The 48,416-nt window shown below is 69.9% G+C and carries 40 protein-coding genes, 1 tRNA gene and 1 riboswitch; of the genes, 24 read left to right on the forward strand and 17 right to left on the reverse strand.

Annotated features, from left to right (window positions below; translation table 11 throughout):
- Nucleotides 1-58: 58 nt before the first annotated feature.
- On the reverse strand, nt 59-661 hold the full coding sequence (locus ACFWY6_RS08685) for a hypothetical protein (protein WP_384687497.1): 603 nt from the start codon (nt 659-661) through the stop codon (nt 59-61).
- A 57-nt stretch (nt 662-718) separates the two neighbouring features.
- Complete coding sequence (locus ACFWY6_RS08690) at nt 719-1,405, reverse strand: bifunctional DNA primase/polymerase (protein ID WP_384687498.1); 687 nt, start codon at nt 1,403-1,405, stop codon at nt 719-721.
- Nucleotides 1,406-1,943: 538 nt separating this feature from the next.
- On the opposite strand from ACFWY6_RS08690, the gene ACFWY6_RS08695 reads away from it, so the two are divergent.
- Together ACFWY6_RS08695 and ACFWY6_RS08700 are read left to right on the forward strand one after the other, a co-directional pair.
- Nucleotides 1,944-3,386 (forward strand): PP2C family protein-serine/threonine phosphatase, encoded by a 1,443-nt coding sequence (locus ACFWY6_RS08695; protein ID WP_384687499.1) that lies wholly within the window; start codon nt 1,944-1,946, stop codon nt 3,384-3,386.
- Between the two features lie 121 nt (nt 3,387-3,507).
- Nucleotides 3,508-5,004, forward strand: coding sequence for an aminopeptidase P family protein (locus tag ACFWY6_RS08700; RefSeq protein WP_384687500.1), 1,497 nt, complete (start codon nt 3,508-3,510; stop codon nt 5,002-5,004).
- 98 nt (nt 5,005-5,102) lie between these two features.
- Here ACFWY6_RS08700 and ACFWY6_RS08705 read toward each other — a convergent pair whose 3' ends face one another.
- A complete protein-coding gene (locus ACFWY6_RS08705) occupies nt 5,103-5,579 on the reverse strand; it encodes a carboxymuconolactone decarboxylase family protein (RefSeq protein WP_384687501.1) in 477 nt (158 codons plus the stop codon).
- 47 nt (nt 5,580-5,626) lie between these two features.
- Between ACFWY6_RS08705 and ACFWY6_RS08710 the strand changes: the two genes are divergently transcribed.
- Nucleotides 5,627-7,054 carry a PLP-dependent aminotransferase family protein gene (locus ACFWY6_RS08710; protein WP_384687502.1) on the forward strand — a complete coding sequence of 476 codons (1,428 nt, stop codon included), beginning with the start codon at nt 5,627-5,629 and terminating at the stop codon, nt 7,052-7,054.
- A gap of 29 nt (nt 7,055-7,083) precedes the next feature.
- Here ACFWY6_RS08710 and ACFWY6_RS08715 read toward each other — a convergent pair whose 3' ends face one another.
- Nucleotides 7,084-7,524: an ATP-binding protein gene (locus ACFWY6_RS08715; RefSeq protein ID WP_384687503.1), complete on the reverse strand. Its 441-nt coding sequence runs from the start codon at nt 7,522-7,524 to the stop codon at nt 7,084-7,086.
- Between the two features lie 257 nt (nt 7,525-7,781).
- Between ACFWY6_RS08715 and ACFWY6_RS08720 the strand changes: the two genes are divergently transcribed.
- From ACFWY6_RS08720 to ACFWY6_RS08760, 9 genes are all read left to right on the forward strand, one after another.
- Nucleotides 7,782-8,588, forward strand: a complete 807-nt coding sequence (locus ACFWY6_RS08720) for a hypothetical protein (RefSeq protein ID WP_384687504.1) — start codon at nt 7,782-7,784, stop codon at nt 8,586-8,588.
- A 178-nt stretch (nt 8,589-8,766) separates the two neighbouring features.
- Complete coding sequence (locus ACFWY6_RS08725; protein ID WP_384687526.1) at nt 8,767-9,495, forward strand: YcnI family protein; 729 nt, start codon at nt 8,767-8,769, stop codon at nt 9,493-9,495.
- A gap of 78 nt (nt 9,496-9,573) precedes the next feature.
- The gene (locus ACFWY6_RS08730; protein WP_360777177.1) at nt 9,574-10,224 is read left to right on the forward strand and encodes an SCO family protein; all 651 of its coding nucleotides are present in this window, start codon (nt 9,574-9,576) and stop codon (nt 10,222-10,224) included.
- Entirely contained in the window at nt 10,221-10,724 is a 504-nt protein-coding gene (locus ACFWY6_RS08735; RefSeq protein ID WP_384687505.1) for a copper chaperone PCu(A)C, read from the forward strand. The genes ACFWY6_RS08730 and ACFWY6_RS08735 overlap by 4 nt, the downstream gene beginning before the upstream one ends.
- Nucleotides 10,725-10,738: 14 nt before the next feature.
- Nucleotides 10,739-12,949, forward strand: a complete 2,211-nt coding sequence (locus tag ACFWY6_RS08740) for a copper resistance CopC/CopD family protein (protein ID WP_384687506.1) — start codon at nt 10,739-10,741, stop codon at nt 12,947-12,949.
- Nucleotides 12,950-12,955: 6 nt separating this feature from the next.
- Nucleotides 12,956-14,227 (forward strand): iron uptake transporter deferrochelatase/peroxidase subunit, encoded by a 1,272-nt coding sequence (gene efeB, locus ACFWY6_RS08745; protein ID WP_384687507.1) that lies wholly within the window; start codon nt 12,956-12,958, stop codon nt 14,225-14,227.
- Nucleotides 14,228-14,345: 118 nt separating this feature from the next.
- Nucleotides 14,346-15,281, forward strand: a complete 936-nt coding sequence (gene pheA, locus ACFWY6_RS08750; RefSeq protein WP_384687508.1) for a prephenate dehydratase — start codon at nt 14,346-14,348, stop codon at nt 15,279-15,281.
- 608 nt (nt 15,282-15,889) lie between these two features.
- Complete coding sequence (serS, locus tag ACFWY6_RS08755; protein ID WP_360777169.1) at nt 15,890-17,167, forward strand: serine--tRNA ligase; 1,278 nt, start codon at nt 15,890-15,892, stop codon at nt 17,165-17,167.
- On the forward strand, nt 17,164-17,988 hold the full coding sequence (locus ACFWY6_RS08760) for an HAD family hydrolase (protein ID WP_384687509.1): 825 nt from the start codon (nt 17,164-17,166) through the stop codon (nt 17,986-17,988). Before serS ends, ACFWY6_RS08760 begins: the two co-directional genes overlap by 4 nt.
- Before the next feature lie 89 nt (nt 17,989-18,077).
- Here the strand turns inward: ACFWY6_RS08760 and ACFWY6_RS08765 are convergent.
- The 6 genes from ACFWY6_RS08765 to ACFWY6_RS08790 all read right to left on the reverse strand — a co-directional run bounded on the left by ACFWY6_RS08765 (nt 18,078) and on the right by ACFWY6_RS08790 (nt 22,279).
- A tRNA-Ser gene (locus tag ACFWY6_RS08765) sits at nt 18,078-18,167 on the reverse strand.
- A gap of 248 nt (nt 18,168-18,415) precedes the next feature.
- Nucleotides 18,416-18,658: a hypothetical protein gene (locus tag ACFWY6_RS08770; RefSeq protein WP_384687510.1), complete on the reverse strand. Its 243-nt coding sequence runs from the start codon at nt 18,656-18,658 to the stop codon at nt 18,416-18,418.
- An 85-nt stretch (nt 18,659-18,743) separates the two neighbouring features.
- Nucleotides 18,744-19,463 carry an ABC transporter permease gene (locus ACFWY6_RS08775; RefSeq protein ID WP_384687511.1) on the reverse strand — a complete coding sequence of 240 codons (720 nt, stop codon included), beginning with the start codon at nt 19,461-19,463 and terminating at the stop codon, nt 18,744-18,746.
- A gap of 11 nt (nt 19,464-19,474) precedes the next feature.
- Entirely contained in the window at nt 19,475-20,386 is a 912-nt protein-coding gene (locus ACFWY6_RS08780) for an ABC transporter ATP-binding protein (protein ID WP_384687512.1), read from the reverse strand.
- The gene (locus ACFWY6_RS08785) at nt 20,383-21,288 is read right to left on the reverse strand and encodes an ABC transporter permease (protein ID WP_360777161.1); all 906 of its coding nucleotides are present in this window, start codon (nt 21,286-21,288) and stop codon (nt 20,383-20,385) included. The genes ACFWY6_RS08780 and ACFWY6_RS08785 overlap by 4 nt, the downstream gene beginning before the upstream one ends.
- Complete coding sequence (locus tag ACFWY6_RS08790; protein WP_384687527.1) at nt 21,278-22,279, reverse strand: ABC transporter ATP-binding protein; 1,002 nt, start codon at nt 22,277-22,279, stop codon at nt 21,278-21,280. The genes ACFWY6_RS08785 and ACFWY6_RS08790 overlap by 11 nt, the downstream gene beginning before the upstream one ends.
- Before the next feature lie 260 nt (nt 22,280-22,539).
- Here ACFWY6_RS08790 and ACFWY6_RS08795 point away from each other — a divergent pair, with 260 nt between their 5' ends.
- The 7 genes from ACFWY6_RS08795 to ACFWY6_RS08825 all read left to right on the forward strand — a co-directional run bounded on the left by ACFWY6_RS08795 (nt 22,540) and on the right by ACFWY6_RS08825 (nt 29,839).
- On the forward strand, nt 22,540-23,391 hold the full coding sequence (locus ACFWY6_RS08795) for a M24 family metallopeptidase (RefSeq protein ID WP_384687513.1): 852 nt from the start codon (nt 22,540-22,542) through the stop codon (nt 23,389-23,391).
- Nucleotides 23,388-25,181 (forward strand): SDR family oxidoreductase, encoded by a 1,794-nt coding sequence (locus tag ACFWY6_RS08800; protein WP_384687514.1) that lies wholly within the window; start codon nt 23,388-23,390, stop codon nt 25,179-25,181. Before ACFWY6_RS08795 ends, ACFWY6_RS08800 begins: the two co-directional genes overlap by 4 nt.
- A complete protein-coding gene (locus ACFWY6_RS08805) occupies nt 25,178-26,110 on the forward strand; it encodes a metal-dependent hydrolase (protein WP_384687515.1) in 933 nt (310 codons plus the stop codon). The genes ACFWY6_RS08800 and ACFWY6_RS08805 overlap by 4 nt, the downstream gene beginning before the upstream one ends.
- Nucleotides 26,111-26,171: 61 nt before the next feature.
- A complete protein-coding gene (locus ACFWY6_RS08810) occupies nt 26,172-27,125 on the forward strand; it encodes a MerR family transcriptional regulator (protein WP_384687528.1) in 954 nt (317 codons plus the stop codon).
- A gap of 151 nt (nt 27,126-27,276) precedes the next feature.
- Nucleotides 27,277-27,843 (forward strand): RNA 2'-phosphotransferase, encoded by a 567-nt coding sequence (locus ACFWY6_RS08815; protein WP_384687516.1) that lies wholly within the window; start codon nt 27,277-27,279, stop codon nt 27,841-27,843.
- 84 nt (nt 27,844-27,927) lie between these two features.
- Nucleotides 27,928-28,851, forward strand: coding sequence for an LLM class flavin-dependent oxidoreductase (locus tag ACFWY6_RS08820; protein ID WP_361818902.1), 924 nt, complete (start codon nt 27,928-27,930; stop codon nt 28,849-28,851).
- Nucleotides 28,852-28,912: 61 nt separating this feature from the next.
- Nucleotides 28,913-29,839: a Cof-type HAD-IIB family hydrolase gene (locus tag ACFWY6_RS08825; protein ID WP_384687517.1), complete on the forward strand. Its 927-nt coding sequence runs from the start codon at nt 28,913-28,915 to the stop codon at nt 29,837-29,839.
- Between the two features lie 19 nt (nt 29,840-29,858).
- Here the strand turns inward: ACFWY6_RS08825 and ACFWY6_RS08830 are convergent, their stop codons facing one another.
- The 5 genes from ACFWY6_RS08830 to ACFWY6_RS08850 form a co-directional block, all read right to left on the reverse strand.
- Nucleotides 29,859-30,896 (reverse strand): M23 family metallopeptidase, encoded by a 1,038-nt coding sequence (locus ACFWY6_RS08830; protein ID WP_384687518.1) that lies wholly within the window; start codon nt 30,894-30,896, stop codon nt 29,859-29,861.
- 255 nt (nt 30,897-31,151) lie between these two features.
- Nucleotides 31,152-32,888, reverse strand: a complete 1,737-nt coding sequence (locus ACFWY6_RS08835; protein WP_384687519.1) for a GAF domain-containing protein — start codon at nt 32,886-32,888, stop codon at nt 31,152-31,154.
- 78 nt (nt 32,889-32,966) lie between these two features.
- Nucleotides 32,967-36,524, reverse strand: a complete 3,558-nt coding sequence (gene cydD, locus ACFWY6_RS08840; protein ID WP_384687520.1) for a thiol reductant ABC exporter subunit CydD — start codon at nt 36,522-36,524, stop codon at nt 32,967-32,969.
- A 39-nt stretch (nt 36,525-36,563) separates the two neighbouring features.
- Nucleotides 36,564-37,568 carry a cytochrome d ubiquinol oxidase subunit II gene (gene cydB, locus ACFWY6_RS08845; protein ID WP_266864556.1) on the reverse strand — a complete coding sequence of 335 codons (1,005 nt, stop codon included), beginning with the start codon at nt 37,566-37,568 and terminating at the stop codon, nt 36,564-36,566.
- A gap of 15 nt (nt 37,569-37,583) precedes the next feature.
- Nucleotides 37,584-39,122 (reverse strand): cytochrome ubiquinol oxidase subunit I, encoded by a 1,539-nt coding sequence (locus tag ACFWY6_RS08850; protein WP_384687521.1) that lies wholly within the window; start codon nt 39,120-39,122, stop codon nt 37,584-37,586.
- A 253-nt stretch (nt 39,123-39,375) separates the two neighbouring features.
- Here ACFWY6_RS08850 and ACFWY6_RS08855 point away from each other — a divergent pair, with 253 nt between their 5' ends.
- A complete protein-coding gene (locus tag ACFWY6_RS08855) occupies nt 39,376-39,789 on the forward strand; it encodes a cyclophilin-like fold protein (protein WP_384687522.1) in 414 nt (137 codons plus the stop codon).
- A gap of 37 nt (nt 39,790-39,826) precedes the next feature.
- On the opposite strand, the gene hisC is transcribed toward ACFWY6_RS08855, so the two are convergent.
- Complete coding sequence (gene hisC / locus ACFWY6_RS08860; RefSeq protein ID WP_360777138.1) at nt 39,827-40,906, reverse strand: histidinol-phosphate transaminase; 1,080 nt, start codon at nt 40,904-40,906, stop codon at nt 39,827-39,829.
- Nucleotides 40,907-41,290: 384 nt separating this feature from the next.
- Between hisC and ACFWY6_RS08865 the strand changes: the two genes are divergently transcribed.
- The 3 genes from ACFWY6_RS08865 (at nt 41,291) to ACFWY6_RS08875 (ending at nt 44,822) form a co-directional block, all read left to right on the forward strand.
- Nucleotides 41,291-42,412 carry a LacI family DNA-binding transcriptional regulator gene (locus tag ACFWY6_RS08865; RefSeq protein WP_190082941.1) on the forward strand — a complete coding sequence of 374 codons (1,122 nt, stop codon included), beginning with the start codon at nt 41,291-41,293 and terminating at the stop codon, nt 42,410-42,412.
- 263 nt (nt 42,413-42,675) lie between these two features.
- Nucleotides 42,676-43,761: a metallophosphoesterase gene (locus ACFWY6_RS08870; protein ID WP_384687523.1), complete on the forward strand. Its 1,086-nt coding sequence runs from the start codon at nt 42,676-42,678 to the stop codon at nt 43,759-43,761.
- A 182-nt stretch (nt 43,762-43,943) separates the two neighbouring features.
- A complete protein-coding gene (locus ACFWY6_RS08875) occupies nt 43,944-44,822 on the forward strand; it encodes a hypothetical protein (protein ID WP_384687524.1) in 879 nt (292 codons plus the stop codon).
- A 105-nt stretch (nt 44,823-44,927) separates the two neighbouring features.
- On the opposite strand, the gene thiC is transcribed toward ACFWY6_RS08875, so the two are convergent.
- Nucleotides 44,928-46,715, reverse strand: a complete 1,788-nt coding sequence (gene thiC, locus ACFWY6_RS08880) for a phosphomethylpyrimidine synthase ThiC (protein WP_361818922.1) — start codon at nt 46,713-46,715, stop codon at nt 44,928-44,930.
- Nucleotides 46,708-46,863: riboswitch (TPP riboswitch) on the reverse strand. Its footprint overlaps the gene before it by 8 nt.
- A gap of 71 nt (nt 46,864-46,934) precedes the next feature.
- Here thiC and ACFWY6_RS08885 point away from each other — a divergent pair.
- Nucleotides 46,935-48,416, forward strand: a 1,482-nt coding sequence (locus tag ACFWY6_RS08885; protein WP_384687525.1) for a YibE/F family protein, incomplete at its 3' end; no start/stop codon positions are given.

Here is a 48,416-nt window from a genome sequence, read left to right on the forward strand (position 1 = left end):
GGTGTTGTTTAAAAGAGACAGTCACTGTCCGGCCCCGTATCGGGTCTGACCTGCGGTCTCAACTGCCCTTCGGCCGCGCCGAGTTGCTCCCCGAGCGCAGGAGCAACGGCCCGCCACTCCCGTCAGCGAACTCCGCCACCGCCGAATACGCCGCGGCATTCCCCGCAGTGCGCTCACGTGGCGTCTCGCACGCGCCTGGCTCGTCCTCCGCGCTCACCGCGCAATGCATCTGCACGGTGCGGCCGCCCGGGGCCATAACAGTCAGTACGGCGCTGAGCTCATCACCAGTCGCGTTGCGGTAGTACGTGCGCGCCCAGGTGTCGCCCCCCTGGGTCAGGACGCAGGTCTGGGCCTCGATGCCCTCCGAAGAGGTCAGCTCGGGGCCGCACCGCGCGGTGCCGCTGAGTCCGAGCCCCGAGAGGAGCGACGGCTCCTCCGTGGCGGACTGGTTCGAATTCGGCCTCTCCGGAGCGGACTGGTTCGAAGACGGCCGCTCCTTGGAGGGCTGTTTCGCGTCAGGACTCGGCGCCGGATCCGTCGGCCGCTCCGCTTGCCCGGCGCCGGCGTCGCCGTCGCCCACGGGCACCGCGGACGCGCCGGCGAACGGCAGGAGAACCGTGATGGCCACTACGCCCACGAGCGCGATCAGGCGGGGGTTCATGGGCCCTGACATTAACGACGATTGATGGGCGCACGGCTCGCCGCGCGCCCATTTCCCCTACAACTCGGGCGCGCTCACACCCGTACGAGTGAGCGCGTCCACCACGGCGTCCACCACGGCCTCGACATCAGGCACCCACGGCGCCGCGGAGCCGGGCAGCGGGGCCCGCTCCCAGCGCACCGGCCCCTGTCCCGTCCCGGAGGGCGGCAGCGCGAGATATCCGCCCTCTCCGTGGAAGCGCAGAGAGCCGGGCACCCAGTCCTTGGCGTACAGCAGCTCGCCCAACTGCTCCATGGAGTAGGGCGCGACGAGCAGGAAGAGCCGGGCCGGGGTCGCCACGACCGGGCCGAGCCTGATGCCCGCCTCGTCGAGCGCGGCCAGGGCGCGCGCGCCCGCGAGCGCGGGAAGGCTGACGGCGCACGGGGCGCCGGCGCCGGTGGCGAGCACGATGGGCGCGGCCGGGCGGTTCGTCCACCACCAGCGCACCATGCGCGCGTCGGTGGTCGCGGCCAGCAGGCCGGGGTCGAGGGGATGCGCTCCTGGCACCGTGCAGTCGGGGTCGGGGCAGGCGCAGCGGGTGCCGTCCTGCCGGTCGAGACCGACACCTGGCAGCACCGGCCATTTCCATGCCGTCGCGAAGGTCAGGGCCGCGCCGATCAGACCGGGACTCTGGTCAGGCTTCCTGCCGGTGAGCCCAATGAGCCTGGACAGGAGCCTGCGTCGCCTTCCGAGGATCTCGCGCATGAGCGCTCGTTCCTTTCCGTTTACACGCCGAGGAACACGGCGGGCCACATCACACCATGTGTGGATCACTTCGCTGTGCGTACAACTGGCGCATCACACCCCAGCCTGCGGCATGGGGAACCCCTATGGGCCGAGCGTTAACGTGGCGTGGGGTGGCGGTGCCTGGCGATTGCTGTCCCGCGTATTACTCGCCGCCTCCCCCACGGGAGGATGGGGCACGGTCGTCGTGAGTTAAGACGCCCGGGTCCGTCGCCAGGTTCCGGGCGGATCTCAACTGCCCCTGGTCATCACCGAGTACGTACCCAACACGGCCGCTGTGACGCGCCTCCCGTGCCTGAGGGCTGGGAGGTACCCCTTGTTGAACAATGTCAGTCGACCGCAATATGCCGTCGCCTCAGGCACTTTTGAGCCAAGTTACCAAGATCGCCAGAACGCCACAGAATTCCCACGGACACCAGGAATCCCAGCTGGACAATGCTGGACATCCCCTCTCCAGTGCGTGTAGATGTGGAGAACATTGCTAGCGGCGCAGAATGACATGGGGGTTTGCGATGCTATTGAGCAATACGCACCGGCCGGAAAGCCGTCAGCCATGAACGCCCCGCACCTCCCGAAAGTGGCCGGAATCGATTCAACTGTTCCGCCACCAGCCCACACTGTCGCGCCTGTCCCGCACGCCCACAGCGCCTCGGCCGCACCGACCGTCATGATCCAGGACCGGCTCGCGGGCTGGGTCTCCGATCTGACGACACTGCACGAACTCACCGAACGCCTGGGCCGCACGGCCACCCTCGACGAGGCGCTGCAGGAGTTCCTGCGGGCCGGCGCGGCCCTGGTCGGCGCCCGCCGCGGCCTCGTCGTCCTGGAGCCGTCCGACGGCCTCGGCCCCGACACCACGGTCGGCCTCGGCCTGGCCCGCGCCGACCTCGGCCACATCGAGACGGTGCCCCGCGGCGCCACCCCCTTCGGTCGGCTGCTCGACGCACCGCCCGCGCCGCCCGGCACTCAGACCGGGATCGTCGACGCCGACCTGCTCGCCGACGACGGCCTCGACCCCCGGCACCGCGAGGTCGCCACCCGGCTCGGCTACGCCGCCAGCTACGCGCTGCCCCTGACCACCGAGGCCGCGGGCCTGGTCGGCGCCGCGGTCTGGCTGTACGACGAGCCCGCGGCGCCCGTCGAGCGCCAGCGCCACCTCATCGGCCTCTACGCACGGCACGCCGCCGAGCACCTGGCGCGGCTGATCGAGCTCGACCGGGCCCGCACCACGGAGGCCACGCTGCGCGAGGAGCTGCTTCCCTCGCGGCTGCCGCGGGTCGCCGGGGTGCAGCTCGCCGCCCGGCACCGCACCAGCGCGCGCGGAGGCGGCGACTGGTTCGACGCGCTGCCGCTGCCCGACGCCGCGCTCGGCCTCGCGGTCGGGTCCGTCACCGGGTCCGGGCCAAGCGCCGTCGCCGCGATGGGGCGGCTGCGGGCTTCCTTGCGGGCGTACGCCGTGATGGAGGGCGAGGACCCCGTCGCCGTACTGTCCGATCTGGAGCTGCTGCTGCGTCTTACCGAACCCGCCCGGTCGGCGACAGCCCTCTTCGCGTTCTGCGAGCCGGCCCTGCGCAAGATCGTCCTGGCCGGGGCCGGGCACAGCCCGCCGCTCGTGATCGGCGAGCGGCGCACGGAGTTCGTGGAGACCTCGCTCTCGGCGCCGCTCGGGATGCTGGCGTGCTGGGAGGCGCCGAGCGTGGAGATCCAGCCGGAGCGCGGAGAAACGGTGCTTCTTTATACGGATGGGCTGTTGCACCGCACCGGGGACCCGATGGACCGGGCCTTCGCGCGGCTGCACTCGGCCGCCGCGAGCGTGCCGAGATCCGTCCGCGACGACCCGGACGCGCTCGTCGACCATGTGCTGCGGACCGTCCTGCCGGACGGGCTCGACGCCATCGAGAGCGACGAGGACGTGGTCCTCCTGGCGGCCCGGTTCGAGTGACGCCCGGACCGGGTCACCGTGACCCGCGCAATACGGCATGTAACAGGCCTTCCGGCCCTGGGCCCCCTTCCGTACGCCCGTACGATGGAGGGGGCCCAGTGTCGTACATAGGAGGCAGATCGTGTCGGAGGAGCTCATTCCGGAGTACCCGGAGACCCCGGAAACCCTGGAGATCGAGTCCGAAGAAGAGCCGATCAAGCAGCGCAAGAACGGCCTGTATCCGGGCGTCTCCGACGAGCTCGCCGAGAACATGAAGTCCGGCTGGGCCGACACAGAGCTGCACGATCTGCAGCCGATCGCCCAGGCCGCACACACCGCGGCCCGCCGCGCCGCGCTCTCCGCGCGCTTCCCGGGCGAGCGGCTCGTCGTCCCCGCGGGCAATTTGAAGACCCGTTCGAACGACACGGAGTACGCCTTCCGCGCCTCCGTCGAATACGCGTACCTGACCGGCAACCAGACCGAGGACGGCGTCCTCGTCCTGGAGCCCACGGACTTCGCGGACGGGACCAGCGGCCACGAGGCCACCATCTACCTGCTGCCGCGCTCCAACCGTGAGAACGGCGAGTTCTGGCTGGACGGCCAGGGCGAGCTGTGGGTCGGCCGCCGGCACTCCCTCACCGAGGCCGAGACGCTGTACGGCATCCCGGCGTCCGACGTGCGTGAGCTCGCCGGGGCGCTGCGCGAGGCGACCGGTTCCGTCCGGGTCGTCCGCGGCTACGACGCCGGCATCGAGGCCGCGCTGACCGACAAGGTCACCGCCGAGCGGGACGAAGAGCTGCGCGTCTTCCTCTCCGAGGCCCGTCTGGTCAAGGACGAGTTCGAGGTCGGCGAGCTGCAGAAGGCGTGCGACGCGACGGCCCGCGGCTTCGAGGACGTCGTCCGCGTCCTGGACAAGGCCGAGGCGACCAGCGAGCGCTACATCGAGGGCACGTTCTTCCTGCGCGCCCGCGTCGACGGCAACGACATCGGCTACGGCTCGATCTGCGCCGCGGGCCCGCACGCCACCACGCTGCACTGGGTGCGCAACGACGGGGCGGTGCGCTCCGGAGAGCTGCTGCTGCTCGACGCGGGCGTGGAGACGCACACGTACTACACGGCCGACGTGACGCGGACGCTGCCGATCAACGGCCGCTTCAACGAGCTGCAGCGGAAGATCTACGACGCCGTGTACGAGGCTCAGGAGGCCGGCATCGCGGCGGTCAAGCCCGGTGGCAAGTACCGCGACTTCCACGACGCCGCGCAGCGCGTGCTCGCCGAGAAGCTCGTCGAGTGGGGCCTGGTGGAGGGTCCGGTCGAGCGGGTCCTGGAGCTGGGGCTGCAGCGTCGCTGGACGCTGCACGGCACCGGTCACATGCTCGGCATGGACGTCCACGACTGTGCGGTCGCGCGCCGCGAGACGTACGTGGACGGCGTCCTTGAGCCCGGCATGTGCCTGACCGTCGAGCCCGGCCTGTACTTCCAGGCGGACGACCTGACGGTGCCGGAGGAGTACCGCGGCATCGGCGTGCGGATCGAGGACGACATTCTTGTGACGGCGGACGGCAACACGAACCTGTCCGCGGCGCTGCCGCGGCGTGCCGACGACGTCGAGGCGTGGATGGCCGAGCTCAAGGGCTGAGGGTCCGCTTCTCAAACCGAGCGTCTTCTTAAGAAGGGGCCGGGCATCCTGCGGGGTGCCCGGCCCCTTCGCGTTGCCCCCCGGGGGGGGGGAGGTGCTCAGCGCTCGTCCTCGCCCGCGACCTTGGCGGTGCTCAGGGCGATGCGGTTCCAGGTGTTGATGGTGAAGATCAGCGCCAGCACGCGGGCCAGCTCCTCCGCTTCGAAGTGCTCGGCCGCGCGGGCGTAGACGTCGTCCGGGACACCGCCCCGGTCGACGAGCGTGACGGACTCGGTGAGGGCGAGCGCCGCCTGCTCCTTCTCCGTGAAGAAGTTCCGGGCCTCGCGCCATACGCCGACCATGTGCAGGCGCGCCTCGTCCTCGCCCGCCTTGCGGGCGTCGGAGGTGTGCATGTGGAGGCAGTACGCGCAGCCGTTCAGGAGCGAGGCGCGGATCTGGATCAGCTCGACCAGGGCCGGGTCGAGACCGTCGCGCGCAGCGGCGTCGAAGCCGATGAGGGCCTTGAAGGCCTTCGGGGCGGCCTTGGCGAAGTTGATGCGGGTCAGGGTCTGCGCGGCGTTCTCGTTGTTCGTCATGACCATGAATCTACGGGGCAGATAGACCTTGGGTAGGGTGCATTTCTATGCCAGAACCATGGGTCAATTTGGCGGAGCGTCTCGGCAGCGATCTGCACCTGGAGCTCTCCGGGGCAGGGGGCCGCCGCGCCGTCCTCATCCGCGCCCTGCGGGACGCCGTGCGCGAGGGACGGCTCGCTCCGGGGACCCGGCTCCCGCCCTACCGCTCCCTCGCAGCCGATCTGGGCATCGCCCGCAACACCGTCGCCGACGCCTACGCCGAGCTCGTCGCCGAGGGCTGGCTGACCGCGCGGCAGGGTTCCGGTACGCAGGTGGCCGACCGGGCGGCGCCGCCCCAGCGGGCCCGCGTCCCCAAGCGGGCGCCCGCGCGGCCCGCCATGCCGACGTACAACCTGCGCCAGGGCCAACCGGACGCCGCTTCCTTCCCGCGCGCCGCGTGGCTCGCCGCGGCCCGGCGCGCCCTCAACTCGGCGCCGAACGAGGCCTTCGGGCCCGGTGACCCTCAGGGGCGCGTGGAGCTGCGCCGGGCGCTCGCCGAGTATCTGGGGCGCGCGCGTGGGGTGCGCACCGATCCGGAGCGGATCGTGGTGTGCTCCGGGTTCGCGCATGCCCTGCGGCTGTTGTTCGGCGCCGGAAGAGGCGGCGTGCTGCGAGGGCGGCTGGCCCTGGAGTCGTACGGCCTCGGCTTCCACCGCTCGATCCTGGAGACCGCGGGCGTCCGCACGGTCCCGCTCGGCCTCGACGAACAGGGCGCCCGGATCGACGAACTGGCCGAGGGACAGCGCATCCGTGGAGTGCTGCTCACGCCCGCTCACCAGTTCCCCACCGGCGGCCCGCTGCACCCGACCCGGCGCACGGCGGTCATCGACTGGGCGCGCACCCAGGACGGCCTCGTCCTGGAGGACGACTACGACGGCGAGTTCCGCTACGACCGGGAGCCGGTGGGCGCCGTACAGGGTTTGGATTCCGAACGCGTCATCTACATGGGCTCGGTCAGCAAGAGCCTCTCTCCAGGGGTGCGTCTGGGGTGGCTGGTGCTGCCCGAACACCTCATCGACGACGTACTCGCGGCCAAGGGGGAACGGGAGGCGTGGGCCAGTGTGATCGACCAGCTGACCCTCGCCGACCTCATCGAGTCGGGCCACTACGACCGCCACATCCGCCGGATGCGTCAGCGCTACCGGCGGCGCCGCGACCAGCTCGTCGACGCCCTGGCCGCGCATGCCCCGCACATCAGCCCGACCGGCGTCGCCGCGGGCCTGCACGCCGTCCTGCGGCTGCCGCCGGGCACCGAACAGTCCACGACCAAGGCGGCCGCCTGGCAGGGCCTCGCGCTGGACGGCCTCGCCGCTTTCCGCCACCCGGACGCCACGATGCCTGCTCCGGACGGGCTGGTGGTCGGCTACTCGACGCCTCCGGAGCACGCGTACGGCGCGGCACTTGAGGCACTGTGCAGGGCGCTGCCGCCCGGCTGATCCCGGAAGCGGCAGGCGGTGAGGAAGCCTCAGGCAGTCACCAGTGGCGTGTCCTCGCGCCATTTGAGGATCTTGTCGAAGCTGATCACCGCGCCGCCTCGTCCCGGCTTGTTGCCGAAGTGCACATGATCGGCCAGCTCCTGGATGAGGCACAGCCCCCGGCCGTGCTCGGCCGTCTCGGAGGCGGGCAGCGTGACGGGGACGAACCCCGGGCCGGAATCGGCCACTTCGATACGGCACTTCTCGCCGTCCAGATACGCCGTGACCCGGTACGCCCCGGCCTGCCCCCCGGTGGCCGGCGCCCCGCCGTGCTCCACCGCGTTGGCACAGGCCTCGCTGAGAGCCACCGACAGGTCGTAGGAGACGTCCGGATCCACCCCCGCGGTCTCCATCGTGCCGATCAGCAGTCGACGGGCCAGCGGGACGCTCGCAGCTTCGCGCCGCAAATGGAGAGACCACCACATGCTCATGCTCCAGCCTCCTGGCCGCGGCTCGACATACCGATACGTATTGCCGCAAGCGCCCGTCAATAAGCGCGTAGTTGAAGTGATGCCGCCCATACGGCCGACGCGCGGACCTCGCGCAACGGTGTAGCCGGGTCACCCAAAGGTGCGCATTTCCCCTCTCATGACCATTCATCGGAACCGAACGGTGCCGAACGGCATCCCCGGGAGCTTGTGGACCTGCCGTGTGCGGCCGGTGGGCCCAGTGCGATGATGGCCCGGCCATGACTGCCCCCCACCAGCGCGAAGCGCGCGCCGGATTCGACGTACTGCTGCTGAGAGCCGCGGTGTTCGCCGTGCTCTGCGTCGTGCTGTCCGCCGGGGGCCATGTGCTCGCTTCCTGCGCGAGCGTCCCGCTGTGGACGCTCGGGGCGGGCTTCCTCGCCGTTCTCGCCGTCGCGGCGCCACTGGCCGGGCGTGAGCGTTCGCTGCCCGGCATCGCCGCCGCGCTCGCCGCGGGCCAGGTGGGCCTGCACGCGCTGTTCGCGGTCGGCCAGCACGGCGGCGCCGTGCCGCAGTCCGCCGACGCCTCCCTGGTGGAGCGGGCCGCGCGGCTCGTGTGCGGTGCGGGCGCGGCGACGCTCAGCCCCGCCGAGGCCCAGCGGATCCTGGCGAACGCCGGTGTGCAGGGCACCGTCCACTCCCCGCACCACGGCACCGGAGCCACCGCGGGCACCGCGATGGACTCGATGTCGCTGCTTCCCTCGCTGCCCATGCTGCTCGGGCACGTGCTCGCCGCGGTCGCCGCCGGATGGCTGCTGCGCCGCGGCGACGTCGCGCTGCTCCGGCTCGTCCGGCTCTCGGCGGACGGGGCGCATGGAGTCGCCGAAGGAGCGCTCGTACGTTCCCTGCGCGGGGCCCTCGCTCTTGTGCGCGCCCTGCGGGCAGGCCTTCCCGGGGCGCCCGAGACGGGTCCCCTGACCCCGCGCACCGGACATCTCGTACCGCCGAAGCCGCACACCACTGCGCTGCAGCACACGGTGATCAGGCGCGGCCCGCCGACGGCCGCCGCACTCGTACTCGCCGCCTGACGCGACGCACTCCACCCTCGTACTCGCTCCAACGCAGTACTACGGAGAAGCGCATCGCGGCCGGTGGCCCCCACGCGCGCGTGCCCGCTCGGTTCGTCGCCGCGCGCCCCTCCCCGACTGATCACCGCTGCCGAAAGTGGAGTGTTCCGCCATGTCTGCTCTGTCTGCTCTGTCCTCCGTGAAGGCTTCCCGCGTCTCCGTCGTCGGTGGCGTCGCCGCCACCGCCGTCCTGCTGCTCTCCGTCCCCGCCTTCGCGCACGTCAGCGTCACCGCCGAGGGCGAGGCCGCCAAGGGCGGGTACGCCACGGTCAACTTCAAGGTGCCGAACGAGATGGACGACGCCTCGACGAACAAGCTCGAGATCTCCTTCCCGATGGACCACCCGCTCGCGTCCGTCATGACGCAGCCCGTCCCCGGCTGGACCGCGAAGGTCACCAAGACGAAGCTCGACAAGCCCCTGGAGATGCACGGCGAGAAGATCGACGAGGCCGTCTCCAAGGTCACCTGGACCGCTGACGGCAAGGGCGTCGAGCCGGGCACCTTCCAGAAGTTCCCGCTCTCCATCGGCGCGCTGCCCGAGGACGCGGACGAACTCGTCTTCAAGGCCGTCCAGACGTACGACAACAAGGAAGTCGTCCGCTGGATCGAGCCCCAGCAGAAGGGCCAGGAGGAGCCGGAGCACCCGGCGCCGACCCTCGCGCTGGTCGCCGCGTCCGAGGACGGCCACGGCGCCGCCGCATCGCACGACGACGCCAAGGAAGACGCCAAGCCGGCCGACAAGAGCGAGACGGCGTCCGCCGACAGCAGCGACTCGACCGCCCGCGTCCTCGGCATCGTCGGCATCGTCGTCGGCGCCGCGGGCGTGGCCTTCGGAGTGCTCGCCGGCCGCCGGCGCGCCAACAGCTGAGCCAACCCATCGGACCGCACCGCGGGCGCTCCAGCGCCCCGGTGCGGCCGGGCCTCCTCACATCTGGGACATTTTCGTATGCGCAAGAAGAAGCTGCTCGCCGCCGCCATGCTGGCCGCGGCCGCCCTCACCCTCTCCGCCTGCGGCGGCGGTGACGACGGCAAGAAGCCCGTCGCGGACGTCTCCGTCGAGTCCGACGGCGACAAGGCCGCGACCGTCCTCGACAAGCCGTTCGAGAAGCCGGACATGGTCCTCACGGACACCCACGGCAAGAAGTACGACCTGCGCGCGCAGACCAAGGGCAAGCCGACGCTCGTCTACTTCGGCTACACCAACTGCCCCGACGTCTGCCCGCTGACGATGAACAACATCGCCGTCGCCAAGAAGAAGCTGCCCAAGGCGGAGCAGGACAAGCTCCAGGTCGTCTTCGTCACCACCGACCCCGAACGGGACACCCCCGCCGCCCTCGGCAAGTGGCTCAAGGCCCAGGACACCGACTTCATCGGCCTGAGCGGTGACTTCGACACCATCCAGGCCAGCGCCCGCACCCTCGGCATCAGCATCGAGCCCTCCAAGAAGGAGAAGGGCAAGATCGTCTCGATGCACGGCACGCAGGTCATCGCGTTCTCCCCGAAGACCGACGCGGGATACGTCCTGTACGGCGAGGACGCCTCCGTGGACGACTACGTCAAGGACCTCCCCAAGCTCATCAAGGGAGAGACCCCGTGAAGACCCCCGCAAACCGCCGTGCCCTCCTCGCCGGTGCCATAGCGCTGACGGCGGGGCTCACCCTCGCGGGCTGCTCGGACTCGTCCGCCGGCAAGGCATCGGTGTCGACATCGGACAAGCCCGAGCTCAAGGTCAGCGGGGCCTACATCCCCGAGCCCGTCATGGACACCATGGCCTCCGGCTTCTTCACCCTCACGAACAAGGGCGGCGCCGACAAGCTCGTCTCGGTGACCAGCTCCTTCGCGAAGAAGGTCACGCTGCACAGCACCAAGAACAGCGCGATGCGGGAGCAGAAGTCGTTCGACGTACCGGCCGACGGCGAACTGGACTTCGCCCGGGGCGGCAACCACCTCATGTTCGAGAAGCTCAACCACAAGCCGAAGCCGGGCGAGAAGATCGCCGTGCTGTTGCGCTTCGAGAAGTCGGATCCGATCGAGGTTGAGGTTCCGGTGAAGGCCGCAACGTACAACCCCGAGCACGGCAAGCACTCGGCGCACTGAGGGACTGATCGTTGATGCGGACCATCGCTCCCCGCTTCGGAGCCCACTCCGGAGCTGTCTCCCGGCTCGGGATCACTCCCGGTGCCGGGCGGCTCCTGCTCGTCGTCGCCCTCTTCCTCGGCGCCCTGCTGGCCGCGGCGACGCCCGTCTCCGCGCACGCCGCGCTGACGGGCAGCGACCCCAAGCAGGGAGCGGTGGTCGACAAGGCGCCGGACCGGGTGACGCTGACCTTCTCCGAGAACGTCGCCATGTCCGACGGCTCGGTGCGGGTGCTCGACCCGTCCGGCAAGCGCGTCGACTCGGGCAAGACCAGTGACTTCGGGTCCAACACGTACGGCGTGAAGCTGCACAAGGGGCTGCCCGACGGCACCTTCACCGTCGCCTACCAAGTCGTCTCCGCCGACAGCCACCCCATCTCCGGGGCGTTCACCTTCTCCGTGGGCGCGCCGTCCGACACGAAGGTCGCGCTGCCGGACCAGGAGGTGGGCGGCGGATTCGTCGGCGGCCTCTACGGCTTCGCGCGCTACCTCTCGTACGCCGGATTCATCCTCGTCGTCGGCGGGGCGGCGTTCGTGCTCGGCTGCTGGCCGCGCGGCGCCGGGGTGCGGCCCGTGCAGCGCCTGGTGGTGTCCGGCTGGCTCACGCTCACCGCTTCGACCCTCGTGATGCTGCTGCTCCGCGCGCCCTACACCGGGTCGGGGAAGATCGCCGACGCCTTCGACATGGCCAAGCTCGGCGATGTGCTCCAGACGAAGACGGGCGCCGCGCTGGTCTCCCGGCTGCTGCTGCTCGCCGCGGCCGCCCTCTTCATCGCCGTGCTCTTCGGTGCGTACGAAAAGCGAACCGACCCCAAGGAGCGCAAGGATCTCGCCTTCGGGCTCGGGATCGGCGGCACGGTCGTCGCCATCGGGCTCGCCGCGACCTGGGCCATGGCCGAGCACGCGTCGACCGGAATCCAGGCGGGCATCGCGATGCCCGTGGACGTCGTCCATCTGCTCGCCGTCGCCGCCTGGCTCGGCGGGCTCGCGGCCCTGGTCGTCGCCCTCTACTTCGCGCCGTCGATGGACTCCGGGGCGGTGCGGCGCTTCTCGCGCGTGGCGTTCTGCAGCGTCGTCGCCCTGGCCGCGACCGGGCTCTACCAGTCCTGGCGGCAGGTCGGTTCGTGGTCGGCCCTCACCGGTACGTCGTACGGACAGCTGCTCCTCGTCAAGATCGGCCTGGTCGTCGTCCTTGTCGGCATCGCCTGGATCTCGCGCCGCTGGACGGCGCGCATCGCGGGCACTGCGGGCGGGATGGCGCCCGAGGCGGCGGCCGCCGCGGTGGTCGAACAGCGGGCGCGGAGGAAGCCGGTGACGGTGCCTGCCGGGGGTGCCGGTGACTCTGGGGCGGGGTCCAAGGGAGCTTCTTCCGAGGCCGCCTCTTCGGAGGGCTCGTCTTCGAAGGGGGCCGCCTCCGCTAAGGGCTCCTCTTCTAAGGCGCCGTCTACGGAGAGCTCGTCCTCGAAGGCGCCGTCTACGGAGGACACGTCTTTGGAGGAGCCGTCTACGGAGGGCACGGCTTCCGACAGCCCGTCGTCCGACGCCTCGTCTTCCAAGAACGCGTCGTCTTCCAAGAACGCGCCGAAGGCCCCCGCCAAGGAGGCCAAGGACTCGCAGCGCGCCGCTCAGCTCGCCCGCCAGCAGGCCGCCATGAACACCGCCCGCGAGAAGCGGATCCGCGACGCCGACCCGCTCCGATCGGGCCTGCGCCGCTCCGTGCTCGCCGAGGCGGGCGTCGCCGTCGTCCTGCTCGCCGTGACGACGGTCCTCACCTCCACCGAGCCCGGGCGCACGGAGGAGGAAGCCGCCGCCTCGAAGACGGCCGCCGAGGCCGCCCAGCGGTCCGGGCCGCTCATCATCACCATCCCCTTCGACACGGGCGCCGAAGACGGCAAGGGCACGGTCCGACTCGACCTCGACCCCGGCCGCACCGGCAGCAATGACTTCCACCTCTACGTGAAGCGGCCCAACGGCAGCGCCTTCGACGTCCCGGAGGTGAAGGTCTCCTTCACCCTCAAGTCGAAGGACCTCGGCCCGCTGCCGGTCGCCCCCGACCGCATCGCCACCGGACACTGGACCGCGACCGGCGTCCAGCTCCCGATGGCCGGGAAGTGGAAGGTCGCGGTGACCGTGCGGACCTCCGACATCGATCAAGTGACCGTGAACAAGAACGCGCAGATCGGCTGAACGACCATGGCGGACAACGAGACGACCCGCGAGGCGGACCGCGTCGAGAACCACCGCACCATCTCGCGGCGGCGGCTGCTCGGCACCGCGGGCGCCACCGGCCTCGCGCTCGGGGCGGCGGGCGGCGCGGCCGGATATGCCGCGGCGCCGTCGGACAGCCCGTCCCGGGCGGCGGCGTTGACGTCGCTGGGCACGGACGAGGTCATGTTTCACGGGAAACATCAGTCAGGAATCACGACGCCCAACCAGTCCCGCGGCCACCTCGTCGCCTTCGACCTGAAGGCGGGCGCGGGCCGCAAAGAGGCGGCGGCCCTGCTGCGCCGCTGGTCGGCGACGGCCGAGCGGCTGATGGCTGGCGAGGCCGCCGCGAGCGACGACACGGATGTCGCACGGGACGCGGGCCCCTCGTCCCTGACGGTCACCTTCGGCTTCGGCCGCAGCTTCTTCGGGCGCACCGGCCTGGAGAAGCAGCGCCCGGCCGCGCTCGACCCGCTGCCGGACTTCTCATCCGACCGTCTCGACAAGGCCCGCAGCGACGGCGACCTGTGGGTGCAGATCGGCGCGAACGACGCGCTCGTCGCCTTCCACGCCCTGCGCGCCGTCCAGAAGGACGCGGGCGACGCGGCCCGGATCCGCTGGCAGATGGACGGCTTCAACCGCTCGCCCGGCGCGACCGCGCAGCCCATGACGACCCGCAACCTGATGGGCCAGATCGACGGCACGAACAACCCGAAGCCGTCCGAGAAGGACTTCGACCAGCGGATCTATGTGCCGGGCGACGGGGACCCCGCGTGGATGGCCGGCGGTTCCTACGCCGTCGTACGCCGCATCCGGATGCTCCTCGACGACTGGGAGAAGCTGGGCCTGAAGCATCAGGAGGCGGTCATCGGGCGGCACAAGTCCGACGGCTCACCGCTGACGGGCGGCACGGAGACGACCGAGCCGAAGCTGGATAAGGCCGGCGCGGACGACGAGTACGTCATCGCCCTCAACGCGCATGCCCGCATCACGCGGCCCGACCAGAACGGCGGCGCCGCCATGCTGCGCCGCCCCTTCTCGTACCACGACGGCTTCGGCAAGGACGGGGAGCCGGACGCCGGGCTCCTGTTCATCTGCTGGCAGGCCGATCCGCTCCGCGGTTTCGTACCGGTGCAGCGGAAACTCGACCGGGGGGACGCGCTCTCGGAGTTCATCCGGCACGAGTCGAGCGGGCTCTACGCGGTGCCGGGCGGGGCCGCGAAGGGCGAGTACGTGGGGCAGCGACTGCTGGAGGCGTAGGCCTGCCCCTTGTGCAGGTTTCTCGTACGTGGGACTTGTGCGGTTTCTCGTACGTGGGACGGGTGCCGCTCCGTGAGACGCGTGAGCCGCGCCACGTGCAGCCCATTAGGGTGACGGTATGTCGGCGATGCGCTACACCTATCTGGGCCCCGAGGGCACCTTCACCGAGGCCGCCCTCCGCACGCTCCCGGAAGCTGCCACCCGGGAGCTCGTCCCGATGGTGTCCGTGCCGGCCGCGCTGGACGCGGTCCGCAACGGCGACGCGGCGGCAGCGCTGGTGCCGATCGAGAACTCCGTCGAGGGCGGCGTCACGACCACCGTCGACGAGCTCGCCAAGGGCGAGCCGCTGATGATCTACCGCGAGGTCGTCCTGCCGATCGCCTTCGCGCTGCTCGTGCGGCCCGGCACGCAGATCAAGGACATCAAGACGGTGACCGGCCACCCCGTGGCCCAGCCCCAGGTCCGCAACTGGCTCGCCGCGAACCTGCCGGACGCCCTGTGGGAGTCGGCGGCCTCGAACGCGGACGGCGCCCGCCTGGTCCAGGAGGGACGCTTCGACGCGGCCTTCGCGGGCGAGTTCGCGGCGGCGACGTACGGCCTTCAGCCGCTGGTCAGCGAGATCCACGACGCGGCGAACGCCGAGACCCGGTTCGTCCTGGTCGGCCGCCCTGCCCGCCCCGCGGCGCCGACCGGCGCGGACAAGACGTCGGTGGTCATCTGGCTCGGCGACGACCACCCGGGCGCCCTGCTCGAACTGCTCCAGGAGTTCGCCGTGCGCGGGGTCAACCTGATGCGGATCGAGTCGCGGCCGACCGGGCAGGGCATCGGCAACTACTGCTTCTCCGTGGACGCCGAGGGACACATCACGGACCGCCGCGTGGGCGAGGCCCTGATGGGCCTGAAGCGGATCTGCCCGCAGGTGCGCTTCCTCGGCTCGTACCCGCGTGCGGGGGTCGCGCCCGACGACGTACGCACGCTGCGGCCCGGTACGTCCGACAGCGAGTTCCTGGCGGCGTCGGACTGGCTGACGCAGTGCCAGGACGGCCGGTTCTGACCGGACCGTCCCTCCGTTCCCGTCCGGTCTTACCTGCAGATTTACGTTGTCCACAAAGTTATCCACAGGCCGGGTTCTCGACCTGGGGACAAGTCGACAACGATCCATGACATGGTCGACAAATCGCCCTACACCCCACAAGTCCATCCACAGCCGAGCACGTCACCCCTCGTCCACCCTTTTCCTTTGATCAACTCTTTGGAGCGAACCATTTCCACTCGAAAGTGGGTGTGAAGATGGTTTGGGACGGGAATCCTTCGTCGCACATGCGGCTTTCGGAATGATCACTTCCGGCATCCACAGATCTTTCGCACACCCTGTGGATAACTTTTCCGGAGCGCCCATTCCTGTGGACAACGGCACCCTCAAGTCCCGCTTCCCACAAGGAGATCGAGTCAAGGCGGTGCGCCTCCTCTGCCCCGTTTCGGGGAATGACGCCCTTTTTATTGACCGGCGCCCTACCGGCACCCGATCGACACTTGTCGCCCCATGGCGAACCATTCCAGCCGCGCCTCTCTCCGGAATTCACACTCCGGCAAATGGGACATAACAACACATAGAGGAATATCGAGTCGTGGGCCGGAAGCGGGCACCGGTAGCCTTGTGGGGTGATTGACCTTCGCCTGCTCCGTGAGGACCCCGACCGTGTTCGCGCCTCCCAGCGCGCCCGTGGAGAGGACGTCGCGCTCGTCGACGCCCTGCTCTCCGCCGACGAGCGGCGCAGGTCGTCCGGGCTCCGCTTCGACGAGCTCCGTTCCGAGCAGAAGGCGCTCGGCAAGCTGATCCCCAAGGCCTCGGGTGACGAGAAGGCCGAGCTCCTGAAGAAGGCCGGCGAGCTCTCCGCCGCCGTCAAGGCGGCCGACGCCGCCCAGGACGAGGCCGACGAGGAGACCAAGCACCTCCTCAAGCAGCTGGGCAACATCGTTCACCCGGACGTCCCGGTCGGCGGCGAAGAGGACTTCGTCGTCCTCGACACCATCGGCACCCCGCGCGACTTCGCGGCCGAGGGCTTCGAGCCGAAGGACCACCTGGAGCTCGGCGAGGCGCTCGGCGCCATCGACGTCGAGCGCGGCGCGAAGGTCTCCGGATCGCGCTTCTACTACCTGACGGGTGTCGGCGCGCTGCTCGAGCTGGCCCTGGTCAACGCGGCGATCGCGCAGGCGACGGAGGCCGGGTTCATCCCGATGCTGACGCCCTCGCTGGTCCGCCCGCGCGCCATGGAGGGCACGGGCTTCCTCGGCCAGGCCGCCGAGAACGTGTACCACCTGGAGAAGGACGACTACTACCTGGTCGGCACCTCCGAGGTCCCGCTCGCGGCGTACCACATGGACGAGATCATCGACGCCGACAAGCTGCCCCTGCGGTACGCGGGCTTCTCGCCCTGCTACCGCCGCGAGGCCGGCACATACGGCAAGGACACCCGCGGCATCTTCCGCGTGCACCAGTTCGACAAGGTCGAGATGTTCTCGTACGTCGACCCGGCGGACGCGGAGAACGAGCACAAGCGGCTCCTGGAGTGGGAGAAGCAGTGGCTGACCGGCCTCGGCCTGCCCTTCCAGGTGATCGATGTGGCCACCGGTGACCTCGGCTCCTCGGCGTCGCGCAAGTACGACTGCGAGGCGTGGATCCCCACCCAGGGCAAGTACCGCGAGCTGACCTCCGCCTCGAACTGCGACGGCTTCCAGGCCCGCCGCCTCTCGATCCGGGTCCGCGACGGCAAGAAGGTGCAGCCGCTCTCGACGCTGAACGGCACGCTCTGCGCCGTCCCGCGCACCATCGTCGCCATCCTGGAGAATCACCAGCAGGCCGACGGTTCCGTGTGGGTGCCCGAGGTGCTGCGTCCGTACCTGGGGGGACGAGAGATCCTGGAGCCCATCAACAAGTGAGCCACCCTGCTCCTGACGTCCCGTCCTTCCCGTACAAGCTCGTCGCGACCGACCTCGACGGAACGCTCCTGCGCTCCGACGACACGGTCTCGGCGCGTACGCGCGACGCGCTCACCGCGGCCACCGCGGCGGGCGCCGCGCACATCATCGTCACCGGCCGTGCCGTGCCCTGGACCCGGCACATCCTCGACGAACTGGGCTATGAGGGCCTGGCGGTCTGCGGGCAGGGCGCGCAGGTCTACCACGCGGGCGAGCACCGCCTGCTGACGTCGGTCACGCTCGACCGGCAGCTTGCGGGCATCGCGCTCGCCAAGATAGAGGCGGAGATCGGCCCGCTGGCACTGGCCGCGAGCCGTGACGGCCTCGACGGCGAAGTGATCGTCGGTCCCGGGTACGCGGTCCAGGACGGCCCGCTGCCCGCCGTCCCGTTCACCGATGTCGCCGAGCTGTGGGCGGCTCCTTTGAACAAGGTGTACGTCCAGCATCCGGGCCTGAGCGATGACGCGCTCGCGGCGGTGGCGCGGGAGGTGGCCGGCGGTCTGGTCGGCGTGACGATGGCCGGCGAGGGCATCGTCGAGCTGCTCCCGCTCGGCCTCTCCAAGGCGACCGGCCTCTCCCTGGCGGCCCGCCGCCTGGGCGTGAAGGCCGCGGACACGATCGCCTTCGGTGACATGCCCAACGACATCCCGATGTTCGGCTGGTCAGCACATGGCGTAGCCATGGCCAACGCCCACGAGGAACTCAAGGCGGTGGCGGACGAGGTGACGGCGTCCAACGAGGACGACGGAATCGCGGCGGTGCTGGAACGGATGCTGGGCTGAGCGTTCAGCCATTTCAGCCGGCGAAGCCGGTGATGGACAGCGGCACGCTGCCGGGCGCCGAAAACACGGCCCAAGCCCAGTGCGACGTCTGGCGGAGGATGCGCGGATCGAACGCGCGCAGGGTGTCAGCCCTGACGACGGCTTAGCAAGCCGCTGCCTTACCACTCGGCCAATCCTCCGGGTGGGCGGCCCGCGCAGCGAAGTGCGCGCTCGAAGCGGCCGCCCCGGGCATCTCCCCCGTGGGCGGGGCTCTACGGAGTGAGTAACTACTCCGAAGCCTGCCGCGGGCTGCCCTGCCGGGAACTCGACGGACTACTGCTGATGGACACGTCGGCTCCTCTCCCAGAAGGTGAGCGCCAGGCTGTGGCGCGGTGACATCAACTACTCTGCCCGCGCCGGAAGTTCACCGCCACCGAATTAATCCGCCCTAGCGGCGCCGCCGACGCCACCGCCGCCGCGCGCGGCTGAAGAGCCACCCCGCGGGCGGCTCGTCGGAGCGCCACGGGTGCGGCTCGGGAGCGCCGCTCTGACGCCATCGCGCGCTGAGCATCCGGGCCCGCGCCGACGGCTCCGCGGTCCCCGCGGAACGTATGAAGTCCTCGTCCAGGACGATCTCGTCCCAGTCCTCCGAAGTCTTCTCCGAAGGTTCCTTTGAAGGCTCCGATGCCATCACGGCACCTCCCTGGAAGCAGCGCACCCTCCCACCAGTGTCCTGGCAGGAGGGTGAAGACGCCGTCAAGACCGAGCCGGGGCGGCTACTCCTCCCCGGCCAGCGTCAGCGAGCGCAGCTTCTGTCCCGCGTACCAGGTGGCGAGCACTGTGACGCCGACGAGGAGGACCGTGGCGACGGGCAGGCCGACGTCCGAGGTGACCAGATCGCCCTCCGCGGTCCGCTGTGCGACGGCGAGGGACCACTGCTGGACGCTGAGCGTGCGCGCCCCGGAGACCAGCGACCCGAAGAGGGCCTCCCAGACGAGGGCGTAGACCAGGCCGAAGACCACCGCGTGCCGGGTGATCGTGCCGAGGAGCAGGAAGATCGCGGCGTACGCGATGGAGGCGACCAGGGCCGCGATGGTGTAGGCCACGGCGATCTGCTGGCCGTTGCCGTTCAGGATCATGCCCGCGATGAAGGTGGGGATCGCGGAGAAGGCCATGGTCACGGCGATGGCGACGATCAGCTTCGTGAAGATGATCGTCGGCCGCTTGACCGGCTTGGACAGGAGGTACACGACGGAGCCGTCGTCGATCTCGGGACCGATCGCGCCGGTGCCGGCGATGACGCCGATGATCGGCACCATCGTGGCGAGCGCGAAACCGCCCAGGAGGTCGACGGCGACCTGGTCGTCGGCGCCGCTGAACCCGCGGACCGCCGCGGCGATCACGATCAGCAGCACGGGCAGGGCGAAGAGGATCAGAGCCCGGCGGCGGCCGAGCAGGGCCCGGTAGGTGAGCCGGGCGACAGTGGGGTCGTACACGGTGGCTCCCTTCAGGCCGCGACGAGATAGGAGAAGACCGACTCGAGGGACTCGTCCGAGGGCGAGACCGTGAGGAGCCGGATGTCGTGATCGCGGGCGATGCGTGGCAACAGGGCGGTGAAGCGGCCGAAGTCGACGGCCTGGATGCGCAACGCGCCTTCCTTGAGGTCGACTTCGATGCCGGCGGTCGACGGGTCGGCGATCAGTGCGGCGGCCAGGGTGCGGTCGTCGCTGGAACGGACCAGGTAGCGGTGCGGGCGGTCCGTCATCAGGCGGCGGATCTTGCGGAAGTCGCCGCTCGCCGCGTGCCGTCCGGCCACAATCACCTCGATGTGCGAGGCCAGTTGCTCGACCTCTTCGAGGATGTGCGACGAGAACAGGACCGTGCGGCCCTCGTCCCCCATGCGCCGAAGGAGGTCCATCAGCTGCATGCGCTGGCGCGGGTCCATGCCGTTGAACGGCTCGTCGAGCAGCAGCACGGACGGCTCGTGGACGAGGGCGGATGCCATCTTCACGCGCTGGCGCATGCCCTTGCTGTACGTCGAGATCTTGCGGTCCTGCGCGTACTCCATCTCCACCGTGGCGAGCGCCCGGTGGGCGGCGCGCTCGTCCAGGCCGTGCAACTCGGCGTTGGCGACGACGAATTCACGGCCCGTGAGGAAGTCGTACATCGCCTCGCGCTCGGGGACGATGCCGATGTCCTTGTAGATCTGTTCGTTGCGCCAGATCGGCTTGGCGTCGAGCGTGACGCTGCCCGTGGAGGGGGCGAGGAAGCCGCCCATCATGTTGATGAGGGTGGACTTGCCCGCGCCATTCGGCCCGAGGAGGCCGGTGACGCCGGGGCCCACGTTCATCGTGATGTCGTTGACCGCCACCACGTTGCCGAACCAGCGTGAGGTGTGATCGATGTTGATGGTGCTCACAGTCCGACCTTCCGGTAGCGGCGCATCATCGCGCCGTAGCAGCCCGCGATGAGGGCGAGGACGACGATCACGTAGACCACGCCCGTGCCGGACGAGGGGCCTTCCCCTCCGGGGAAGGCGGAGGTCGCGCCGAGGAAGGCGGTCTGTACGCCGTCGATGAGCGTGATCGGCGAGAAGAGACCGAGCCAGGCGATGGCGTCGGTGCTGCCCTGTTCGTAGGCGATCGCCTGGACCGTGGACACCGCTCCGTAGGAGATGGTCAGTACGGCGATGACGGCGGCGATCCCGAAGCCGCGGCGGGGGGTGATCGCCGAGATGACCAGGGCGATGCCGGCGAAGAGGAGCGAGAGCAGCGCCACGGAGACGAGTCCCTGGCCGAAGCCCTTCGTCTGGTCCGCGAAGTCGAGCTTGGCGAGCAGCGCCCCTACGTAGAGCACGAGCAGCGGGGCGGCCGTGAGGATGAAGAGGGCCGATGCCATCGCCGCGAACTTGGCGCGTACGTAGTCACTGTGCTCGATGGGCCGGGAGAAGTAGAGCGGAACGGTCTTGAAGCGCAGGTCGCGGGAGACGGTCTGCGGGGCCTGGGCCGCCAGGTAGAGGCTGATGACGGCTTGCAGCACGATCGCGTAGCGCGTGTAGTCGAGGGGGAGGTCGTTCGCCTTCGTGGTCACGGCGACCGCCACCATGATCGCTGCGGGGACGCACATCACCGCGAAGAGGATCATGGGGAGGACCTTGGACTTGGCGGAGCGGCCCAGGCCGTACGCGCCGCGCAGGCTCTGTGAGAAGAGCGAGCGGGTGGCGTAGGCGCGGCCAAGGCGCGGACCGTCGTAGTTGCGATACCCGATGTTGTGGATCCGGGTCTGTTCACCGGCGCGTGCCGGGGTCTGCTCAACCGCCATGGCGGACCGCCTCCTTCCCCTCTGCTTCGTGATCGGCGTGCTCGGCGTCATCGGCTCGATCGGACTGACCGGAGTGGAAGACCTCCGCGATGTGGTGCCTGCGCTGTTCCATCCGGACGAGGCCGAGGCCGAGGTCCGCGACGAGGTCGCGCACCAGGTCGTACGTCTCCTCGCTCTCCGCTTCGAGCAGCACGGTGTGCCCGGCGCCGGGGAGGGTGCCGCCCTCGTGGGTGGCGACCCCGCGTCCCTTCAGTGCCTCGCGCAACGCGCTGGTGCCGTCCGGGTGTTCGTCGGTGTCCGTCACCTCGACGGCCAGCGTCGTGGTGGTCTGGGTGAAGTCGGTGGTCGAGCTTGAGCGCAGCAGCTTGCCGCCGTCGATGACGACGACGTGGTCACAGGTGCGCTCCAGCTCGCCGAGGAGGTGCGAGGTGACCAGGACGGAGATGCCGAAGTCCGTGTGGACCCGGCGGATGAGGCCCAGCATCTCGTCACGGCCCACGGGATCGAGGCCGTTGGTCGGCTCGTCCAGGAAGACCAGGTCGGGGTCGTGCACAAGCGCCTGCGCGAGTTTCACGCGCTGCTTCATGCCCGTCGAATAGCCTCCGATGGGGCGGTAGCGCTCCTCGTACAGACCCACGTGCCGCAGGGTGTCCGCCGTGCGCTCGCGGGCAGCGGCGGGTGGCAGCCCCGACATGCGCGCCATGTGGACGACGAACTCGGTGGCCGACACGTCGGGCGGCAGGCAGTCGTGCTCGGGCATGTAGCCGACGCGCTCACGGATCTGGCCGCCGCGCGTTGCGACGTCGAGTCCGAGCACGGCGGCCGTGCCCTCCGTGGCGGGGGACAGACCCAGCAGGATCTTGATCAGTGTGGACTTGCCGGCTCCATTGGCTCCGACGAGTCCGGTCACACCGGGCCCGATATCCATGGAGAGCCGGTCAAGCGCGGTCACCCTCGGGAACCGCTTGCTCAGGCTTTCGGTCGCGATCACAGTCACGCATTCGACGGTAGTGGCGCAGACCACACCAGTCGTCAGACCACGGGCTTGCCCTGCCCTCACTCTCGAGTATTACGGGCCCGTAAGGGTCGTCCGGAAGTCGACCCCTGGGGGATCTTCCGGACCTGTCCCGCAGGGTTGTGCAGAACTATTGACGCAGCCGCTGAGCATTGTCACATTCATCAGTGTCAAGTTACGACCGCGTACGGCGATGGACCGGACACGGGTGGACCGGACACGGGACGGACGGTGGCATGACCTCAGCAGTGGCAGACGAACTCTCGGCGGAACTGCGGGGGTTCAGGGAAGTGCAGACCCTCGCGTATGAATGCGCGGAGGCGGTCGCGGCGCAGCTCAAGCCGGGGGTGACCGAGCGCGAGGCGGCGCGGATGCAGCGTGAGTGGCTGCGCGAGCGGGGCGTGCGGGACTGGTTCCACCTGCCCTTCGCCTGGTTCGGGGACCGCACGGCGTTCGTGAACTTCCGGATACCGCTGCAGTTCTTCCCCACCAACCGCAGGCTGGAGCCGGGGATGCCCTTCATCCTCGACATGGCCCCGGTCTACAAGGGATATACGGCGGATATCGGCTACTCGGGCTGCCTCGGCCTCAACCCCGTGCACGACAAGCTGCTCGCGGACCTCGAGGCGCACCGCGAGCTGATCCTGCGCGAGGTGCGCGAGCGCCGCCCGCTGCGCGAGATCTATGAGGACGTGGACCGCCTCATGGTCCGCCAGGGGTACGCCAACCGCCACCGCGCGTATCCCTTCGGCGTCATCGCGCACAAGGTCGACCGGGTGAAGGAGCGCCGCCTGACGCCGCATGTCTTCGGCTTCGGCACCCAGTCCCTCAAGGGCCTGGCGAGCGACGCGATCCATGGCCACCGGGACGGCTGGTCGCCGCTCTGGTCGCCGTACAAATTCTCCGACCACCCGCCCCAGAAGGGACTGTGGGCGGTCGAGCCGCACCTCGGATTCCGGGGTACGGGCGCGAAGTTCGAGGAGATCCTGGTCGTCACCGACTCCAAGGACCCCGAGCAGAGCGCCTTCTGGCTGGACGACGATCTGCCGCATGTGCGGCGCTGGGCCGAGGAAAGGGCCGTCGCATGAGCGCGGGGGGATTCACCAACGGAGTCGCCAAGGGACTCACCGGCGCGCGCGAGCGCTGGGTGCGTACGGGCGGAGTGGAGCTGTGCGTCGCCGAGCTCGGCGACCCGACGCAGCCCACAGTTCTGCTCGTGCACGGCTATCCGGACTCCAAGGAGGTGTGGTCGGAGGTCGCCGAGCGTCTCGCCGACCGCTTCCATGTCGTCCTGTACGACGTACGCGGACACGGCAGGTCGACGGCCCCGAAGCCGCTGCGCGGCGGCTTCACCCTGGAGAAGCTGACCGACGACTTCCTGGCCGTCGCCGATGCGGTGAGCCCGGACAAGCCGGTGCACCTGGTCGGGCACGACTGGGGTTCGGTGCAGTCCTGGGAGTTCGTCACGGTCAGGCGCACGGAGGGGCGGATCGCATCCTTCACCTCCATGTCGGGGCCCTCGCTCGACCACTTCGGGCACTGGATCAAGAAGCGGATGTCCCGGCCGACTCCGCGCAAGGTCGGTCAACTGCTCGGCCAGGGAGCCAAGTCCTGGTACGTGTACATGCTGCACACGCCGGTGCTCCCCGAGCTGGCCTGGCGCGGGCCGCTCGGCAAGCAGTGGCCGAAGATCCTCCAGCGCGTGGAGAAGGTCCCGGCGGGCGACTATCCGACGCCGTCGCTGCCCTCGGACGCCGCGCACGGCGCCTGGCTCTACCGGGACAACGTCCGCGCCCGGTTGCGCAGGCCCCGCGCGGACGCCTACGCGCACGCGCCCGTACAGCTCATCACGCCGTCCGGGGACATCTTTCTTTCGGAGCGGCTCTATGACGAACTGGAGCTCTGGGCCCCGCAGTTGGTCCGCCGCAGCCTGCCGGCCAAGCACTGGGTGCCGCGCACCCGCCCCGACCAACTGGCAGGCTGGATCAGCGAGTTCGTGACGACCAACGAGGACGGCGTGCCCGCCAACGACAGTGTGGCCACGGGGAAGCACGCCGATCGTTTCGGCGGCCAGCTGGTCCTGGTCACGGGCGCGGGCAGCGGCATCGGCCGGGCCACCGCCTTCGCGTTCGCCGAGGCGGGGGCGCGCGTGGTGGCCGTAGACCGGGACGCGGAGAGCGCGGCGCGCACGGCGGAGATGTCCCGCCTGATCGGCGCCCCCCAGGCCTGGGGCGAGACGGTCGACGTCAGCGACGAGCAGGCCATGGAGAAGCTCGCCGAGAAGGTCGCCAGGGAGTACGGCATCGTCGACGTCCTGGTGAACAACGCGGGCATAGGCCTCTCCGGCTCGTTCCTCGACACGAGCGCCGAGGACTGGAAGAAGGTCCTGGACGTCAATCTGTGGGGCGTGATCCACGGCTGCCGGCTCTTCGGCAGGCAGATGGCCGAGCGCGGCCAGGGCGGTCACATCGTGAACACCGCGTCCGCGGCGGCGTACCAGCCGTCGAAGGCGCTGCCCGCCTACAGCACGTCCAAGGCGGCGGTCCTCATGCTCAGCGAGTGCCTGCGCGCCGAGCTCGCGGGCCAGGGCATCGGGGTCTCCGCGATATGCCCGGGCTTCGTGAACACGAACATCACGGCGACGTCCCGCTTCGTCGGAGTCGACACCGACGAGGAGAAGCGCCGCCAGAAGAAGACGTCGCGGCTGTACGGCCTGCGCAACTACCCGCCGGAGAAGGTCGCCGACGCGGTCCTGCGCGCGGTCGTCAAGAACCAGGCGGTGGTCCCGGTCACCCCGGAGGCCCGCGGCGCCCACCTCATGTCCCGCTTCACTCCCAAGGCCCTGCGTGCGATAGCCCGATTGGAGCCACCGTTGTGAGCACGGAGAAGAACGCCGAGACGAACACCGAGGAGCACTACACGATCGTTCCGCGCCGGGTCTCCTTCGACTGGGAAGAGACCCCGCTGCACTGGATACCGGACGAGCCCACCGCCACCCACGTCATCAACGTGCTGCATCTGCTGCTGCCGGCGGGGGAGCGGTGGTTCGTGAAGGTCTTCAAGGAAGGCCTGCCCCTGGTCACCGATCCGGTGCTGCTCAAGGACGTCAAAGGGTTCATGGGCCAGGAGGCCACGCACAGCGTGCAGCACGCGCATGTGCTCGACCACCTGGCGGCGCAGCGGCTCGACACCGCGGCGTTCACCAACTTCGTCGACCTGCTCTTCGAGAAGATCCTCGGCGAGAAGCCGCCGCTCGGGGCGCCGATACCGACGCAGGAGTGGCTGCGCTACCGCCTGTCGGTCGTCGCGGCGATCGAGCAGTTCACCGCAGTCCTGGGCAACTGGGTGCTGCACGCCGAGGGCCTGGACCACGCGGACGCCGACGAGGTCATGCTGGACCTGCTGCGCTGGCATGGCGCCGAGGAGGTCGAGCACCGCTCGGTCGCCTTCGACATGTACCAGCACTGCGGCGGCGAGGGCCTGCCCCGCTACGCCCGTCGTATCGCGGGCATGGCGGTCACGGCACCCGTGATGCTCTACCTGTGGGTCTGGGGCACGGCCTATCTGATGCGCCGCGACCCGCAGCTCGCGGGACGCCTGCGCTACTCCCTGGCCGAGCACAACAGGGCGGTGCGCAAGGGCCTGCTGCCCACATGGCGTGAGCTGGGTGCGGCGATACCCCGCTATCTGCGGCGGTCGTACCATCCCTCGCAGGAGGGCTCCCTGCGCAGGGCCGTGGAGTATCTGGCCGAGTCGCCCGCGGCGCGGGCCGCGGCGGCCGCCGTCGGCAGGGCGGCCATCGCCTAGCACAAGGGTTCGTGGAGGGGCGGGGAGCGTGGACGAGCAGTCGGGCGCCGGGCACAGACTGGTGGAGCACCACGCCACCGGGCACAGACCGGTGGAGTACCGCATCGAGGACCTGGCACATCACAGCGGCGCCACGGTGCGCACGATCCGCGCCTACCAGGACCGGGGGCTGCTCCCCCGGCCCGAGCGGCGCGGGCGGGCCAATGTGTACGGCGACGCGCATCTGGCGCGGTTGAGGCAGATCGCCGATCTGCTCGACCGCGGCTACACCCTGGCCTCCATCAAGGAGCTGCTTGAGGCCTGGGACGCGGGCCGGGGTCTCGGCGGTGTGCTGGGGCTGGCCGCGGAGGTCGGCGGTCCGTGGACGGACGAGAAGGCCGACCGGATCACGCGGGCTGAGCTGGACGCGGCGTTCGGCGGCAAGCCGGACGACGCGGCGGTCGCCGACGCGGTCGCGCTCGGCGTGCTGGAGCCGATGCCGGGGCGGGACGACGAGTACTTGGTTCCGAGTCCTCAAGAGCTGGCCGTGGCCGTGGAGTTGCACGCGGCGGGAGTTCCGCTTCTGGCAATCTCCGGGCATCTGCGGGAGTTGAGGGGGCAGGTGGAGCACATAGCCTCCCGTTTCCTCGAGTTCACCACCGAGCATGTCTTCGCGCGCTATCTCGGACACCACCCGCCGACCGACGCAGATGCCGCGGAGGCGGCCTCGCTCGTCCGCCGGCTGCGGCCGCTGGCGCAGCAGTCGGTCGACGCCGAACTGGCCCGAGCCATGCGCCTGTTCGCCACCCGTCACCTCCAGCAGCACCTCACATCGGGGATGCCCGCATCTCGTACGGATGAGGCGCTTCCCGTAGCGCTGCCCGCGTCGACAACCCGGGCTGTGGAAGCCCTGGTTGGTCGGGAGAACGTCGCGGCGTTCATCGCGGCGGCCACCGAACGTGAGCTGCAGGCCAGGACATTGGACTCACTTGCCGCAACTCATAGCAATCCAGGATCTGTTGCCCAAAGCACCTAAACAGGCTGTGCGTTGTCCACAGAATCGCCAATTCCCCTGTGGATAACTGGACTTGGCTGTGGATCAAACCTGTGGACGTAAATCCACCGATGAAAAGTCGGTGGACGAAAATCAAGTGCGGGGGGAACGGCCCGTGCGCGACTCTGAACGGGTGATTGGAGAACCCCCCGCCGACGAACGACGCACCGTGAAGGTGTCGAAATACCTGTCGAAACACCTGCGCCATCAGCCCGAGCGGATCGGTCTGACGCTCGACGAGAGCGGGTGGGTGGAGATCGACACCCTCATCGCCGCGGCCGCACGGCACGGCTTCCGCTTCACCCGCGCCGAGCTCGACCATGTGGTGGCCGCCAACGACAAACAGCGCTTCGCCGTCGAGAACGGCCGGATCCGCGCCAGCCAGGGCCACTCGATCGACGTGGACCTCAAACTGCCGCCGGCGACCCCGCCCGCGTATCTCTTCCACGGCACCGTGGCCCGCAATGTCGCCGCGATCCGCGCCGAGGGCCTGCGGCCCATGAACCGCCATGCCGTGCATCTCTCGCCCGACCGCGAGACCGCCACCCGGGTCGGCGCCCGCCGCGGCCGCCCCGTCGTGCTCTCCGTGGACGCGGGGGCGATGCACCGCGACGGGCACACCTTCCAGGTCAGCGCCAACGGCGTGTGGCTCACCGCCGCCGTGCCACCGGGCTATCTCCGCTTCCCCGACCGGCACTGATCCTTCCCGTCCGGCACTGACCGCTTCCCCTACCGGCAATGATCACTTTCCCGACCGGTACCGACCGGGCATACGCTCTGATACATGAGTTTGCGTCTGAGCACAGTGATCCTGCCCGTCACCCGCTGGCACGAAGGCGGCAAGGAGCGCTGGCAACGGGCCGAGGAGCTGGGCTTCCACACCGCGTACACCTACGACCACCTCTCCTGGCGGACCTTCCGCGACGGGCCCTGGTTCGGCGCGGTGCCGACCCTGACCGCCGCCGCGGCCGCCACCGACCGGCTGCGCCTGGGCACACTGGTCACCTCGCCGAACTTCCGGCATCCGGTGACCCTCGCCAAGGACCTGATCACCCTCGACGACGTGTCCGACGGCCGGATCACCCTCGGCATCGGCGCGGGCGGCAACGGCTTCGACGCCACCTCGCTGCTCAAGACCGGCGAGGAGCCCTGGACGCCGCGCGAGCGGGCCGACCACTTCGGAGAGTTCGTTCCGCTGCTCGACCGCCTTCTTACAGAAGACGTCGTTTCGTACGACGGCGAGTACTACTCGGCATCCGAGGTGCGGAACATCCCGGGCTGCGTGCAGCGCCCCCGGCTGCCCTTCGCGGTGGCCGCCACCGGTCCGCGCGGGCTGAAGCTGGCCGCGCGCCACGGCCAGGCATGGGTGACCACCGGCGACCCGAAGCTCTTCGAGAACGGCACCCCGGAGCAGTCACTTCAAGCCATTCGCGGCCAGGCCGAGAAGCTCGGCGCCGCATGCGAGGCGATCGGCCGCGATGTCGCCGAGCTCGACAAGATCCTTCTCACCGGTTTCACGCCGGATCGCCCTCTCGACTCCTTCGACGCGTTCATCGACTTCGCCGGCAACCACGCTGAGCTGGGCTTCAACGAGATCGTTCTGCACTGGCCGCTGCCGGGGACGGACTTCGCGGCGGACGAGAAGCTCTTCGAGCGGATCGCCACGGAGGCCCTGGTCCAGCTGGGCGGCGCCACACCAGGGGCGTAAACGCACTCAAATGTGCGCCCCAGCGCACGCCCGTGCACTCAGATGCGGGACAATCGGTGGCGTGACCTCAGCTACCCCACGGCCCAGGACCCCGGCCGCCTCCGTCCCGCACCGACCCACGGCACGGCTGATCGCCACGGACCTGGACGGCACGCTGCTGCGCGACGACAAGTCCGTCTCGGACCGCACCGTGGCCGCGCTCGCCGCCGCCGAGGAGGCCGGCATCGAGGTCTTCTTCGTGACCGGCCGACCGGCCCGCTGGATGGATGTCGTCAGCGACCACGTCCACGGCCACGGCCTCGCCATCTGCGGCAACGGCGCGGCCGTCGTCGATCTGCACGGCGGCGCCGGCAGCCATCGCTTCGTCAAGCTGCGGGAGCTGCGGCGCGAGGACGCGCTCGACGTCGTGCACGTCCTGCGCGACGCGGCCCCCGGCACGTCCTTCGCGGTCGAGCGCACCGGCGGGCTGCACCACGAACCGACGTATCCGCCCCTGCACTTGGAGCCCGGGGAGAGCGTCGCGCCCGCCGAGAAGCTTCTGGCGGAGGACTCCGACGCCGCGGACCAGCCCGTCCTGAAGGTCCTCGCCTACCACGCCGAGCTCGCGCCCGACGAGTTCCTCGCCGTGGCCCGCACGGCCGTGGACGGCCGCGTCGAGATCACCCGCTCGAGCCCGAGCGCGCTCCTGGAGATCAGCGGCCCCGGCGTCTCCAAGGCCAGCACCCTGGAGCTGTGCTGCGCCGAGCGCGGCATCGCGCCCGCTGAGGTCGTCGCCTTCGGGGACATGCCGAACGACATCGAGATGCTCTCCTGGGCGGGCACTTCGTACGCGATGGGCAACGCGCACCCGGACGTGATCGCCGCCGCGTCGGGGCGCACGGTGGCCAACAACGAAGACGGCGTCGCGGTCGTCATCGAGCAGATCCTGCGGGACCGGCTGACCGGCTGGCCGGCTGACCGATCCTGTGGGACCGCCCCCAGCGCCTGAGCGACTGAGCCGCCCGACGTCAAAGCGGCACCCCCCGCTCGGCCAGCCACGTAGCCGGATCGATCCCGGACCCCAGATACGGCGTGAGCCGCACCTCGAAGTGGAGGTGCGGCCCCGTCGAGTTGCCCGTCGTGCCCGCCTGCCCGACCCACTGCCCCGCCGCCACCAGCTCCCCCTGGTCGACGGTGGCGGCGGCCAGATGCGCGTACTGCGTGTAGTAGCCGCCCTCGTGCTCCACCACGACCTCGATGCCGAAGGCGCCCCCGCACGACACCTTCACCACCCGGCCCGCGCCGACCGACCGCACCGGTGCCCCGATGCCGACCGCGAAGTCCTGCCCCGTGTGCCGGCTCGCCCAGCGCGCGCCCGCGCTGCCGAAGCCCGCCGAGAGTTCGTACGTCTCCACAGGCGGCACCCACGCGCGCGTGTCGACGATGTGCGGCTGCTCCAGGCGTACGGCACCGCGGCACTGCCCGGCGGCCACGGACCGGTCGGCCTCGCCCTGAAGGGCCCACTGCGCCGACGCCAGCTTGCTCTCGATGCCGCGCTTCAGCTTCGCCAGATGTGCGTTGCGCCGTTCGAGCGTGCGCTTGGCCCGGTCCGCCGCGTGCTTGGCGTCGGCGAGTCTGGCGGCGGCCCGCTGGGTCTTGATGACGGCATTGTTGACCGCGAGATCCGCCTGCCACAGAACCCGCTGACCTCGCATCAGTTCCTCGGGGCTGTCGGCGAGCAGCAGTTGGGCTGTCTGGGGGAGTCCGCCACCGGTGCGGTACTGCGCGCTGGCCATCCGGCCGAGGTCGCCGTGCAGCGCCGCGACGGCGTGCTGCTCCTTCGTGAGGAGTCGGTCCAGTTTCCGGACCTCGGCCCGCTGCACCTCTGCGGCCCGCTGCCCCGCTTCGTAGTGCACGGTCGCCGCGGACGCCTCTTCGTAGAGCCTCGCCACCTCGGCACTGGCGCCCGGCCCTTCGGAGGTAGAGGCCGGCGTGGGGACGAGGAGCGCGCACAGCAGTAGCGACACGGTGACGAGAGGGTGAAAACCGCGGTGGCTCAGGCGCATGTCACGGATCGTTGTCCCGCCGCTCTCACCCGGTCCTGCTCAACTCGTACACCCGGGGCACCCAGTGCCCCGAACGGCCCACTGCCGTACGGCCGAACAGGGCTCTACGGAGAGGCCGGTCCGAGGAACACCCCACCTGTAGAGGCCGGTCCCAGTAACGCCCCGCCTAGAGAGGCCGGCCCCAGTAACGCCCCACCCGTAGAGGCCGATTAAGTCCCCCGCAGATCCGCCGCAGAGTCCGATTCAGAGACCGATTCAGTACGGCGCCTGCCACACCACCGTCGTACCGCCGCCGTCCTCACCGATGCCCGGCCCGTACCAACTGTCGCCGCCCAGCGACTCCGCACGCCTCTTGAGGTTCTTCAGGCCGCTGCGCCGGCCGCCCTGCGCGATGCCGACGCCGTCGTCCGAGACCGTCAGACGTACGCCCTGCTGCCCGTCGGGCAGGATCACCGTCGCGTCGACGACGACGGCGATGCGGTCGGCCCGCGCGTGCCGGAACGCGTTGGACAGCGCCTCCCGGAGCGCGGCGATGAGGTTCTTGCCCGCGAGCTCGCCGACCACCGTGTCGACGGGCCCCACGAAGTGGTGCGACGGCTTGAAGCCGAGCGGCACGGCGGCCATGTTGATCTCGCGCAGGACACGTGTGCGCAGCCCCGAAGGGGCCTCAGCGGGCCCCTGCTGCAAGGCGAAGATCGCCGTACGGATCTCCTGGATCGTCACGTCGAGCTCGTCGACGGCCTTGCCCACGCCGGTCCGCACCTCGGGCACGACGGACCTGCGCTGGGCGCTCTCCAGCATCATTCCGGTGGCGAACAGGCGCTGGATGACGAGGTCGTGCAGGTCCCGTGCGATGCGGTCCCGGTCCTCGTACACGGCGAGCCGTTCACGGTCGCGCTGTGCCTCGGCCATCATCAGGGCGAGCGCGGCCTGCGAGGCGAACTGAGTGGCCAGCGTCCGCTCGGTCTCGCTGAACGGGCGGGCGCCACGCGCGCGTGGCGTCACGAGCGTCCCCATGACCCGGCCGTCGCTCTGCAGCGGCAGCATCATCACGGGGCCATAGCCGCGGGCGAGGTCGGTCATGATGCGCGGGTCCGTGGCCGCGTCGTCGACGAACACGGACTCCCCTGCCAGGAGATCAGTGATGATCCGGCTCTCCGCGGGGATGACCACGCCGAGCGCGGCCAGGGGTTCGTCCGAGGAGACGGCGACGATCTCCATGCCGCCCTCGTCCTCGGGCAGGAGCACGATCCCGGCGGCCGAGTCGGCGAGATGCCGGGCTTGTTCGGCCACTACGGAGAGGGCATCTTCCGCGTCGCTGCCCGAGAGCAGCGCCGTGGTGACGGCCACGGAGCCGTCGATCCAGCGCTCGCGCTGCATGGCGGCTTCGTAGAGGCGTGCGTTGCCGATGGCGATGCCCGCCTCCGTGGCGAGCACGCGGACCATGTGCACGTCGTACTCGTTGAACTCGGCGCCGTCCCGCTTCTCGGTGAGATAGAGGTTGCCGAAGATCTCGCCCTGGACGCGGATGGGGACGCCGAGGAAGGTCCGCATCGGCGGATGGTTCGCCGGGAAGCCGCAGGAGCGCGGGTCGGCGGAGAGATCCGCGAGGCGGAGGGTCTCGGGCTGGTGGATGAGGGCGCCGAGCAGCCCCTTGTGTCCGTCCGGGAGGTGCCCGATCCGTTCGGCCGTCTCCTCGTCGATGCCGGTGTGGACGAAGTCCGAGAGCCCCTTGCCGTCCTCGGAGACCACGCCGATGGCCGCGTAGCGGGCGTCCGCGAGCTCGGCGGCCGTCTCGCAGATGCGGTCGAGCGTGGTGTGCAGTTCGAGCCCGGCGCCGACCGACCGCATCGCCTCGAGCAGCTGCGGCACCCGCGCGGTCAGCTCGGGGGAGAGCCCCTGGAGGCTGCGGGTCGCCCGCTTCGCCGCCTCGATCGGGTCCGGAGTGCCGTCGGGAGGCGGTGAGGCGGCGGAGGCCGATGGGGCTGACATGCCTTGAGAGTAGTTAGTCCTATTTGGCGAGGAAAGTCGGGGCTGACGCCCCTGCCCGGTCGGCACCGGAGTCCCGCCCTACCCGGCGGTCAGCAGCAGGTCCGCCGCGCTCTCCCGCTCCCGCATGCGCGCCAGCGGCCCGTCCACCGCCACGAGGTCCGCGTACGCGCCGCGCTGCACGATCCGGCCCGCGTCGAGGACGATCACCTCGTCCACCGCGTCGAGCCCGGCGAGACGGTGCGTGATGAGCAGCGTCGTACGTCCCTCGGTGGCGGCCAGGAGGTCATCGGTGAGGGCGTCCGCGGTCGGCAGGTCGAGGTGCTCGGCCGGCTCGTCGAGGACAAGGACGGGGAAGTCGGCGAGCAGCGCGCGGGCCAGGGCGATGCGCTGGCGCTGGCCTCCGGAGAGGCGCGCCCCGTGCTCACCGACGAGGGTGTCGAGGCCTTCGGGCAGCGAGTCGGTCCACTCCGTGAGCCTGGCCCGCGTCAGGGCGTCGCGCAGCTGGGCGTCGCTCGCGTCCTTCCGGGCGATGAGCAGGTTCTCGCGTACGGAGCTGTCGAAGATGTGCGCGTCCTGGGCGCAGAGCCCGACCAGTTCGCGCACGGTGTCACCGTCCAGGGCGGCCGCTTCGGTGCCGCCCAGCGTGTACGTTCCCTCGGTCGCCCCCAGGAAGCGCAGCAGGACCTGGGCGAGCGTCGTCTTGCCGGAGCCGGACGGGCCGACCACGGCGATCCGCCGCCCCTGCTCCAGCGTCAGGCCGACACCCGCGATGGCGTCCCGGTCCTGCCCCTCGTAGCGGGCGTGCAGTCCGTCGACACGGAGCGGGAAGGGCGTGTTCGGGCGCTGTGCCGGCTCGGTGGGGTCGGGTACGGGTTCGGGGGCGTCGAGGACCTCGTAGACGCGCTCAGCGCTCTTCCTGACGCGCTGGCGGTACTGCACGGCGAGCGGCATCCCGATGACCGCCTCGAAGGCGGCGAGCGGCGTGAGGACGACGACGGCGAGCGCGACCCCGCTCAACCGGCCGTCGTGCACGGCCTGTACGCCGACGAGGGCGGCGGCGGCCACAGTGAGCCCGGACGCCAGCGCGCCGAGTCCGTCGCCGAGCGCAGTCGCCGTGGCGGTCCGTGACGCGATCCGGGTCAGCTCGGCGTCGGCTTCCTTCGCCGCCGCGGTACGCCGGGGCAGCGCGCCCGCGACCGTCAACTCGGCGGTCCCGGTGAGCAGATCGGCCACCCTTGTCGCGAGCACCCCGCGCGCGGGAGCGAGCTTCCGCTCGGCGCGGCGGGCGACGCCTCCGGAGAGCAGCGGTACGCCCACGCCGGCGAGCAGCAGGCCGACGGCGAGGACGGCGCCCGCTTCCGGCAGCAGCCAGGCGGTGAAGCCGACGGCTCCGGCGCCCACGACGGCGGCTGCGGACGCGGGGAGCAGCCAGCGCAGCCAGTAGTCCTGCAGGGCGTCGACGTCCGCGACGAGACGGGACAGGAGGTCGCCGCGGTGGCGGTTCCTGAGCCCGGCGGGGGCGAGGCGTTCCAGGCGCCGGTAGACGGCGACACGGGTGTCGGCCAGCATCCTCAGGACGGCGTCGTGCGAGACGAGGCGCTCGGCGTAGCGGAAGACGGCGCGCCCCATGCCGAAGGCGCGGGTCGCCGTCACGGCGATCATCAGGTACATCACCGGGGGCTGCTCCGAAGCCCGGCTGATCAGCCACCCGGAGGTGCCCATCAGCCCTACGGAGCTGCCGATCGCGAAGGCGCCCAGCAGGAGGGCGAGCCCGAGCTTGCCCTTCCGCTGCTGCGCCATCCCCCGCAGCCGGGCCAGGACCCGGCCCCCGGAGCGCGAGCCACCCCAGGCCCCCGCCTGATCGCCCGTCACCACCTGATCGCCCGTCACCACCAGTTCGCCAGCAGCGTCTTCGGCAGCCCCTTGCCCGTCGGCCGCCCCGCCCACCTGCACCGGCACCCGGGCGGCCGCGATGTCCGAGACGTCAAGCCGTACAACCCGGTCGGCAACCCCGAGCAACGCCGGCCGATGCACCACCAGCAGCACCGTCCGCCCGACAGCCAACCGCCGAACCGCCTCGACAACCCCCTCCTCGGTCTCCCCGTCCAGAGCCGCGGTCGGCTCGTCAAGGAGCACCACAGGCCGATCGGCCAGGAAAGCCCGCGCCAGCGCAAGCCGCTGCCGCTGCCCCGCGGAAAGCCCCGACCCGTCCTCCCCGAGGACGGTCTCCACCCCGCCCGGCAGCGCGGACACGAACTCCCACGCCCCCGCGGCCCGCAATGCGCCCCGCAAGGAAGAGTCGTCCGCGTCCGGCCGCGCGAGCCGTACGTTCTCCGCGATGGACCCGGCGAACAGATGAGGCCGCTGCGGAACCCAGGCGATGCGCTCACGCCACCGCTCGGGCGAGACGTCCGCGAGATCCACGCCGCCGACCCGGACCCGCCCCTCGGCGGGTTCCACAAAGCCAAGCACGACATCGAGCAGCGTCGACTTGCCCACGCCGCTCGGCCCGACCAGAGCCACCGTCTCGCCCGGCTCCACCGCGAACGACACCCCGGAGACCGCGTCCGACGCCCGCCCCGGATACCGGACCGTCACGCCCTCCACGCTCAGCGTCCCCGTAGGCGCCGCCGCCTCCCCCGTGACCCGCACCGGAGTCTCAAGCACCTCGAAGATCTCCTCGGCGGCCGCGAGCCCCTCCGCCGCCGCGTGGTACTGCGCACCGACCTGGCGCAACGGCAGATAGGCCTCGGGCGCCAGGACGAGGATGACGAGCCCCACGTACAGATCCATGTCGCCATGGACGAGCCGCATCCCGATGGTCACCGCGACCAGGGCGACCGACAGCGTCGCGAGGAGTTCGAGTGCGAACGACGAGAGGAAGGCGATGCGCAGCGTGCGCATCGTCGCCTGCCGGTACTCGCCTGTGATCTGCCGGATCGACTCGGCCTGCGCCTTGGCCCGCCCGAACACCTTCAGGGTCGGCAGGCCCGCCACCACGTCCAGGAAGTGCCCCGACAGGCGGGAGAGGAGCCGCCACTGACGGTCCATCCGGTTCTGTGTCGCCCAGCCGATCAGGATCATGAAGACCGGGATCAGCGGCAGCGTCACGACGATGATCGCCGCCGACACCCAGTCCTCGGTGACGATCCTCGCGAGCACCGCCACCGGCACGACCACCGCGAGCCCCAACTGCGGCAGATAGCGCGAGAAGTAGTCGTCGAGCGCGTCCACACCGCGCGTGGCCAACGAGACGAGCGAGCCGACCCTTCCCCAAGCTCTTCGAGCAGGGGAGACCCCATGCCCGGTCAGCCACCCCGGGCCCAGCTGTCCGGCCCGTTCGAGCAGCCGCCCCCGCAGCTCCGACTTGACCGCCGCGCTCGCCCGGTGCGCCGCGAGTTCGGTCAGCCAGGAGACGAGGGCCCGTCCCGCCGCGACCACCGCGAGCAGGACGAGCGGAGTCCCCAAGTCGCCCGCGGAGAGCCCTCGCTGGAAGGCGCCCACGACGACCTCGGCGATGAGCATCGCCTGGGCCACGACCAGGCCCGCCCCGGCGACACCGAGGACCACCACCGCGATCAGGAAGAACCGGGTGGCACGGGCGTAGCGGAGCAGACGCGGGTCGATCGGTTTCACGTGAAACACACCTTCCGGGAAACCATGGGACGTCAGAACCTAGTGAGCGGCGTCAGCGATGTGCTGCGTACCGATCCGCTTGCGGAACACCCAGTAGGTCCACGACTGGTAGAGCAGCACGATCGGCGTCGCGATCGCCGCGCACCAGGTCATGATCTTCAGGGTGTACGGGCTCGACGAGGCATTGGTGACCGTGAGGTTCCACTCCTCGTTCAGCGACGACGGCATGACGTTCGGGAAGAGCGTCAGGAAGAGCATCGCGACAGCGGCCGCGATCGTGATGCCCGAGAGCGCGAACGACCAGCCCTCGCGCCCCACCTTGATCGCCCCGATGGCACCCACCAGCGCGACCACGGCCACGATCATCGCGACCAGGCTCTTGCCGTCACCCTTGTCCACCTGCGTCCAGGTCAGGAAGCCGAGCGCGAGCACGGCCGTGACCAGGCCGAGCCCCAGCGCCATCTTCCGTGCCCGGACCCGGATGTCGCCCACCGTCTTGAGCGAGGCGAACACCGCGCCGTGGAAGGTGAAGAGCGTCAGCGTGACGAGCCCGCCGAGGATCGCGTACGGGTTGAGCAGGTCCCAGAAGTTGCCCACGTACTCCTTGTGGGCATCGATCTTCACGCCGCGCACGATGTTGCCGAAGGCCACACCCCACAGCACCGCGGGGACCAGCGAGGTCCAGAAGATCGCGTGCTCCCAGTTGCGCTGCCAGTTCTCCTCGGGCCGCTTGGCGCGGTACTCGAAGGCGACACCGCGCACGATCAGGCAGAGAAGGATGATCAACAGCGGCAGATAGAAGCCCGAGAAGAGCGTCGCGTACCACTCGGGGAAGGCGGCGAAGGTCGCGCCGCCCGCCGTGAGCAGCCACACCTCGTTGCCGTCCCAGACGGGACCGATGGTGTTGATCAGGACCCGCTTCTCGACCCGGTCGCGGGCGAGCAGCTTGGTCAGGATGCCGATCCCGAAGTCAAAGCCCTCCAGGAAGAAGTAGCCGATCCACAGGACGGCGATCAGTACGAACCAGACGTCGTGAAGTTCCATGTCCGATCAGCTCCTTCAGTACGAGAAGGCCATGGGCCGGTCGGCGTCGTCATCTGCGTCGGAGTCCTTGCCCGACCCCGGGCCGCCGATCTTGGTCGGCGGGTTGAGATCGGCCTCGGTCAGCTCGGGCGGCCCCTGCTTGACGTACTTGAGCAGCAGCTTCACCTCGATCACGGCGAGGATCGCGTAGACCGCGGTGAACACGATCAGCGAGGTGAGCACCTCACCCTGCGAGACTCCCGGCGAGACCGCGTCCCTGGTGCGCAGCACTCCGTAGACCACCCAGGGCTGACGCCCCGTCTCGGTGAAGATCCAGCCCCAGGCGGTGCCGATGAGCGGGAAGATCAGCGTCCACTGGGAGAGCAGCCACCACCACTTGCCGAGCTTCGGCGCAAGCTGCTTGTTCTTGGTGAGCATCAGCTTGGGGATGTCGTCCTCGCCGGTGCGGTGCTCCGGAGCGAGCCAGAACTTCTTGCGCGTGAGCCAGAGGCCGGCGGTGCACAGGGCCATCGAGACGCCGCCGAAGCCGATCATCCAGCGGTAGGACCAGTACGTGGTGGGGATGTTGGGCCGGTAGTCGCCGGGCCCGAACTTCTCCTGCGACTCCTTGTTGATGTCGTTGATGCCCGGGATCTCGGCGCTGAAGTTGTTCTTGGCGAGGAAGGACAGTATCCCGGGGATCTCGATGGCGACCGTGTTGTGGCCCTTGGCGACATCGCCGTACGCGAAGAGCGAGAACGGCGCCGGCTTCTCCGTCTCCCACAGGGCCTCGGCGGCCGACATCTTCATCGGCTGCTGCTCGTACATGACCTTGCCGAGGGTGTCGGCGCTGATGACGGTGAGCAGCGTGCCGACGAACGCGGTGACCAGGCCGAGTCGCATCGACATCCGCATGGTGCGGATGTGCTGCTTCTTACGGAGGTGGAAGATCGCGATGCCGGTCATGAAGGCGCCACCGACCAGGATGGCGGCCGAGATGACGTGGAAGAAGTTGACGAGCGTCGTCTCCTGGAAGAGCACCGCCGCGAAGTCGGTGAGCTCCGCGCGCTTGGTGCCGTCCCGCTCCACGATCTTGTATCCGACCGGGTGCTGCATAAAGGCGTTCGCGGCGATGATGAAGTACGCCGACAGGACGGTCCCGACGGAGACGATCCAGATCGTGGCGCAGTGCAGTTTCTTGGGGAGCTTGTCCCAGCCGAAGATCCACAGGCCGATGAAGGTCGACTCGAAGAAGAAGGCGATGAGGGCTTCGAAGGCCAGCGGGGCCCCGAAGATGTCACCGACGAAGCGCGAGTAGTCGGACCAGTTCATGCCGAACTGGAACTCCTGGACGATGCCGGTGACGACACCCATCGCGATGTTGATGAGGAACAGCTTCCCCCAGAACTTGGTGGCCCTGAGGTAGTGCTCCTTGCCCGTGCGCACCCACGCGGTCTCGAGGATCGCCGTGAGGGCGGCCAGCGAGATCGTGAGCGGTACGAACAGGAAGTGGTAGACGGTGGTGATGCCGAACTGCCAGCGCGCCAGTGTTTCCGGCGCCAGAGCCAGGTCCACGCGACTTCTCCTTACGTGCCGTGGTCACATCGGCAGTTTGCCCTTTTAATCCCACTGGTTCCGGGATGAACGAGACACGCTTGTGAACGCGTTCACATTCACAAGCATTATGTCGTACCGCCTGTCGGCCCCCGTAGGGGGGGTCCCTTACCGGGCGGTACACAGGGACGTATCGACAGGAACGCGAAGAAAGCCCCGGGGGGCGTTCCCCGGGCCCTTCCCAACGACTTCAACATATTGTTGAATCCGCGCCATGCAGATACGGATCTCCTGGCCCGCGGGCCACCTGACCGCGACGATCGAGGACACCCCGACCGCCCAGGCCCTGGGCAAGGTCCTGCCGCTCACCTCCACCGCCCACACCTGGGGCGAGGAGGTCTACTTCGACACAGGCGTGAGCGTCCCGATCGAGCACGGCGCCCAGCAGGTCGTCGAGCCCGGCACGGTCGCCTTCTGGACCGACGGCGACGCTTCCCCAAGCTCTCGGCTTCGCTCGAGCAGGGGAGGCTCCATCGCCCTCCCCTACGGACCCACCCCGATCTCGCGGGGCGACGAGTGCCGCCTCGCGAGCCCGTGCAATCTCCTCGGCCGGATCGACGGCGACCCCCGACTGCTGGCCACCGTCCGCTCCGGCGATCCCGTCCGCGTCGAGCTCACCGCCGGCTGACCGCACCGGACCGCGCTGCACCAAAAGCCGCCCAGGCTCAGAGCTCCTTGCGGAACGCCTCCGCCGTCTGCAGGAAGATGTCGTTGGCCTCGGTCTCCCCGATCGTGGCCCGCATCCCCTCGCCGGCGAACGGCCGCACGACCACACCGGCCTTCTCGCAGGCGTCCGCGAAATCGGCGGTGCGCTCCCCGAGCCGCAGCCACACGAAATTCGCCTGCGTCTCGGCGACCGTCCAGCCCTGCGCCCGCAGCGTCTCGACCACCCGCGTGCGCTCGGACACCAACGAGCCGACCCGGCCCATCAGTTCGTCCTCGGCCCGCAGCGAGGCCACCGCCGCGTCCTGCGCGACCTGGCTCACCCCGAAGGGCACCGCCGTCTTGCGCAGCGCGGCCGCCACCGGCTCATGGGCGATCGCGAAACCGACGCGGAGGCCGGCCAGGCCGTACGCCTTGGAGAACGTACGCAGCACGGCGACGTTCGGACGCTCGCGGTAGAGCTCGATACCGTTCGGCACCTCGACATCACGGATGAACTCGATGTACGCCTCGTCCAGGACGACAAGGACATCGCTCGGCACCCGGTCGAGGAACCGCTCGAGCTCGGCCCGGCGCACCACCGTGCCGGTCGGGTTGTTCGGGTTGCAGACGAAGATCAGCCGCGTCCGGTCGGTGATGGCCTCGGCCATCGCGTCCAGGTCGTGCACCTCGTCCGCCGTCAGCGGTACCTTCACCGACTTCGCCCCGCTCACCTGCGTGATGATCGGGTACGCCTCGAAGGACCGCCAGGCGTAGATGACCTCGTCACCCGGTCCGCACGTGGCCTGAAGCAGCTGCTGCGCGACGCCGATGGAACCGGTGCCCGTCGCCACATGCGACACCGGCACCCCGAAACGGTCGGCGATCTCACTCATCAGGCCGGTGCACGCCATGTCCGGGTACCGGTTGAAGGAACCGGCCGCGGCGAGCGCGCTCTCCATGACACCGGGGAGCGGCGGGTACGGATTCTCGTTCGAGGACAGCTTGTACGCCACCGGACCATCGGCCGCGGCAGGCTTGCCGGGCTTGTAGGTGGGGATACCCTCCAGCTCGGCGCGCAGCCTCGGGTTCGTCTCGCTCACCGCAGTCCTCCTCTTGAACACCTGAACACCTGAACACCCTGACTTCAATACTGCTCACCTTATGAGGATTCAGCCCCGCTGCGAATGGGTTCAGGGCATCGAGGTACGAAGGCGCACGAAGAGGGGGGGCGCTCCCCGTCACGTCACGCGCCGGTGGCTCACTCCGTGGCGCGCATCACCCGTGAAGGTGAGTTGAGACCTCTTCGAAACATCGCCCATTTGGCAGGCCTGTGCACGACGACAAGGGACCGACTCCCCCGAATCCCGCCAACTCCCTTGCATTCCAAGGTCATTGACCCGTAAGCACCATGCAGAAACGTGCCTGTCAACGAGTGAATATGCGCCCGCACTACCCACCCTCATGAGCCCTACTATCGGCTCGCCATGACAGCAGCAGGGAACCACCAGGTGAGCCGAGCGGAGACCGCCCGCCGGGGCAACCGGCAGAGCCGAGCGGGCATCAGAGACGTCGCCGCCGCAGCCGGTGTCTCCATCACGACTGTCTCCGACGCTCTTAACGGCAAGGGGCGCCTCCCGGACGCCACCCGACGCCATGTCCGCGAGGTCGCCGAACGGCTGGGCTATCGCCCCTCCGCGGCGGCCCGAACGCTCCGTACCGGCAAGTCGGGCCTCATCGGCCTGACCGTGACGACATACGGGGATGAACCTTTCACCTTCACCGAATTCGCGTACTTCGCGGAGATGGCCAGAGCCGCGACCTCGGCCGCGCTGGCCCGCGGCTACGCCCTTGTCATCCTGCCCGCCACCTCCCGGCGCAGCCCGGTCGACGTCTGGTCGAACGTCGCGCTCGACGGCACCGTCGTCGTCGATCCTTCCGACCACGACCCGGTCGTCAGCGAGCTGGTGCGCCAGGGCCTACCCGTGGTCTCCGACGGCCGCCCGGCCGGCTCTCTGCCGGTCACCGCCTGGGTCGACAACGACCACGAGGCGGCGGTCCTGGAGATCCTCGACCACCTCGCGGCGGCCGGCGCCCGGCGGATCGGACTGCTCACCGGGACCACCACCGACACCTACACCCATCTGTCCACGACCGCCTATCTGCGCTGGTGCGAGCGCGTCGGACAGGACCCGGTCTACGAGTCCTATCCGGCCCACGACCCATGCGCCGGCGCCGTCGCGGCCGACCGGCTGCTCGCCCGACCCGACCGGCCCGACGCCGTCTACGGCCTGTTCGACCCGAACGGCACCGATCTCCTCGCGGCCGCCCGCCGGTACGGACTGCGCGTCCCTGACGATCTGCTGCTCGTGTGCTGCAGCGAGTCGACGGTCTACGCCACCACCGAACCGCCCATCACCACGCTCTCGCTGAAACCGCGGCGCATCGGCACGGCCGTCGTCCAGCTGCTCATCGACGCCATCGAAGGGCTCGATTCGGGCCGCCCGGTCGAGCAGGTGATACCGACGGAGCTGATCGTGCGCACCTCGTCCGAGCGACGTCCACCGCGTACGACGGTCAGCCCACCCCGTTCGCCCGGACCTGGTTGACGGTGCCGGCCGGCGGGGAGAGACACCCTGTCGGCCCGCACTGCCCGGCGCCCACCAGCACAGCCCGGTCATGACCTACGGGGAAACCCCTACCCAATTCGGGAGAAAACCTCGGTGAACTGGGGTTCAGCACTGATTCACCACCCCTGGTGCACCACACAGCGCGAGCCGCATTCCTATGATGGGCGGACGACACCGCGGGCCGCTGCGACCAGGCAGTCCGATCTCGGTGCAGATGCGGCGCAATGGTGGTGGAGGGGTCGATGACTCAGGGGGCCGGTCAGGGACCCGATGTGCGGACGGCGACGCTGCGCGACTTCCGCGTACCGGCGTACGTCCATGAGACCGGTCCGGTCGACGGAAGTGCGGGGGGCGCGGCGGGTCCTGGCGGCTCCGGGGAGGTTCCCGGGGTGCCGGACAACGGCTACACCCCCACCCAGCGCGACCTGCCCGTCATCAACCGCGGCGACACCGTGCAAGTGGAGGTGCAGGCCATGCCCGAGCCTCCACAGGCGCCGGCGTCCGACGAGCACGGCCCGCTGTACGTCGTGGGCGATGTGCACGGCTATCTGGAGGAGCTGCTCGCGGCGCTCCAGGAGCAGGGCCTCATCGACGCCGAAGGCGACTGGTCCGCGGGCAACGCGCGGCTGTGGTTCCTCGGCGACTTCACCGACCGCGGCCCCGACGGCATCGGCGTCATCGACCTCGTGATGCGCCTGTCCGCCCAGGCGGCCGCCGCCGGCGGCTACTGCAAGGCCCTGATGGGCAACCACGAGCTGCTCCTCCTCGGCGCCAAGCGGTTCGGGGACACCCCGGTCAACTCGGGCGCGGGCACCGCCACGTTCCAGGCCGCCTGGCTCCTCAACGGCGGCCAGAAGACCGACATGGAGCGCCTGGAGGACCATCACCTGCAGTGGATGGCCCGTCTGGACGCGATCGAGGCGGAGGACGGGCATCTCCTGATGCACTCCGACACCACCGCCTATCTGGATTACGGCGACTCGATCGAGGCCGTGAACGACACCGTCCGCGAGACACTCACACGCAACGACGCGGACGAGTGCTGGGACCTCTTCCGGAAGTTCACCAAGCGCTTCGCGTTCCGCGACGAGTCCGGCCCCGCGGCCGTACGCGAACTCCTCGACATGTACGGCGGCCACCGCATCGTCCATGGCCACAGCCCCATCCCGTATCTGCTGGGCGACGTCGGCTCCGAGGACGATGCGGACGGCGGTGGTCCCGTCATCGAGGGACCGCACATCTACGCAGGCGGACTGGCCATCGCCATGGACGGCGGAGTGACCATGGCCGGAAAGCTACTGGTCTGCCAACTCCCCTTGGATAGCTGAGCGTTCGCTGGGCAGGCGCTCCACTACAGGATCACGCTGGCCAGGGGGCCTATTTCTGGAAACCCCCTGTCACCGCGTGCCGTCACGGCTCTACCATCGGCTTATCCGTAGCAGGCTCCCCTCCGTTTCTGCCCGACGGCTCGTACCCATGCGAGCCACCAAGCCCTACGGAGCATCGGGGGATGCACATGAACAGCGCTCCACACCTGCTCAATGAGGACCGCCCCGAGTTCGAGCGGATCCTCGATGAGGCGCTGCGCACCGCACCGAACCGTCCGGATCTCGCCGCAGTGGGCGAGCGGCTCAATCCCGAGCAGCTGCGCACCATGGCACTGAACGCCACTGCGCTGATCACCGCCGCTGCCACGACCGAGTACACGCACTATGTGAAGGTCCGCGAGAAACTGCGCGAAAGCGGATCTGCCGCACCATCGATACGGGAACGGAGCAGCCAGAGCGAGGCGGAAGCCGGCTCGGGCGGCCTCGGTCTCGCCACCACGATGGGGGAGGTCACCGCCGAGACAGGGGCGGGGGCGGGGGCGATCGCCGTCGTCGCGGTGCTCGCACCCGTGCTCGCCGGGGCGGCCGCCGCGATCTTCCTGCTCGTGGGCTACATCCTGAAGATGCTCAACCCCGAGCCCGCCTTCGCGGACACCCTGCTCACCGCGGGATGGCTGTTCGGCGCGCTCACCGCAGGGGGCATCCTGGTCGCTGCGATCGGGCTGCTCCTGACCGCTCTGCGCAACGGCTCGACCTCGCTCCAGGCCGGCTCGCACGGCGAACGGAACGAGGAGGTGGCCCGCGCCAGGGAAGCCTGGGGCGAGGCACTCCTGGAGCGCGGCGTCCTGCCGTTCCTGCGGGAGGCGCTCGCGGATCCGGGGGCCGCACAAGTGGCCCGTACGCCGTCGGCGGACCCGAGCAGCCGCATGCCTCAACTGGGCTACCACCGGCCCGGGTTCAGCAGCCCGGACGGCGGTCCCTCAGCGGGGCCACGGCCGAGCTACTCGAGTCCGGACTTCTCAAGCCCCGACTTCGGCGGGCCCGACCACAAGCCGGAGTAGCGGGGCCGCGGGCGAGCACTGCTGTGGGTCCCCCAACGGCTGTTGGGAGACCCACAGATTCGCGCTGTCCGGAACCTCGTGGGTCACTTCAGTGACCTGCTCGGTTCAGTCCGCGATCGGCAGATAGACCCGGTTGCCCGCCGCGGCGAACTCCTTGGACTTCTGCTCCATGCCCGCCTCGATCTCGTCCTGCGCCAGGTCACCGCCGTGCTGTCGGCGGATGTCCTGCGAGATCTTCATGCTGCAGAACTTCGGCCCGCACATCGAGCAGAAGTGCGCCGTCTTCGCGGGCTCGGCCGGCAGCGTCTCGTCGTGGAACTCCCGTGCGGTGACCGGGTCGAGGGCCAGGTTGAACTGGTCCTCCCAGCGGAACTCGAAGCGCGCGTCCGAGAGCGCGTCGTCCCAGTCCTGCGCGCCCGGGTGCCCCTTGGCGAGGTCCGCCGCGTGCGCCGCGATCTTGTACGTGATGACGCCCGTCTTCACGTCGTCCCTGTTCGGCAGGCCCAGGTGCTCCTTGGGCGTGACGTAGCAGAGCATCGCCGTGCCCCACCAGCCGATCATCGCGGCGCCGATGCCGGAGGTGATGTGGTCGTAGGCGGGCGCGATGTCCGTGGTCAGCGGGCCGAGCGTGTAGAACGGCGCCTCCTCGCAGATCTCCTGCTGGAGGTCGATGTTCTCCTTGATCTTGTGCATCGGGACGTGACCGGGGCCCTCGATCATCGTCTGTACGTTGTGACGCTTGGCGATCGTGTTGAGTTCCCCGAGGGTCTTCAACTCGGCGAACTGCGCCTCGTCGTTGGCGTCCGCGATCGATCCGGGGCGCAGGCCGTCGCCGAGCGAGTACGTCACGTCGTACGCCGCGAGGATCTCGCAGAGCTCCTCGAAGTTCTCGTAGAGGAAGCTCTCCTTGTGGTGCGCCAGGCACCAGGCGGCCATGATCGAGCCGCCGCGCGAGACGATGCCGGTCTTACGGCGCGCGGTGAGCGGGACGTACGGAAGGCGCACGCCCGCGTGCACCGTCATGTAGTCCACGCCCTGCTCGGCCTGCTCGATGACCGTGTCCTTGTAGATCTCCCAGGTCAGCGCCTCGGCCTGGCCGTCGACCTTCTCCAGGGCCTGGTAGAGCGGCACGGTGCCGATGGGAACGGGGGAGTTGCGCAGGACCCACTCGCGGGTGGTGTGGATGTTGCGGCCGGTGGACAGGTCCATGACCGTGTCGGCGCCCCACTTGGTGGCCCAGGTCATCTTGTCCACCTCCTCCTCGATGGAGGAGGTGACCGCGGAGTTGCCGATGTTGGCGTTCACCTTCACCAGGAACTTCTTGCCGATGATCATCGGCTCGATCTCCGGGTGGTTGACGTTGGCCGGGATCACCGCGCGGCCCGCGGCGACCTCCGCGCGCACGACCTCGGGGTCGAGGTTCTCGCGGATCCCGATGAACTCCATCTCCGGCGTGATCTCGCCGCGACGGGCGTACGCGAGCTGCGTGACCGCCTGGCCCTGACGGCCGCGGCGCGGCTGGCGGGGACGGCCGGGGAAGACCGCGTCGAGGTTCTTCAGCCCGCCGCGGGGCGAGGTGTGCTTGATGCCGTCGTCCTCGGGACGGGGCGGGCGGCCCACATACTCCTCGGTGTCGCCGCGGGCGATGATCCAGTTCTCGCGGAGGGGTGCGAGACCCCTGCGGACGTCGGTGTCGATGGACTCGTCGGTGTACGGCCCCGAAGTGTCGTACAGGGTCACGGCCTTGCCGTTGGTGAGGTGCACCTGGCGGACCGGCACGCGCAGGTCGGGGCGTGAGCCCTCGACATACGCCTTGTGCCAGCCGATGGACTTTCCGGCCTCGTCGCTCTGGTTCTGCGTCGAGGCAGGCGTGCGTGCGTCCGATGTGGTCATGAGACCTACTCCCTACGCCGGCATTACCCGGTAACAGGTTCGGCGGTCGACGCAGCGGATCCCGTACGGCAGCGGCACCATTCGTGCCGTTTCGTACGGAGGTCAGCGCCCTCTCAGCCCGGTGCTCCGAGCTCCCGCGTTTGCAAAGGTGCCCCCACGCTAGCGTCATATCGGGCGTGCTGAACAGAGGGCCCCCTCCGTTCTTGCGATGATCGGGCAGTGACCACCACAGAGCCGCCGCCCCGCCCGCCGTCCGAGCCGCCGTCTCAGCCACCCTTCTCGACCCCGCCCGGGGACGGGCACGGGCGGGGGGACGGAGGTGGCGACGGGGGCGGCCACGGGCATGGGCACTCGCACAGCCACGGCCCGGCGGCGCCCGTCTCCAAACATCTGCGCAAGGTCATCGCCGCAGTGCTGATTCCTTTCGCCACCGCGGTCGTCGTGGGCCTCGTCGTGCTCTGGCCCGGTGGCGCGCCGGGCCATGAGCGCACCGGGGTCGGCTTCGACCGGCAAACCGAGTCGGCGACGGTGACGAAGGTGCAGGAGCTGCCCTGCAAGGACGTGAACGCCTCACAGCCGCCGCCCACCGGGGACACCTCCACCGCCGAGGGCCAGACCGCGCAGTCGCGCGCGGAGGGCATGTGCAAGAAGGCGACGGTCGAGGTGACCAGCGGAAAGGACAAGGGCCGCACCTTCACCGAGATCGTCCAGCCGGACGCGCCTCGGCAGTTGAGTGAGGGCCAGCGGGTGGTGGTCGCCTATGAGCCCAAGGCCCCGGAGGCGCTGCAGTACTCGGTCACCGATGTGGACCGCACCGTCCCCATGGCGCTGCTCGCCGGGATCTTCGCCCTCGTCGTCGTCGTGGTGGGGCGGATGCGCGGTGTCATGGCCCTGGTGGCACTGGCGTTGAGCTTCCTGGTGCTGACCTTCTTCATCCTGCCCGCGATCCTGCAGGGATCGAATCCGCTGGTGGTGGCGGTGGTCGGGGCCAGCGCGATCATGCTGATCGCGCTCTATCTGTGCCACGGGCTCACGGCCCGTACATCGGTCGCGGTCATCGGCACGCTGATCTCGCTCGTCCTCATCGCACTGCTCGGCTCGATCTTCATCGGCTGGGCCTCGCTGAGCGGCAACACGGACGACAACACGGGCTTGATCCACGGCCTTTACCCGGATATCGACATGAGCGGTCTGCTGCTCGCGGGCGTCATCATCGGCTCACTCGGTGTCCTCGACGACGTGACCGTCACGCAGACGTCCGCGGTCTGGGAACTGCACCAGGCCAACCCGACGATGGGCTGGCGCGGCCTCTACCGGGCGGGCATCCGCATCGGCCGCGACCACATCGCCTCGGTGGTCAACACCCTGGTCCTCGCGTACGCCGGCGCCGCGCTGCCGCTGCTCCTGCTCTTCTCGATCGCACAGAGCAGCGTGGGCACGGTGGCCAACAGCGAGCTGGTCGCCGAGGAGATCGTGCGCACCCTGATCGGCTCGATCGGCCTGGTCGCCTCGGTCCCGGTGACGACGGCGCTGGCCGCCCTGGTCGTCTCGGCCGACCGCACCGGAGGCACCACCGCCGCGTCGGCCGCCCCGGCTCCCGCGGCTCCCCCGGGCCCCCAACCGCGCCCCGGCGGGGGGCGGGGGCCGCCCCCCCAGCGGGTTTGCGGGGGCCGGAGCCCCCGGGGCCCGGGGGCCGCGAAC

Origin of the sequence: Streptomyces sp. NPDC059037 (assembly GCF_042740015.1) — a bacterium.
Classification (GTDB): Bacteria; Actinomycetota; Actinomycetes; order Streptomycetales; family Streptomycetaceae; genus Streptomyces.

Excerpts from the sequence above, each read along its gene's own strand:
- ACFWY6_RS08870 (WP_384687523.1), top strand. The coding sequence starts at position 42,676 with ATGACTCAGGGGGCCGGTCAGGGACCCGATGTGCGGACGGCGACGCTG.
- efeB (WP_384687507.1), top strand. The coding sequence starts at position 12,956 with ATGGCGGACAACGAGACGACCCGCGAGGCGGACCGCGTCGAGAACCAC.
- ACFWY6_RS08710 (WP_384687502.1), top strand. The coding sequence starts at position 5,627 with ATGCCAGAACCATGGGTCAATTTGGCGGAGCGTCTCGGCAGCGATCTG.
- ACFWY6_RS08730 (WP_360777177.1), top strand. The coding sequence starts at position 9,574 with ATGCGCAAGAAGAAGCTGCTCGCCGCCGCCATGCTGGCCGCGGCCGCC.
- ACFWY6_RS08715 (WP_384687503.1), bottom strand. The coding sequence starts at position 7,524 with ATGAGCATGTGGTGGTCTCTCCATTTGCGGCGCGAAGCTGCGAGCGTC.
- ACFWY6_RS08705 (WP_384687501.1), bottom strand. The coding sequence starts at position 5,579 with ATGACGAACAACGAGAACGCCGCGCAGACCCTGACCCGCATCAACTTC.
- ACFWY6_RS08875 (WP_384687524.1), top strand. The coding sequence starts at position 43,944 with ATGCACATGAACAGCGCTCCACACCTGCTCAATGAGGACCGCCCCGAG.
- ACFWY6_RS08685 (WP_384687497.1), bottom strand. The coding sequence starts at position 661 with ATGAACCCCCGCCTGATCGCGCTCGTGGGCGTAGTGGCCATCACGGTT.
- ACFWY6_RS08835 (WP_384687519.1), bottom strand. The coding sequence starts at position 32,888 with ATGTCAGCCCCATCGGCCTCCGCCGCCTCACCGCCTCCCGACGGCACT.
- ACFWY6_RS08695 (WP_384687499.1), top strand. The coding sequence starts at position 1,944 with ATGGGGGTTTGCGATGCTATTGAGCAATACGCACCGGCCGGAAAGCCG.
- ACFWY6_RS08785 (WP_360777161.1), bottom strand. The coding sequence starts at position 21,288 with ATGGCGGTTGAGCAGACCCCGGCACGCGCCGGTGAACAGACCCGGATC.
- ACFWY6_RS08770 (WP_384687510.1), bottom strand. The coding sequence starts at position 18,658 with ATGGCATCGGAGCCTTCAAAGGAACCTTCGGAGAAGACTTCGGAGGAC.
- ACFWY6_RS08800 (WP_384687514.1), top strand. The coding sequence starts at position 23,388 with ATGAGCGCGGGGGGATTCACCAACGGAGTCGCCAAGGGACTCACCGGC.
- ACFWY6_RS08795 (WP_384687513.1), top strand. The coding sequence starts at position 22,540 with ATGACCTCAGCAGTGGCAGACGAACTCTCGGCGGAACTGCGGGGGTTC.
- thiC (WP_361818922.1), bottom strand. The coding sequence starts at position 46,715 with ATGACCACATCGGACGCACGCACGCCTGCCTCGACGCAGAACCAGAGC.
- pheA (WP_384687508.1), top strand. The coding sequence starts at position 14,346 with ATGTCGGCGATGCGCTACACCTATCTGGGCCCCGAGGGCACCTTCACC.
- ACFWY6_RS08720 (WP_384687504.1), top strand. The coding sequence starts at position 7,782 with ATGACTGCCCCCCACCAGCGCGAAGCGCGCGCCGGATTCGACGTACTG.
- cydB (WP_266864556.1), bottom strand. The coding sequence starts at position 37,568 with ATGGAACTTCACGACGTCTGGTTCGTACTGATCGCCGTCCTGTGGATC.
- ACFWY6_RS08820 (WP_361818902.1), top strand. The coding sequence starts at position 27,928 with ATGAGTTTGCGTCTGAGCACAGTGATCCTGCCCGTCACCCGCTGGCAC.
- ACFWY6_RS08690 (WP_384687498.1), bottom strand. The coding sequence starts at position 1,405 with ATGCGCGAGATCCTCGGAAGGCGACGCAGGCTCCTGTCCAGGCTCATT.
- ACFWY6_RS08830 (WP_384687518.1), bottom strand. The coding sequence starts at position 30,896 with ATGCGCCTGAGCCACCGCGGTTTTCACCCTCTCGTCACCGTGTCGCTA.
- ACFWY6_RS08740 (WP_384687506.1), top strand. The coding sequence starts at position 10,739 with ATGCGGACCATCGCTCCCCGCTTCGGAGCCCACTCCGGAGCTGTCTCC.
- ACFWY6_RS08855 (WP_384687522.1), top strand. The coding sequence starts at position 39,376 with ATGCAGATACGGATCTCCTGGCCCGCGGGCCACCTGACCGCGACGATC.
- ACFWY6_RS08865 (WP_190082941.1), top strand. The coding sequence starts at position 41,291 with ATGACAGCAGCAGGGAACCACCAGGTGAGCCGAGCGGAGACCGCCCGC.